The following is a 57,671-nucleotide window of genomic DNA, read 5'->3' on the forward strand; positions in this document are numbered from 1 at the left end:
TAAGTGTTCATAAATTTTCGATAAAGATCGTCTTTAACTTTTGCAGATCTATGTGCGACGGAGATTTCATTCTCCATCTCAAGAATTTTATTTCTGATTTCTTGTTTGCGGACGAGGATTGCTTTTTGAGAAGCCTCGATATTTCCTTGGTTCCTGTTGAAGATAGGAACTTCTAAGTTTGCTGTAATAGACCATTCCGATTTGAATCCCGTTCCGTTCCTATCGTATTTCGGACCAAGTGATAAGTTGGGAATTGCATTTGCATATTGGAGTTCTAAATTTGCTTCTTCGTATTTTAAGTTTTGAATGGCAATTTTTAAATCTGGTCTATTTTCTCTAGCTTTATCTAACAGGTCGTTCAACTGCAGTTTGCTTGGATTCAGCCTTTCTAGGGTTGTTTCCTGTAAGTCTGGTAAAATAGAGATGTTTGCATCTCGCATACTATCATCATTCAGTAATACACGTAGATCCGCTTCTTTTTCGAAAATTTTGATTCGAAGGTCTTCTCTTTCTTTTTTTAAGAAGAAGAGTAGCGCTTTGAGTCGTAAAAGTTCAGCAAGTAGGATGGCTCTTCTTTCGTAAGCCTTCTCTCCAGAAACAACGGTTCTCTCTAATGTGGAGATACTTTTATCATAAAACGACATAGCTTGGTGGAGATAAAAAGTTGAGTAGAGTGTTCTACGTAATTTAGTGTGAAGACCTCGAGCAATATCATAAAACTCTTGTTCCGTGATCTTTGCGTCAAGTTCCGCAACTTTTACTCTTTTGCCGATTTTATCACCGAGTAAAAACAATTGTTGGACTTGGTAGACTGTTTGACCTGCTCTAGTCGCATCAAACCAACTTCGTTGGGATTCCGCATACGCCACTTGGTCAATCCCTATCGTAGGGTTTGCGTAGAGTCCTGCTTGTAAAACCCCAGCCTTTTTCACATCCACCTGAAACTTAGCTGCGAGTAAGAGTAAATTATTTTTCCAAAACAATTCCTCTGCTTTGCCTAAGTCCAAATGAACTTCGTTTTTATCTTTTTTTGAAACGGGTTCTGCAACCGCAGGTTCGGGTGAATTAGGATTCCAGTCCGTTTCGGAAAAGAGAAGTTGAAATGGCACAATCCATAGAAGGAGGACTAAATATTTTTTTCTCATGAACATACCGACCGATGTATTTTTATATATTTGCGTTTACACATAGGGTTTCCTTCTTGAAGCAACTCGAGAATACAGGTTTTTTCTCGTAGCGATCATCGGAATCAGGACCAATCGATAGTTCATAGGTCGTCCTTACGTATAGTATTAGCTTGAAAGTATATGTGCATAAACGAAATCCTCCAGTTTTCTCGGCGCTAAATCAATATATGGGCATAACTCGAACGGTGATTGATCCGTTTGTATGTCAGTTATGCTCTGACTAAGATTTAAACTATAGGGGGAGGGAGATTGAGAAGGAGTTCGGAAAGTAAAAAACGATTAGCATCATCATCTTTGAAATGATAGAAAAGCCCAATGAAAGAATTTTCAATGGCGGTTCCTAAGTTTACCTCAACGATTAGGTCAAGGTAATCGCATCGACTACGAAGCAAAGTCGCAGAATCATCAATAGAATGAATTTCTGGTTCACTTATATCTGAGCGAGTGTTTGTTGAAAGTGTAGAATAATCGTTATTTGCGAATAGTTCGAACGTAACAGAGTCTAGAGACCCGTCCTCCTGTGTAGGGAGAAGGATCATACTTGCCAATAGGAAAGCGAGTAGCCTTTTACCGTTCAACCAATTCATTAATTTACCAGCAAATTGTAATTCGCTCTCCTATCAATTCTAAAAATCAAGTACTGTCAACACTACTAGGATTTAGAATGAAAATATTGGACGGATTTTCTAAAAAAAAGACTGCCCAGAGTCAGGAATTCCCTGGAACAGTCGTGAATTAGTCTTTGGCAAATGAGAAACAAATCATAGGAAATGTTAAGAATATAAAAACATCCTGTGTCCCTCACGGGACACAGGTTTAAGCGGTAGAGAGGAGTTAAACGGGTGGAGGTAGGCTCAGGTATCGAGTGGCAAGAAGCCCTGAAATGAAAGATGGACGGAGGTTTTTGTTGTGTGTTAAGAGAAATATTGTCAGTGAAGACTGACCTTTCCCACCCCATGTGAGTACATCTTCTAAGTCTTTTGTACCTGAACTTTCTTCAGAAGTAGATTTGTTGATCGAAACGGAGAGAGCACCTGACAGTTGGCTCTTTCCTGTGACTCGACTAGATTTGGCTCCGCGAGTCCGAACCAGTACATTTTCTTCTGAAAGAAAAGCGCTGCCCAAGGAGATTGTGAGTAGGGAAATCCCAAATATTTTGATCACGTTCCTGAGCATAATTACAGTATAGACGGCATCTGATTAAAATCTAGCATTTTTTTGGGGAGTGCCTATAAATTAGGCAGATCGACCCGAATGGTCGGAAAGATCTGCCTGTGCCTGGAATTAGAGCACTTTGCCGGGGTTGAGAATCCCTTTCGGGTCAAAAGCCAGTTTGATGGCTCGCATCGTATCAATTTCCGATTGGGAGCGGGAAAAGTTCAAATAGTCCTTCTTCAAAAGCCCAATTCCATGCTCTGCAGAAATCGAACCTTTGAATTTTTGGATGAGAGTAAACATTTCTGGATCCACTTGTTTGCACTGAGTGAAGAATTCCGCGTCCGTTAGATCCTTTGGTTTCACAATGTTTAGATGGAGGTTTCCGTCACCAATATGTCCAAAAAGGGCAATATGAAATCCTTGGTATTTCTTTGTGAGTAGAGTTGTCATCTCATCTAGGAATGCTTCCATGTTACGAAGTGGTAGTGAGATATCATTTTTGTGAACCGTATAAGCAAGAGACAGTGATTCAGAAATCCCTTCTCTATACTTCCAGAAAGTTTCGTTTTGACGAGAGTTCTGGGCAATGGAACCGTCCGTGATGAGTTCTTTCTCTGTGATAGATTCTATGATGGTGTAAAGTTTTTCTTCATCCGTTTCACTGTTCACTTCGAATTCCATTAGCACATAGTATTTGCTAGGCGCTGGAAATGGATCAGGTACTCCTAGATGTTCTTTGACTTTGTCTAAACAGTAGTCTGTCAAAAACTCGAATGCAAGGAGAGGTAAGTCGAAGTTATGTGTTTCTCTGAAAATTTCTAAAATGTTTTTGTATTCGGATACGGCTAGGAATATAACGCGAATGTCTTTCGGAGGTTTTGTGAGTTTGACAACTGCTTCTGTGATGATTCCCAGTGTTCCTTCTGAACCAATAAACAAGTGTTTGAGATCATAACCCGTATTATTCTTTAAAATTTCTCCATTGAATCGGTAAGTTTCTCCTTTGCCGTTCACAACAGTGAGGCCAAGAACCCAATCCCGAATGAGTCCATAATGAACTACGCGTACACCTCCAGCATTGGTCGCAATGTTCCCTCCAATATGGCTGGATCCAGTTGCGGCAAAATCTACTGGAAAATAAAACCCACGTTCTTCGGCTTCTTTGTGTAAGTTTTTGGTAATCATTCCAGCTTGTACGTGTAAGGTGCCAAGGAAAGGATCAAAATCAACAACTTGGTTCATTTTGGAAAGTGAAATGACAATCTCGCCATTTTTGGCAACTGCTCCACCTGCATAACCGGTTCGTCCCCCAGAAGGAACGATAGCAATTTCATTTTTGTAAGCATAGGAAACTACTGCGGCCACATCTTCTGTGTTTTCCGGAAAAACTAAAACTTGATAATTAGGTGGATAAACTTTGGTTCTATCAGTTCCATAAGAATTGAATAGGGCTTCGTCCATAGTTCCGTCATTTTTTTGAATGACTTTTTTTTCACCAATGAGTTGGCTTAAGTCAGCTTTTGTTTTTGTAAAATCCATTGTGTCCTTTAAATATCCACCATATCAATTTGAGAGTTAACAGCTGGGTCATCGTCCCCAGGTGTCAAACGAGTATAAGATCCATCTGATTCTAAAACTCTGGCTTGAGTGTTATCGCGAAGCAAAAGTTCTAAAATTTTACCGATTCTTTTTTTATGTTTATCCTGTAGAATAGGGAACATAACTTCGATTCGGCGAAGGAAGTTCCTTGGCATACAGTCTGCAGAAGCCAGATACACTTCAGGTTTTCCGCCATTTTCAAAGCTATAAATTCTCGAGTGTTCTAGGTATCTTCCTACGATGGAACGAACATTGATACGGTCAGAAACCCCTGGAATTCCGGGCCTTAAACAACAAATTCCTCGAATGATTAGATCAACTTTTACACCTGCTTGTGATGCTTCATAGAGTTTTAAAATGATATCCGGGTCAACGAGTGAATTCATTTTAAATATGACACGTGCTTGTTTTCCATTCTTAGCATTGTCTGTTTCTCTTTGGATGAGATGGAGAAACTCTTCTTTTAGGAAGGTGGGAGCCGCATAGATTTTGGAAAGTCTTGGCATCTTTCCTGAGCTTGTGATTGTATTAAAAAGAATCGCCACATCTTCCGTAATCTCTGGATTAGCCGTGAATAAACTTAGGTCTGTATAAAATCTGGCAGTGGTCGAATTATAGTTTCCTGTTCCTAAATGGACATAACGATTGAGTTTGTCATCTTCTCTGCGTACAATCAGTAACATCTTACAGTGAATTTTCAGTCCTACCACACCGTAAACAACATGAACTCCACTATCTTCTAACTTTTTTGCCCAACGGATATTCCTTTCTTCATCAAACCTTGCTTTGAGTTCTACAAGAACGGTTACCTGTTTCCCGTTTTCTGCCGCTTCTCCTAAGTATTGGATGATGGGTGAGTCTCCCGAAGTTCTGTACAAAGTCATTTTGATGGCGAGAACCTTTGGGTCTTGACTTGCAATTTTTAACATGTCTTCGATGGACTTAAAACTTTCGTACGGATGATGGAGGAGGTGATCGTTTTTTCGAATTTCAGAAAAGATGGATTCACTTTTTTTAGCAGCAAATCCAGATTTGGGAACAGGATAAGAATATTTTAAGTGGCTAGTTTTTTCCAATCCTTGGAAAAACATCATGTCATTTAAACTAAGTAAGGTAGGAATTTCCATTACCTGGTATTCTTCTAGTTCTAATAGCCCTTGTAATAGTTCTTTGATATGTCCCGCACCGGAATGAACATCCAAACGAACAGCATCTCCCCACATTCTATTTTTTAGTTCGTTTTTCATTGTGGCGAGAAGATCACCAATGTTTTGTTCTTCGTTGATGGAAATGTCGGCATCACGAACAATTTTAAATGTGTGGATTTGTTTCACATTCATTCCAAAGAAAAGGTCACCTAAATGGAGTTTAATGATTTCTTCTAATGGAAAATACCTTCTGACATCTGTTTCTTTATTTGGAGGTAATTGCAAAAAACGAGGGAGTACACTTGGTACTTGAACGATGGCAAAAAGTTCTTTTGCTTTGTTTTTATCATCATCGGAATACAATGTGATGCCCAAATTCAAAGTTCTGTTGAGAATGTGAGGGAATGGATGTGATGGATCGATGGCAAGTGGGGTGAGAATGGAAGATACTTCTCTTTTATAATAATTTTTTACAAACTGGATGTCATCACCGGCAAGTTCACTTGGGTCTTGGACCACAACAATTTTGTTTGTTTTGAGTTCAATGAGGATCTCGTCTAAGGATTCATATTGTCTTTTAACAAATTGACCTACTTTGGAATAAAGTTCCGCGACAGTTTCGGAAGTGCGTTTGCCGTTGAGGCTTCGTTCTTCGATTCCTGCATTTTTTAAATTGAGTAGGCCCGCGACACGAACCATAAAAAACTCATCCAAATTGGATTCAGTGATACAAAGAAATTTTAGACGTTCGAGAAGGGGGTTCTCCTTATCAAAGGATTCTTCCAAAACGCGGTGGTTGAAGTCGACCCAGGAAAGTTCACGGTCGAAGAAGATATTTTGGTTCCCCAGTTCAATTTTTTCTGTAGGACTAGCAGTCATAATTCTAGGATTTGGGAAGGAAAAAATTCTGTAAATTCCTAATCCTTTTGTAGAAATCGACGACATTAGATTCAGAGGGATTTAGGACGATATGCCAGCATACACCATGCCAGGTCTGATGACTGGGCAAAATACAAACGATATCGTTAAAAAATTGGTCGAACTCGAACGCAGACCCATCAAAAGATGGGAAACCGAAAACGAGTATTCCAAGGCACAGGTACAAATCTGGGGTGAGGTCAAAAACCTAACGACCAACCTCCAAACTAAAAGTCGCGCTCTCGTTTCCTTTACCGCTCCTTTTGCGACCAAGTCAGTTTCTTCTTCGGTAGAAGGAGTGATTACTGGTGAGGCTTCCCGAGCTGCAAAATCTGGAAATCGTGCTTTAGAAATCACAGAAATGGCAAGCAAACACCAGTTATCTGGTGTGGCAGTGGACACAGACATTCGCATTCCCGAAGGCAGTTTTACCATTTATTCGGGAAAATCAAAAGAAGTGGTTACTTTCCCTGGTGGGGGACTGAGTGAACTCACAAGTGCCATCAAAAATATGGCCGGGGGTCTTGCGGACACTTCCATCATTAAAATTGATAAAGACTCATCCATTCTCACTGTCACTTCCGTAAAGACAGGTAAAAAGAATGAACTTCAGTTTTCTGATCCAAATGGAATTTTGAAATTGGCAGGCCTTGTTGGTGAAAACAAAGCCAGTGCAGAAGACACAAAACAATTATTATCTTTAGATATACTCAAATCAAAAGTTTGGGACCAAACCAAGTTTAAAAAATCAGAAACAGAAACTGAGAAACTTGTCCAATCAGAAGAAGGAATCAGCATCAAACCTGACACTGCCTTTTCGATTCCTGTGGCTGTGACAGAGATCAAAGAAAGAGCCTTCATAGAAGTGGAAATCATTGGGGAAGCGCCTGCCGTGATGGAAATGGGAATTGGTTTTGAAAAAGAAGGAAGTGTTCGAAACAAATTTCTTCCTATTTCTAAAACAGAATCTAAATACATTTTTTTAGCTGGTGATTATGCTAGTGATAAAAATCTAACTGCCATTATCCTTTCGAATGCAGGAACCACACCAGTTCTAATCAAATCAGTCACTCTTGTCACACCACCTGCTCCCGGAACGGCAGAACCTTTAAAAGTTTTACAAGAAGGGAAAGATCTCAAAATCAAAATTGATGGTGTAGAAATCACTCGTGAATCTAACGATGCCGTGGCCGATGTATTGGAAGGGATTTCTTTTAATGTTCATAAAGTCACAGAAGAACCTGTTACTTTAAAAATTCATGTGGATCATGCCAAAGGTTCTGCCCTCATCAAAGAATGGGTGGATGCTTATAACGAACTCATGAAGTTTTCCAAAGAAGTGACTTCTGTTGAAAAGAATGGGAAAATTTCTGATAAAAAAGAAAGTGATGATTCCAAATCAGCAGACATCTCTCGTGATTTTTGGGATAACAAATCTAAATCAGGAATCCTTGCTGGTGAAAACGCAATCCTAAGACTCATTGCTTCTTTAAAAACAACAGCAAACTCGTATTATCCGGCAACGAAAGAAAATGGATTTCGAGTTTTGACAGACATTGGGATTTCCACTGGGGCAGTTGGTTCTAATTGGGAAAAAATCCAAGATGGTCTTTTGCAAATTGATCAGGAACGTTTGATTTCTGTCCTTTCCGAAAATCCAGATGGGGTTCGTGACTTATTTGCATCCGATCCGAATAACGATGCAAAGATGGAAGAAGGGGTTGGGATTCGACTACTCGAAATTCTAAAACCTTATAACCAATATGCTTCTGGAATTGTCACAAGCAAAGTGAAACTTCTGGAAGAAAGTGTATCAGGTAATAATAAAAAAATCAAAGAACATGAGTCTCATCTCATTAGTTTTGAAGCCAAACTGAAACAACGATTTCTCTACATGGAACAAGGTGTGGGGAAAAATAAATCGGTTGGGAACTATTTACAGAATAATATGTTTAGAGGGAACGGTGGGGAATGATGAATATTTATATCAACGAACAACAATTAGATACTAAACTTGATGGTGAAACAAATCTTGGCCAAGTGTTGGATGAAATTCAAAAGTGGATTGAATCCAATGGAAAGTATCTACGTCATTTCACTGTAAATGGTAAAGAATTAAATCGTTCCGATCTGAATGCAGTGGGTGTGGATGAGACCGAACGCCTGGATTTATTCGTTGGTGAAGAACTGGATGTGATTGAAGATAGCCTTTGGGAAGTAGACAACTACGTAGACAAAGTAGGAAGTACACTTGTTGGTCGTGATTCTCTGACGGAAAAAGAAACAGAGGATTTAAAGGAAGGAATTCCTTGGATCATTTCGATGATTCGTAGTACGACAAAAATTTTGAATTTAAACTTAAACCTCATCCAACCGATGGGGAAAGGCAAAAACGTAGAAGAAATTTTAGAGTCCTTACAAAATGGATCGGAGATTTTAGATTCTACAAAAGCCATTGAAACCTTTTTGGAAGACCTTCGAGATGTAAAACTTTTCCTTATGGATCTAAGCACTCGACTTGCCGTGATGAGAATGGATGAGAGTGAACTCATCGAAATCATCACTCGTTTTGTGGATGATAAAGGAAAAATCATCAAAGACTTTATGTTAGTGAATGAAAATTTCCAGTCTGGAAAAGACCATTTGGCTTCTGAAATTTTAAATGATGCTGTTGGCCGTTTAACGGGTCTTATGTCGGCACTTGTTTCGGTTCAAACTCGTCATTCGGAACTGGATTGGCAATCTCTTGCCATTGAAGATAAAAAACTATCGGATGTGATTGCCAGTTTGAACGAAACACTATCGAACATTGCTTCGGCAATGGAAAAAAATGATATTGTTTATGCAGGTGATATTTTAGAATACGAACTTCCTGAGTTACTGGATGCGTTCATTCCTTTTCTCTCACTTGTTTTAGAAAGAGTTACAGTTTAGAGATTTGGTTCTTTGGGGAATCGGACAGAAATCCGGTTCCCAAGTCCAAACAAAATTCCCACAAAAAACACCACCCCTCCCCAAATCAAATTTAGATTCCAACTTAGGGATTTTTCATACATAGGATCAGACCAAGTCCAAACTCCGTAAAGAGATAAGATGAGTCCAAGGATCATAAACAGAATCGCTAGAATGGATGATAGAGAAATCATGGCGAAACTTTAGCGGAAGTTTGTAAGAGATACAAGTAAATATTTATCAACCAAACCGTTGACAGAATGTTTGTCCCAAGTTTTCTTTTCGGATATGGCTTTGTTTTTGGATTTGGACAATACCCTTTTGCCTTCGAAACCGGCATATGATTTTGCCATTGGCGAATGTGGGAAAGATTGGAAGGCGCGAAAGTTAGGTGGTGACTTTTTTTCTTTGTATGAATTGACCAGGAAAAAAGTAAAAAACCAACTAATTTCTCATAGTTCCAATCGGCTGAGACTATTGTGTTTTAAATTGATGTTGGATGAATTGAAAAAACATTCCATGGAAAATCATAAGACAAATGAATTAGAATCAAAGTCGGTAAACGATTTCCAAACGAAAGACATTGCCGATGTTTTGTGGATGGAGGAAAGATACCACTTCCATTTTTTATCTTATTTGAAAGCGGAGGCAAAAAAAGAAATCTACCAAACCAAACTTTTTCCGAAACTTGTGGCCTTATCCAATAAAGTTCCCGTGTTTTTGACTACGAATGAAACTTTAAGAACCCAGCTCTTAAAAGTTTCTTCTTTTTTGCCAGATCATTTCCGTTTTACACTCATCACTTCAGAAGAAGTGGGTTTTGAAAAACCAACAACTGAATTTTTTTCTTATGTATTGGAAGCTTCTGAGGAGAATCCAGAGGATTCTATTCTACTCGGTGATAACTGGGAGGATGATGTGCTCGGTGCGAACCGTCACGGAATTGCTAGCATCCATATTCCGAATATGTGGGGAGAGGGAGAAGTGAAGGAATATCCTTCCGATACTCCGGCTCCGATTTGGACGGCGCCGAGTACAGTCACTGCTCTTGAATTTGCCGAGTTATGGTTTCTTAAGCGTAAGAAATAAAGTGTTATTCCAGTTGATCGTTCCAAAACTTACAGTAAAGATTAGTTTTGTGAAATAATAATAAGCTAACTTTAAATAAACGGCAAGTTTACTTTTACTTCCTGATACAGAAAGGATGGGCATAAGTACTTTGTATTTGGGATCCGTGAATCCACATTGTTTTCCGAGTTCTGCCAAAGTGTGCATCTTGTAATTGTTTACATGGTCTTTGGCTTCTAAGTAGTGAACCCCTTCTTGCATCCCTTTTAATTTTACCTTTAGATTTGCTTTGGTTAGTTGGATGGGAAAATTCGGAGTTTGTAAAAAAAGAATCCCACCGGGTTTTAGTAGTCCGTGTAAGTAAGTGAGTAGGGAATGAGGTTTCGGAATGTGTTCGATCACATCCCATAAAGTGATGATATCAAAACTTTCTTTTGGTAGTTTGGAATCTTGGACAAGACCTGCATAAACTGTTTTCATTCCATTTTGTTCGTTGGCAAATTTGACAGCCTGTTTGGAAATTTCATACCCCACAGCCGACCAACCTGTTTTTTTCGTAAGCACAGCTTTCACAAAAAATCCAAGCCCACAACCGACATCCAGAAGGTTTCCTTTTTCCTGTTTTAAGTATGTAGAAATAAAATCAGAATATACCGCTCGGTGAGCATCGTCCCACCATTTTAAATCATAAGTTTGTTCTGCCCCGTCCCAATAACCTTCGTAATGTTCTTCTTGTTCATAAGAGGAATATACATGTCCACAGCTTTTACATTCTAAAATTGGGGTTCCATTTTCATTGAATACGGTTTTGGACTCGGAAGATTGGCAAAGGATACAAGATTTCATGGTCTATGAGTCAGTCTAATCCATGAGAACAAGGGTCAAACCAAAAACCTTGATCCGACTTGCCAACATCCATGGCAAAAAAAACATGGGGTGAGATAAGAGAGGAACTGATGAAAATTAACTTCACCAAAATGGAAGGAATTGGAAATGACTACGTGTATATCGATGCTACTAAAAACGATATTCGCCTGAGTCCTGAACAAATCCAAAAATTATCCGACCGCAATTTTGGAATTGGTGGAGATGGGGTGATTTTTATCCGTAATTCGAATACCGGTGAATTCCAAATGGACATGTACAACTCTGATGGAAGTTCTTCAGAGATGTGCGGGAATGGAGTCCGTTGTGTGGGAAAATTTGTTTTTGACCACGGCCTTACTAAAAACCAAAAACCAACCATTGAAACTGGAAAGGGAGTCCTCACCCTCGACTTAAAAACTGGAAACAATGGCAAAGTAGAAATGGTGACTGTGGATATGGGAGACCCCATCCTCAAACCATCCCTTGTTCCTATCGTATGGAAAGGGGACGAACCAGTCATCAACCAAGTGATTGAAGTCCAAGGTAAACAATATCATTTTACGGCTGTTAGTATGGGAAATCCACATTGTGTAATTTATGTGGATGATGCCGATGCCTTCCCGGTTCGGGAAATTGGGCCACTCATTGAAAACCATCCATTATTTCCAAGAAGGGTAAATGTGGAATTTGTATCCGTTCGTGGAAAAGACCATCTTTACCAAAGGACTTGGGAACGAGGAACAGGAGAAACTTTAGCTTGTGGAACTGGTGCTTGTGCCGTGACTGTCGCCTCAATATTAAATGGAAAAACGGGACGGTCTGTGCAGATTGATCTACGCGGCGGAACTCTCCATGTCGAATGGAAAGAAAATGGATCTGTGATGATGACAGGACCTGCGAAGGAAGTGTTTTCTGGAGAGGTAGAAGTTTAGATAGAAAGAGAGACTTTGCTGTAATCCATCGGACCAAAAGTCTGTGGATCCTTTTTTGACCAAACAAAGACTGTCCGATTTAAGTTTTAATTTCGGGCAGTCGAACCGACAGTAGATTACTTTTTTAAATAATCTACTTTTTGTAATTCACCCATTCTGCGTTTGGTTTCGTTGGAAACCTCCACCATACCCTTGTCAAGCGGTAGGTGGGCGTAGTTCTCGTATTTGATCACTTCTCCGAAAACTACATTGATTTTTTTGTAAACCACTCTGCGTTTGATATCACAAACTTCTTTGGGCATTCCCATAAAGGCACGTACCAATGGTGGGATAGGATAATCCGTAACCGTTTCTTCGTCTGGAATGATGACAGTGGGTAAGATATCCACTTTGTTTCGAAGGCTAAAGGCAGCAAATCCAGAATGAAAGTTGGCAAGTGGGGCAGAAAAATCGTTTTGCACCATGTAGTCATGGCCTTCTGGAAAGATTCCAAGCACGTCTCCGTTTTTGAAGACTTGTTGTACCTTTTTGATACTGGCCATGGAGATATTGCCATCGATGGCCATAGGAATGGTTCCCGTTTTTTCTACTAAGTCTTTGAAAAGGGGAATGCGAGTGGTATACTCCGCAGCGATCCAGGAAATAAACCGGGGAAACACGGAACCAATCACAAACGGATCCATATCACTTCTATGATTACAAGTGAGGATGAGTTTGCCATTGGGTACAATGTTGTGGTAACCGTAGACAGTTGTGTTTACCGCCAAATTAAAGAACGGAGTGACAAACTTTTTGATGTTCTCAACATTCTTTTTGATTTGGTCTACGGTGTTTTCCATTTCATTCTCCTAAGATCTTTTGCCACCAAGATTTGGCGGATGGGTCTGAAGTCTGAATGCGTGGTTCGTTTTCCATCCCATTGCCTCCATTGGACTCTCTGGGATCATTTACCATCGAGTTTTCTCTACGCTTTTTTCCTAAATGCGGGCTTGGTACGGTTCTTTTTATCTCTTCCAGCTCTTTTTGGGCAGATACATTCGTTTTTAAAAATGCACGGATCTCATCCCATTGGGGATCAAAATCATTTCCGTACATGGCATAATTCATAAGATCAATACGATCAAAATCGGGCATGATCAAGATTGAAAGTGATGCCCCAACAAATTCAATCCAATTTTTATTTGGGCACTCCAGAATGGGGGAGGGCAGTTCCGAAAATAATAAAGTGAGAGATAGAATCGAGTCCAAGAGACATAAGATCAAAAAAACAAACCAGAACACATCCTTATTGCCCCCGAATGTTGTACGTTTTCCCATACTCCCGAATAAGGAGAAAATTTTCCATCTTTGCGAAGATTTGTTTTGCGAACCGAGTGACGAGAGAGAAGCATAGAAATGATGGCAAAACGAATCATCCTTTTATCTGCATTTTTCCTTTTCTTTCAAAACTCTATGTGTTTGAAACTTTGGACTGTTTCTTCGAAATACCGAACGACAGAAGACTCTAGAGACCATAAAACCTATCAAAAAACTCGAAGCTTTCTAAAAGCAAAACAATGGTTGGAATATAAATTAGATCCAGAGTTGTCCAAAGTTGAATTTGAAAACCAAGAAACGGGTGACCTTCGAGGGATTGGGCTGATTAAATGTTACGTTCCCTATGGAATTGGGGAAGTGGATGCCAATGAACATGAATTCGAATACGTGATCAAAATTCGAGATGGTCATGCTGACTTCCAAGTGAATAAAATCTTTTCCTTTATTCGAGATCCTAACGATATCATTTTGAATTATGGGCCGAAAAACGAAAAGGTTGCAAAAATTACAATCAGGTCTTGTTTCAGACCTCTGATGGATGATTTTTTTGAATTTATCAAATAAGAAAAATTAATCGAAAAAGATTAATAACCGAGCGGGTTTCCTACAGTGGAACCCGTGGAACCGTAAGTATTTGTTCCTGTAGCTCTGTCTGTGAGTCCGTAGTGGTTTAAATTGTTCGAACCATTGTTAGTGGATGAGTTGGATGAAGAACCGGAAGAATCAGAAGAAGAATACCCACCTTGAGTCCCATCACCTTCTAAAAGATCCAAAATGTCTTGGGGACTGACCAACTTGACCTCGTTACACGAAACAAAGAAGGAACTGAAAACTAAGATACCAAGGATAAATTTCATTCCGTTTCCATTTTGGAGTATTTTTGGATCTGGTTCAACCATTTTATTCCCCTAAAGAATAGGAATAAATGACTTCTTTGGTTTCTCTTCCTTTCAATTCATATTCTCCTTCGGATTGGAGTTTGGATCTGATTGTTTCTGGTAAAAGAACCGATGTGTTTTCAGTGAGAAGTAGGTTTTTCTTTAGCCCTTTACAGAGTCCTTCCACACGTGAAGCTGTGTTGACTGTATCGCCAATGACTGTAAATTCCATCCGGTTTGCAGAACCAATATTTCCGACAAGTAAACTACCTGTATGAATTCCAATTCCCATCTTTAGCTCGGTAAGTCCTTCTGATAAAAACTGAGCATTGAGGGAATCTAGGTTTTTTTGCATTTGGAGAGCCGTTGCAAACGCACGTTCGGCGTGGTCTGTCATAGGCATAGGAGTACCAAATACAGCAAGGATGGCATCACCAATGAATTTGTTGATAAACCCACCATGCATTTCAATTGCATTACTCATTTCTTGGAAATAACGGTTCAAGATGTATAATACTTCTTCTGGTTTTCTTTTTTCTGAAAGTTTTGTGAAATCTCTTAGGTCAGAAAATAAAATTGAAGCATCAACAACCTTTCCACCTAGACTATGTTCATTGGATAGTAAATAATCCCTGACTCTTGGATCCACAATTCGTCCAAAGGTATCTTTGATTCTTTCTCTTTCGGCAAGACCTTCTGCCATTTCATTTACAGCATCACCAAGTAAACCTAATTCATCTGAACTAAATATTTTTACACGAGTATCAAACTTTTGTTCTTTGATGAGTTGAGTTGCTTTTTCAATTTGGTTGAGTGGATGTTGTAAACTAGATGCAAAGGACATCGCAAAAGCAAATGAGAAAAATAACATGATGGCAATGACTTCAAATAGAACATCATTGTGAACCAGTTCATGAAGATTAAAAATGTTTTGGCCAGTTCGAAGTAAAATCCCAAAGATGAGGAGGACAATTGGAAAAAGTGTAGATGCAGCCCAAAAGATAAATTGTTTTGTGACGATGGAAAATTGTTTTCCATGAGCATACTTCCCTAGACCCCCTTCAGGGAATACACAAGGAATGATCAGAAGTTTGTTTAAATAAGTAGTTGTGGCATAAGAAAAAGCAAAAGCAAATAAACCCCAGAATCCAAATAGGATAGAAACAGTAACAATGCTTTGGTGAGGAGCCTCTGGGAAAAGTGCATCGATACGACAAACACTTAAAAAATTAGAAATTTCCCAACCAATAAATCCTAACAAACTAATCGTAAGTGGGGAGTGAACAATTCGGTGACGAGCTCTTTCCTCAGATATAAAGTTACAATCGTTAGTGGAAAAAAGAAACTTAGCAATCGGGAGACTGTAAACAAACAAAATAAGGGTGATAATGGGAAAGGGAGCCCAAGTGAAAATAGATAAGGTTAAGTCTTTTGTGACTTGTGTGGCTTCGAATAAAGCGAGGAACTTACTTGGTAAAAATGCCGAAGCAGTATAGTTCGCAAAAATCAATGTGAACAAACAAGCACAGAATGGAACAATGAAGTAAATTAATAAAAAAGCAATGAATTGAACTCTGCGGCCTGGTTTCATATAAATAATTCTTCCTTAGAGATTGGATCTCTTTGTGTTTCGTTTCAATAAGATTCTTTGGATTTTGATATGTTTTTGATCGGTTAAGGGAAAAAATAGAAAGAGGAAAGATCCTAAGATAAAAAAGAATCCAACACCTGGACCAAAAATCATGGCAAGACGAAATCCCACCTCAGGAGATTGTGTTGGTGCACCATTCTGAAATCCAATACTATCCAATAAAAAACCAGTGATGGCAATCCCAAAGGCTTGGGAAAATTTAACACCCATCTTCCAAATTCCAAAATACAAACCTTCTCGTTTTTCACCAGTTTTGAATTCATCGTAGTCCACAACATCTGTCAGGATAGAATCCATAATGAGAATGGAACCGGCACAGATCCCACCTACAAAAGCAGCGATGAGAGGAGGTCGAAGTTCCCCATAAGGGAAAAGCGGATAGACAATCACAGTCAGAACACCAAGCCCAAAAACGCCGAGAAAGGCTGGAATTTTTTTGCCAATTTTTTTAGCGATCCAAACCCAAAATCCAATCGAAAGGAGAAGGACTAAAAAAAACGGTAAGAGGATGTTGATGACAACAAGTGATTCTTTAAGACCTAACCTGTATTCGTAGTAGTAAAGTGCAATGCTCGAATTGAATGTCCTTCCTATCGTTGCAATGATAAAAGCGAAAAGTAGAATAAGGAACATTTTGTTTTTTAATACGGATGTAAATGAAGTTACAAAAGAGATTTTATGTTCTGATTTAGGACTAGATATATCTTTTCCTTTGGTTACCAAAAAGGTGATGATGGATGATCCTAAAATGACTAAGGAAACAATTTCACCTGCCACAGTGCGAGAAGTGATGATATTGTTTTTTGCGGATTCATCACCTAAGGATTGCAATATGGCTGCGGGAACTATCATTCCAACGAGCATTCCTATATTACTAAAAAATAACCTCCATCCAAAAATGGACGTCCTTTCGTTACGTTCAAAACTAAGTTCTCCTCCGAGTGCAATGTGAGGAACAGAGATGATGGTCATGGCTGTGTTTACAAAAAGATAAACAGACAAGAGATAAGAAAATTTGCCCAGTTGGGTAGTTAGGTGTGGAGGTGAGAACAGGAGTAAAACAGCTAAAGAAAGTAAAACCCCACCAAGGAGAATGTATGGCCTTCTTCGTCCCCATTTTGTATGGGTGTGGTCGGAGATTCTTCCCATAAGAGGATCGCTCACCGCATCCCAAATCACGGAGATGGAAAGGGCAATCCCTGCTAAACTTGAGTTCAATCCAACGATTTCGGTATAGTATTTGAGTAAGTAAATTTGATTGAATAGTTGAACGGCTGTTATGCCGGTTTCTGCGAATCCATATCCCATTTTTATGGGCAGTTTTAATTTTGTTTGGTTCATTCGCTGACTCATGTATTGGACGGTGGGAAGTATGAATCTGGAATCAGAAATTTACGTTCTAAATAAAATCAAATTAAGTCAGGAAGGTAATTTGGGCGCGTAGTGGATTCTGATCAAAGAAATATCATCGATGACTTGCCCTAAGGATTCAATTTGTTTGGTAATGGCGAGTAAATTGCCTTTTGTGGATTCAACAAGATTCAGAAACATTTGTTCATCCGAGTTGATTTCCCATTTGCCAGTGTCATCTAAATGGAGTAAGTCGTCTTTTCCATCGGAGCCAACGATGAGCACATCTTCCGATTCCAATTGGAATTTCATTATGTTTTGGATGGGTGTCGCGCCTAAGGTACCTAGTTTTCTGTAAGAAACCTCTGCTTGGAGGTATTCAGCTTTTTCCTTTCTATACAAAACAATGGGTGGGTGTTCTGCATTCAAAAAGTATAATTTTCCTGTATCTTCTTCGATTAGGCCCATCGTTAGTGAAACAAGCATCGTTCCATCAAAGGCTTCGAAGATCTGATGCATTTCTTGTAGGCTGGATTTTAACCAGTCTTCTGGTCCAGTTTGTTCATACCCTGGATTTGTTTTTGTTCTTTGGACAATCGATTGGAATACGGCCCCAAATACTAGGGCACCACCAGCCCCTTGCATTGACTTTCCCATGGCGTCTGCATTGGCAAAAAGTAAAAACTTTCGTTTTTGTAAAACAATGGAATGAGAGATATTGATATCTCCCCCTATATCATATCTTACGTCTTTATATTCAAAAACTTTTTTTTGTCGAACAAGATGATCCACTTCTAATTGGTTTGAAACCACATCGTTGATTGCCAGAGGGCTTAATAACTGATAGGTGAGAAAGTAATCTCCATCTTGTTGAATTTTAAGTTTGCTAATGTCTTGTAAGGATTGGTTGAGTTCGTTGGTTCTTAGAGTAACTTTTTCCTCTAATCCTTCGTTGAGATTTGTGATTTCTTCATACATCTCTTTTAGTTTCGTAATCACAGAATTAAGATAAAATGCTTGTTTGGCGAAATCATCACTGGATTTGGGAGTGACCACTACATCAAAATTTCCTTTGGATAATTCTCCTAAAGATCTACTTGTTTCGTTTAGACCCTCATTTACTGATCTGGCAACCACATAAGAACATACGATGAGAGGAACGATAAAAATAAAGGAAACAGTGACAATGGGGATCATTGGATCTGTAACAGCAATTTCACCCATTGCTAATGAATATAAAATATAAGAAAAAATAACAAATGGAAGAGCCGCCAGACTAAAAAAGGCGACGAGAATCCTTGAGAAATAATTGAACTTGGGAATGTCCCTTTCTTGGAGTTCTATATTTTTGATTTGTGGAAGATCAAACAAACGACGAATACAACTTTCGGAAATAAAATAATAAGTTACAAAGGAAATGGGTGCAATCATGACAAAGGTAAAAATGGCAGAGCGAGCAACTGAAGGCATATAAGCCACTAAATGGAAAAACAAAAGACTAATCGGAATTACACCAGATAACCAACGTATTACAATGATGATGGCTTCTAATAATGGGTATCGAAAAAGAAGGATTTTAACCGATTTAGCATATTCGAATTCTTCTTTTGACAAAGGCACTCCAGGTTTTGGAATGGAAATCCTTTCAATTTTAGCATATACGTATTTGAGTAAAAGTTGGCGGACAAAAGTTCCTAGGAGACCGATTCCTGTGGCGAACACTACACAAAGGGCAATGAAGATTCGCCAATGTGCCGGTTCCATTTTTTGTGTGATGATGGCATAATAGACTGCGAAGGGCACAGGAACCGTATGAGTGAACGCTTCGAGTTTTAGGGTTAGATCCCAGAATAGAGTTTCTCGTTTCACGTATTCACCTGATCTAACCAATATCGGAATTTCCGTAGTTTAGCTCTTAGTCCCGAGAGAACTTATGACAAAAAAATTAGAATGTCAAGCCAAGTCCCACTCCCAACTTGAGAAATCATAATTCCTTACTTAAAGTTAGTTTTGGAAATATTCTAATTTGTTCTTGGATGATTCTAGACCTTTGTTATAACGAATCTATGCGCAAGAATCTGCCCGTAACTGACCAAGAAATCGAGTTCTCTGAAGGAACAAAGATCACTTCCAAAACAGATTTAAAAGGAATCATCACTTATGTGAATGCAGATTTTTTACGTGTCAGTGGATATTCGGAAGAGGAACTCCTCGGTGAACCACACAATCTCATCCGTCATCCCGATATGCCTAAGTTAGCTTTCCAAGATTTGTGGGACACCATCAAGGCCGAAAACTCTTGGGTGGGTGTCGTCAAAAATCGAGCAAAGTCTGGTGATTTTTATTGGGTCGATGCCAATGTTTCTCCCATTTACGAAGACGGAAAACATGTGGGTTATATGTCAGTACGAACCAAGGCCACTAGAGAACAAATTCGCGCGGCTGAAAGTCTTTATAACAAAATCAATTCTGGAAAATGGAAACCAGAGAAGATAGGAATTTTGGCGGGAATGTCTACCCGGACAACATTTTTGATACAAACTATTGTTAGTGGATTTTTGCTCGTTTTGTTTTCTCAAAAATCAAATTTAAATTTTCCATATTTGAGTGATCCTTTGTATCTCGGAATTGGTTTTGCCATCTTTTTCCTTGTAGCGGGATTCGGTTATCGGAAGGTCGCAAGAAATTCTCAGTCGTATTTAAGGGCAAAAGAATATTTAGAGAATTTGAATCGGGGAAAACTCAAATTTGATGTGGATATGGAAAATGTTGGAGAATATTCGGATTTACTTAATTTGATTCGAAAAACGCAGGTAGAATTTCGGGGGATGATTTCTCAACTCATTGGGAATGCCGAAATTGTAAAATCGCAAATCTCTGGACTGACCCATGCTGTAGAACATATCCACGTTGCTTTTCAAGAACTTTCGAATGCTATGTTTACTCTTGCCGATTCTAGTAATATCACTCGGGAGAGTTCCGAAAGTATCTTTCATCAAATGGATTCTTTAAACCACCTAATTGGTAGTATACGATCGGAGTCCAATACAGTTCAGGTGGAATCAACAGAAGCCTATGAGTTTTCCATTTTGGGTAAGGAACGTTCTGACAAAGCCATAACTCAGTTCAATAAAGCCAAAAAACAAATTATCAAAACTTCGGAAACCATCAAAGATTTGGGTGAAAAAACAAAGGTCATTCGAAAAATTACAGAAACTATTGCCGCCATTTCTGAAAAAACCAACTTACTATCCTTAAACGCATCCATCGAATCAGCAAGGGCAGGTGAAGCAGGAAAAGGTTTTGCCGTGGTTGCTGGTGAAGTGGGGAAACTCGCAGAACAGTCGAACAAATCTGTAAAAGAAATTTCTGCTTTTATCGCCGAGTTGACATCCAAAATTTTACAAACAGTGACTGATATCCAAGACGGACTGAACGAAGTAGAAGTCGGATCCTTAGAGTTTGAAACCGTTCAAATAGAAATGGATAAAATTTTAAAGAACGCAGAAGAAACCAAAGTCAGTGCAGAAAAAATTCATGGTTCCACAGAAGGGACAGAGTCAATGTCGGGTAGTGTTTTAGGAAATATTGAAAAAATCCAAACCCAACTGGTTCATACTTCTTCTATCGTTGAAGAGTTGTCAGCTGCCGCCAATGAACAAAAACAAACCATTGCTGCTATTGAAGGATCCATTTCCAATTTGGTACAAGTAGCAGATCGATTGGACTCTGTGGCATTTCGATTTCAGTTTTAAAGAATATAGAAGATTGAACTAGAAGTTAAATGTTGTTAAGATATTTTTGGTTCGCGTAAGGAACCAAATGAAGGATTTGAAAAAGAGGAATCGGGATCAAACCGACTCCTCTTTGAATTTGTTTTACTTTCCTAAGATGAACACGAAGTTCGTAGTCGCAGATCCACCGATGTTGAGCATAAGGCCATTTTTAGCACCTTTTACTTGGTAATCACCAGCTGTGTTTGTGACTTGTTTGTAGAGGTCGAGCATCATACGAACCCCAGAAGCACCAACCGGGTGACCCACACCAATGAGTCCACCAGATGGATTGATTGGTTTTTTACCACCAAAGTCAATCGTTCCTTCTTCGATTGCGATGTGTTCTTTTCCTGGTTCTGAGATTCCAAATGCAGAAATCGCAGCGTATTCAGAAGAAGTAAAACAGTCATGTGTTTCAAACACATCAATGTTTTTTACATCTAAGTCAGCACGTTTGTAAGCATCTTTTACTGTTTGGCGAGTCCATGGAAGGATGTATTTGTCCCCAACGGATTCTTGTTTTTTTGCTTCAAAAGTAATTGGTGCTACGCGGTGACCCCATCCTTTCACTCGAGGGATGTCATCTACTTTGCGGCCAGTTTTTTTAGCGTATTCTTTCGTATAATCTTTGGATGCAAGGATTGTGACAGCAGCACCATCTGTTACTTGGGAACAGTCAGTGATACAAAGTCTTCCACCCACAGCCATATTGTTATCTCCACCGCGAGCCATTGCATGTTCTTTGTTCATGAACCATGTACGAGTTTGTGCTTTCGGGTTACGTTTTGCGTTTGCGTAGTTGATACGAGAAATTTCAGCAAGAGCATCCATAAAACGTTCTTCTTTTAGTTCGTAACGTTCTAGGATTACGTCTGCTAGTTTTCCGAAAAGTTTAGGGAAAGGAAATTGAACTCCCTTCGCTTCTTTATCGTAGTATGCAGCTGTTCCAAGAAAGTCACCACCCACAGAAGAAGAAACTGTTTTCATTACTTCCACACCAAGAACAATCGCTAGATCGTAATCTTCAGCACGGATATGTGTGATGGCAGCATCAAGGGCAACAGAACCAGAAGCACAAGCGGCTTCGTAACGAGCACCAGGAACTCCAAAAAGAGCTGGGTTTACTTCTGTAAGAAAAGCACCCAAGTGACCTTGGTTGGCATACTGTTCTGCATCGAAGTTACCAACAAACACAGCCACACGGTTTTCTTTGTTCAATCGTTTGATTTCATCATAACTGATGCCGACTTTTTCAAGAGCATCATCTAATACTTCACGCATCATGGACATAAAGGTTTTTCCTTCTTTTGTCCAGTTTCTTTGGAAGTCGGTTTGTTCTCCGCCTAATACGAATACTTTTTCACTCATATGATACTCCTAATTAACCTTTGAATAGGGATCTTGCATCCAGTTTGTCGCCAAGTTCGTAGAACTTTTTGCCTTCTTTTGCATCTTTTAAAAGTTTTGGAACTGGTATTTTAGACTCTTCCATCATCTTAATTGTTTCTTTTGGTCCACCAAGGAAATCAACGAAAGCAGAAGCAGGAACCCAGTTAAAACCGAAACCCATAGCGCCGTCTGTGTTTTCTTTTGTATCAACCACTTCTCCTACGAGAGAGAGTGAGTAACTGATGTAACGTGAAATGAAGTAACGAGCGATTTCTGCTTCGAAGCCACTAGCTTTTTTTACTACTTCCATTGCACCTTTGTAATCAGAGTCTTTGATTTTTTGGCGAGCTTCTTTGATAAAAGGAATATCAAATTTTGGGTACGGATCGTATTCACCAGTTTTGATATTGTAAACAAACTTCTCACGTTTTCCGTCAGCGTGTTTCACAACTTTAGTGAGACCACCACCAGACTTCATACCGAGTTTACCAGCATCGATTAACTTTTGGAAGTAACCTGGAAGTTTGAATGTTTCGTGTGCTTCGTCTTTTGTGTTGTCGTAGATATTGTCTACGATGGCTTTGTGAACATCAAGTCCGACGAAGTCAGCTGTGGCGAGTGGGCCCATGGCACGACCTGTGTAACCAGACATGATTTCGTCCATAAGTGCAATTCCACCTTTGTCAGCATACTTCTCTGCAAAGTGAGCCACTTCGTTCATCAACTGAAATCCGATGCGGTTTCCAGCAAATGCAGGAGTGTCATTTGTATAAACAACGGCACGACCTAGAACTTTGTCTAGATATTCACCTAACGCTTGTGTGACTTTTTTATCATTTCCTGAGTGAGTTACGAGTTCACAAAGGATCATTTTATAAGGAGGGTTAAAAAAATGCGTTCCGTAATAGTGTTTTTGACCATCTTCATCGTAAGCTTTTGCCAAACGACCGATGGAAAGTCCAGAAGACACAGTGGAAACGATGGTTCCGGGACGACGAGCCTTTGCAATACGAGTGTTGATCGGTTCTTTAACTTCGTAACTTTCCGCCACGAGTTCAAAAACCCAATCTGACTCTGCGACAGCTTTTTCCAGATCCGCATCGTAGGAACCAGGGATCATTCTTGCGCGGATTGTATCCGTTTTTACGGATGCGACAGCGGCTTCGATACCCTGTTTTGCTTTTTCAACATCTCTAGCGAGCATATGGACTTTAGCACCACCGAAGGCAGCAATGACGCCCGCACTTCCAGAACCCATGGCTCCGTTGGCACCTAAAATCGTGACAGTTTTGATTTCTCTCATGAAGGAATTTCCGAATCTAATTTTTACTTACCGTTCTAGAAAGCCAAGGTGACAGGAAAATCGTTTTTTTTTGTCAGATTTGTTACAAAATGGGGGCGTTGGGGGGTGGTGGAGTGGGTACAATTTCCCCGCCCGATTTGAGGGTGGGGAACTAGACCCGCCACCCAATGGTTCTCCTCTATCACGCCCCGCCGTTTTCCGCATTCCCTTTCCTAAAATCCCCGTTTTTCTTTTTGAAAAGTTCATAGTTGGCGCTTTAGGGCACCCGGGCGGGCTCTCTCCGGGGTCCGCGCGTTCGCTCCCGTCCTCGTAAGGCTTACAGCCTACTCGGACCAAGCCCTCCGGATCCCTGGTGCAGAACCGGGAGTTCAGAAAAAATTAGAAACGAGCTTTGTTTGTGATCATTTGTAGAAGGTTCAAAATCAAATCCTAGCGCCAGCGGTAGTAGCGGAAATCCTTTCGCCATGCGAAAGATTGGAGCGGATAACGCGGTCGGTTTTAGATTTAGTGTTTATCAACGGATGGATTCGAGGCGCCCAAAAGGAAAATCAAAAATTCCGTTTGGGCTTTGTTTCGGGTAATGATTTTCTGACTTTTATTTCTCTTGCACTTCTCTTTCTAAAAATTCCGTAAATTCAATCTGTCGATTAATAAATGTTAGATTGTATCTACTTTCATAAAAAAGAAGAGCACTGGCCAAAAATAGACAAATCCCACCGGTGATTGCTGCAACAGTAGGGATATAGGCATAGTCTTTGGCAAAAGCAAGAGTGATGGCAAGTGTCAGACTTGAAATCACAAAGAGGGAAGTTGCCAAATACAAAAAAGCCATGGAACGTTGGATGAGGACTGCACGTTTTTTTTGGACAGAAAGTTGTTGGCGGAGGTAGACCATTCGCTCTTTTTGAAATCCTCTTTTGCCTTCGAGTAGTAATTCCACTTCTGATTTTAAAAGATTCACGCGATCAAAAATACGTCCAAGCCTGTTGGCTGTGGAAAATATCAAACTAGCGCAGGCGGAAACAAGGACTGCTGGGGTGATCATACCGGAAAGGATTTCAGAGTTGGAAAATGATTCGAACATAAGGAATAGCATAGTGGGGATCGTTCGTTTTGAAAGGAAAAAATGGAATGGCTTATTCGCGAAGAGCCGGCTTTGAAGTCAAAATTTGGTAACGGTGGGGAGGTTATGGAAGTAATTTTTTCATAGCCCCTTTTTTAAGGGCTAGACAAATAATAAACAAACTCGATGATTTATGAAAATAGACCATTTGGTTCACTTTTGGTGGTAGGAGTTTCTACATGGATCATTCTCAATTGGTAACAACCGAAAAAAGAGAAAACTTATTTCTCATTTGTTTCAATCGCCCGGAAGAACGAAATGCAGTAAATATGGAAATGATTCAGCAACTGAGTCATGCATTCACAGAATATGAAAATGATCCAACTTCCAGGTGCGCTGTTTTGTATGCGAATGGTAAACATTTTACCTTTGGTCTCCAGCTCGAAGAAGTGAGTAAGGCTTTATTGGAACAGGGTAGGTTACAATTTCCAAAAGGATCCGTTGATCCTTTCGGTGTTGGTTTTTCCGATAGAAAACGAACCAAACCTTTGGTAACGGCAGTGCATGGATTTTGTCTCACCTTAGGCATTGAACTTATGTTAGCATCCGATATTGTGATTGCTGCCGAGAAAACTAGATTTGCACAAATGGAAGTGCAAAGAGGAATCCTCCCTTTTGGAGGAGCAACCATTCGATTTATTAAGACTGCAGGTTGGGGTAATTCTATGCGTTATCTCCTGACAGGAGATGACTTTGGAACGGAAGAAGCTTTTCGGATGGGTCTTGTCCAAGAGGTAGTTCCTAAAAAAGAACTATTAGATCGTGCATTGTTGTTGGCCTCAAAAATATCCAAACAAGCTCCTTTAGCAGTAAGAGCGGTGATTGCGAATGCAAAAAAATCTTTGGAAGAAGGCGAAAACCAGGCAATCGAAGAACTCAGTCCTCTCGCAATTGCACTATTACAAACCGAAGATGGGAAAGAAGGCGTGAAGTCCTTTTTAGAGAGACGTGAGCCAATTTATTTAGGTAGATAGGATCGAACAACTGTTAGTTGGGTTTCTTTATGCATGAGTTCTATCCCGCAGTCACGGGAGAGTGCAGATACTTTGTAAAAGCATCCAGGTTTGTGAATCGTTTAACGGTTTCAAAATCCTTTTCGGCTTCTGGATATTGACGAGATAAATAGTGTAACCACTGTTTGATTCTTCCGGCTCGACTTTTTGCTTCCATATCGGCTTCTAAACTTTGCCAATACTGAAATAAAATTTCTTTCATTTCTTCCCAAGTAAGGCTTTGGTTTCTCTCTCCTTGAATCATCAAGGCAAGTGCGGGGTTGGCAACAACTCCTCTTCCAATCATAATGTCTGTGCAACCAGAAACTTCAAGACACCTTTTGGCATCTTCCACATTCCAGATTTCTCCGTTAGCAACTACGGGAACTTTGACTGTAGAACGAATTTTTGTAATCCAATCCCAATAGGCAGGAGGTTTGTATCCGTCTGTTTTGGTTCTTGCATGGACTACAATTTCTTCGGCTCCTCCGTCTTCTAAAGCCTTTGCACAAACAAGCGCTGGTTCGGCGGAATCATATCCCAGTCGCATCTTAGCAGTCACGGGAATTTCTTTAGGCACTGCCCTACGAATCGCATTTACAATCGCAAACATTAGATCGGGTTCTTTGAGGAGAGCGGCACCTCCTCGGTTTCTGTTCACAGTAGGGGCAGGACATCCAAAATTAATATCGATTCCATAGGCACCAAGAGACGCCACCTTACTTGCGTTTTCTGCCATACAAATGGGATCCGAACCCAAAAGTTGTACTTTCACAGGAACCCCTGCTTTAGTTTTGCAATCTTCATACAACTCGGGAACATAACGGTAAAACCGGTGAGAGGGGAGAAGGGTATCGTTTACTCGAATGAATTCGCTGACACATTCATCAAACCCACCTACGCGTGTTAGTGTATCGCGTAAGCGGTAATCGAGAAGTCCTTCCATAGGTGCAAGTAAGATACGCAAAAGAAAAATGACCCTATCCGGTCACTTTTCTCACCAGTGCACGGCTGATCATTCGTATTTTTGCAGCAAATGGCAATCGTTTGAGATTTGTCCCGACAATCCCTTGAGTGAACCGCGTTTTTTTACTATAATCAATATGAACATCCAAAATCACTGGATGTCCTAGTTTCGTCAGATTCCAGGCAGTTTCTAACTTTTCTTGGATCTCCTCATTGGTTTCAATCTTTAGGTATTCGGCACCCGTTGCCAGAGCTATGCCTTCAAAACGTGTGGTTCCAAGAACCGTACAAGTTTTACGATTGTAAGGAACTTGTTGGGCCTGTGCAATTTGTGATAACTCTCCATCATTGAAGACAGTAAAAATGGCTCCAATCTGGTTTCTACTGGCAGTGATGATTTCCATACAAGTCATAAGAAATGCCCCGTCACCAATGATACCCACAACAGCTTTATCAGGATTTGCCAGTTTGGTTGCGATCGTTGCCGGCACCGCATAACCCATACAATTAAAATCAGTTGGTGAAATCATATGCCTTGGTTTATGAATCGGCATAAGTTCTGCTGTCAGAAATGTATGGTTTCCATCATCAACAACAACAAACCCATCATCGGGTAAGGTTGTTCGTAAAATACTGAAAAACCTCGCAGGATTGACTCTGTCCTGACTATCATGTTGGAACCACTCTTCTGTATAAGCTTGTTTATTTTTTAGAATATTCGCTTTGAGTTTTTCAGTTCGTTCTTCTCTATTTTGTTTATTTTCTTCTAATTTAAGTTTGAGTCTTTTTAGCAATTCTGGTAGTATCAATTTGGCATCACCAGTAATGCCTACTTTGGCTGGATAATTGGCGTTTAACACATTTGGATTGATATCAATATGAATTAGATTTTTTGGGACAGTCACTCCAAAACTGGCAGTTGCAATTTCTGCAAAACGAGTACCCACTGCGAGCAAACAATCACAATCAGAAAAAGCTTTTGTTGCGGCAGGAACTGCTGCGGCACCAAAACTCATTCCACAATGCAATGGATGGTTCCCGGGAAATGCACTTAAACCCTGTAAGGTGGTTGCTACGGGTGCACCTAACAATTCAGCAATTTCCAGAGTGGAGGTGGTCGCGTCAACGGCCCCCCATCCCAAAAACAAACCAGGGGCCTTAGCCTGAATTAATAGTTCCACAGCCTCGTCTAGACTTGCAAAAGGAAAAGGTGGAGGTGTTACTATCTGTGCCTTACAATACTCTTTGTAAGTGGGAAGGTTTTCTACAGAACCTGTGTAAAGTTGAATATTGACTGGAATTTCTACAAATACCGGACCTGGTTCTCCACTAACAGCAATTTGATATGCTTCATAGAGAGTCTCCACTACATCTTCTTGCGACTCAACTTTGAATGTTTTTTTAGTAATGGGTTTGAGTAAGGTATGTTGGTCCATATCATGCAATTGGTATTGGAACTGGGAATCACTTCGGACTCCACCAGCGATGACTAACATAGGAACTCCATCTAAAAAAGCCTCTCCGATTCCACTTGCCGCATGAGTCACACCAGCTGCGGGCACGATGAGTATCGTTCCGATCGAATTGCTTGTGCGACTGATGGCATCGGCCATAAAGGCACCACAACCTTCATGAGTAACTAACATTGGTGTAATCGAATCAGAACTATTCAATTCATCATAAATTTCTGTATTATGAACTCCAGGGATTCCAAAAGTATAACGAACCCCAATTTGTTCTAACGCATATCTAACTAACCATGCACCTGTTTTATTCATCTAACTAGACTCCCTTGTTTTTTCTGTTCACTATAGGAAACACCATTGTTCGCCGATTTTGCCGCTGCTCTTGCTGTTAAGATACAACCGGATAAAAATGTCCCTTCCAAAGATTTAAATCCGCTAGCACCACCGCCACCAAATCCTGCGGCTTCACCAATGGCATAAAGTCCAGGGATAGGGGAACCTAACGGATCTAATACGCGACTTTCTAAATCGGTTTGAATTCCTCCCAGACTTTTACGAGTAATGAGTCTTAGTTTGATAGCAATGAGTGGGCCTGCACTGGGATCCAAAATGGGTTTTGGGGCACAGGTTCTCACGCGATCCGATCTCCATGACCTAGCATGTTGAATTCTTCTCAACTGGTCGTCGTTCCAAAGCCCTTTGCCACGCCGAATCACATCATCAAACTGAGTGACTTCGTGTTTTAATACTTCGTAATCAATCGAATGATCACCATTTAAGTGATTCATTTTCTCAGCTAATTCGCGTAAGTTGTTTGCTACGAGAAAATGATCACTTTCTTTTTGTAACTGTCGGACTAGGCGATGGTTACCGAGTAAAACCTCTCTTAGAAAAGAAACGAGTTTTCGGTCTCGGATCATGGGATTGTGTTCGGAACCGGAAACAGCAAGTTCTTTTGCTGCAATTCTCCAATTCAAAAGTTGCCAAGTATAAGGTTTTTCTAAACTAGAGATCCTACGGCAAAGTTCATTGGTATCAAAACCGGTCATCATTGGCTCGGGCCCAATCCGTCTCCCCGAATGGTCAAGCCACAAGGCGGACTTACAAGGGATTAGGCTGAGTCCATGTCCGTCAAATTCTGGTTTAGGATTGGGAATTCCTGCAGCATAGTTCCACATTTTGTCCAAATGGGTGAGGTTTCCGCCATGTCTCTCCACAGCATCATGCACTAAACCGTCTGCAAAAGGATGGGAACCATTCAGCATTTCCTTTGGTGCCTCTCCCCAAGGTTTGTGCCAATGTTCCCGCACCTTATTTAAACAACCAGTGATACCTCCTGTTGCTACCATAACATGATCAGCATAAAAAGTCAGATCTTGATTCCCCGTTTTTTCTTGTTCGGCGACGCAACCAACGATCTTTCCATTTTCTTTGATTAAATCGGTGACTTTATGTTCGAATCGATAATTTAGTTTTGCACTATGTTTGTGTTTTTTTAATAATTCAACGAAACGTTCTACCAAACGGTATCCTGTACCCCAAAGAACATGGTAACGAGGAACGGAATTTCCTCTTTTGTATTGTCCTCTTTCTACCCAATTGACCACTGGGAAAAAATGTAAACCCAAACTCCCAAGCCAATGATAGACTTGCCCAAGACTTTCGTGAACATATTGTTCGGCCCATTTCTTTGGAAAAACATCCTGTGCCCCAAAGTCAGCAAAGGAATGCCAATCATCCAAAGCAATCTCGGGAGTATCTTTGATACCTAAACGTTTTTGTAACGGGGTACCAATGAGGGCCATTCCACCAAATGATAATTTGGCGAGACCACCCAAATGTTCCTCGGTATTTCTTTCTAAAATTAAAACAGATTTTCCTTGGTTTAGACATTCGTATGCCGCCACCAAACCTGCGATACCTGCTCCGATTATAATGACATCATTTCTTTTTGTGGTCACTACAAATCCTCCTTCTCTTTTTTTGAATCATTTTAAAAATGATGGTTCATGTTTATCGAATGAATCTAAAATTATAAGAACTCAGTGACACATTGATAACACAATGTACATGGTATTATTTTAAAATAAACAAATGCGACTCAAATTTTTTAAAATTGAGAGAATTCAAATATTGGAATTAATACAACAACTAACATTGTTTATATAATTTTATAATTATTATAAGAATAGTTCCAGATTGTTGTTGTATTGGTTTATAATTTAACATTAATTATGTTGTTTTTGTATTGTGGCATACCCTCTTTCTGGGAGTTCTTTGAAAAATAAGAAAATTGTGCTAATCATTGTTAGCTGAATTTATGATACATCTACGGAATCATTTCTTGGGGAATTGATTTACCTAGCGAAAGTTTGCCGATCAAATTCAGAAGAAATAAATTTCTGGTAGTTGGTGAGGAAGTTAAATCTGTCAGGTTTGGATTATTGCATTTTTTGGATAAAAATTCAGGGAAAAGTGAATCAATAGAAGAAAAAATTTCTTGTTAGTCGAGGGGAGGTTGTAAGGAAATTTCTCTTTTTTTTCTCGTTCATCAAAAAAAGAATTTCCAACTTCCCTGAGATAAGAGTAACTATTCGATTGTTTTAACACATTTTCATATTCGTAAGTTCTCTTTTTATTTCTTTTTAGATTTAATATTTGGTTTGGAGCATCGGTATGAGTTCTCAGGTTAGAATCCCACAAAACACCACTTTATCCATTAAAACAGACCTAATCGGTAATATTGTCTCCGTTAACGATGATTTGGTTCAATTGAGCGAGTTTGAAAGGAGTGAATTGTTAGGTCATTCTATTAAAAAAATACAACATTCAGAAACTCCTGAATCAATCCATCGAAATATTCATAAAACCCTTGGTGCCAATGAACCTTGGAATGGTTTTTTAAAGAACCAAACAAAATCTGGAAATTATTTTTGGGCCAATACAACCATCACTCCTTATTACGACACCGAAGGAAATACTTTGGGTTATATGTATGTAATGAGAGCAACTTCGGAAAATCAAACTAAAGAAGCCGAAGAATTTTATTTAAATCCAAAGAGGTTACAGTCTGGTTTTAGTTTGAATCCCAAAAAAATTATTTATAAATTTAAAATAAAAACAAAGCTTCTGTTCGTGTTTGGACTGATGGCCATTCTTATGTTGGTTTTAGGAGGTAATTTAATTTTAATCAAAAAAAAGGAATATGAAGGGGCATTGAATCGGCTGAAAGGATCAGAATATAATTTAAGCCTTGCCAAGTTAATGCGTCTCACCGCAAAACATCGAGGATTTATGGCTCGTTTTTTGAATGGAGATTCATCAGCTAAAGAAGAAGCCGTAAAAATTGAAAACGAACTAGATATTGTTTTTTTAGCTTTTGTAAACTTAAATGAAACAGAAGGAAATCATTTCCAAGTTTATAAAGAATCAAATGAAATTCATAAAAACTGGAATCATCTAAAAGAAATCAACATGAGTTTAACAGCAAAGGAAAGTTATCTAAAGCATGTTCGTTTGATTAAGTCGATGTTAAATGTAAATAATACGGTGGGCGAATCATCAGGATTATTTTTAGATCCAGACAAAGATACTTACTTTATGATTGATGTGTCTCTGACAAAACTACCTTATTTAGCAGAAAAACTTGGTCAACTTCGTGGGACAGGCCTGGCACATATCGTAAAAGGAGCAAAAGCAGATCTATCAGAGAAAAAAGTAATTCAAGAAATCATCGGTGCAGTTTCGAATCATTTTGAATCTATTTCTGTAAGTATGAGTTCTGTCAGTAAATTTAATCCAGATAGTAAAACTATAGTTAAAACTTACGAAAAAGCAGAAGCTGAATTTCCTTCCTTACGTGAATTAATTCAAAATAGAGTGATCAATGAAAAAATACCAACATTAAAGCCAATAGAGTATTATGATGCTACAACCAATTTGATTGATCAAATTTTTAACGTAAATGAACTCATCTCAAAGCAACTATCCGAGAAATTTACGGAAAGAGCAAATTTTGCAAAAAAATATGCAGTTGCGATCCTAATTATTACTTCGATAGTTCTTGTTTTTTTTATTGTCCTGCAATATCTAATTATCCAAAGCATAATGTCTGTCATACGAAATAGTACTAATATAATTAGTCAAATTGTAAGAGGTTCAGGGGAACTAAAAGAAAACTTAGATTATGGAATTCATGACGAAATAGGTGGGTTACTAAAGTGGATGGGTGTTTTTATTTTAAATATTACTGAAATCGTTTTTATCCTTAGGCAAGTTTCTGGTGAATTGTCAAATAAATCAAAAGATGCGGCAAGTTTAGTTAGAAATTATTCTGCAACCACCCAGGATCAAGCAGCATCCACAGAACAAACCTCTGCCGCTACAGAAGAGTTAGCAGCGTCAGTAGAAAATGTTTTTTTAAATATCTCTACACAAGCTGAGCACTTAAAGGAAATTGAAAAAGTTACTTCTGATTTTAAAACTGCAATGGCAGATGTTGCAAATGCAATGTTTGGAATGACAAATCTTACAGAAGAATTTTACAAACAGGCCAATGATGGAATGTTAACCACAAAAAACACAGCTGATTCCATTCATATAGTCAACCAAAAGGCGGAACTCATTGATGAAGTTGTCAATATCATTAATGAAATATCGGAACGAACCAACTTACTGGCGCTCAATGCAGCGATTGAAGCGGCAAGGGCAGGGGATCTTGGTAGAGGATTTGCTGTTGTTGCCCAAGAGATAGGAAAACTTGCAGAACAAACTGCTCATAACACAAGGAACATTCAATCCTTAACCACTGATACCAAAAATGCAATCAAAACTAGTGTTGGACTTATGATGAATACGGAAGATAGTTTCAGAGAGTTGCTGGACAATATCTCAAAAATTCAAGAAACCGCAAAACTCGTTAGTTCTGCTCAAGACAAACAAACTGCCGATACCAATCGTATTGTAGAATCAGTTCATAAAATTAATGAAAATTCCCTTCATATTCTAAATGCAGCTTCGCAGGAAAAAATAGCGGTTGAGGAAATTTCTAAATCGATAGAAACCATCGCTACCGGAACACAGGTGATTGCTGATAATTCTTTGGTTCTTTTGGAGACAGCCAAAGACATTGAAGTTACGGGAGAACATTTACAAACAGTTGTGGAAACTTATAAATATTAGAATCGGGAAATCTAAAAACAAGGGATCCATTTTTTTTCTGATCTATTTACTTTCTTTTTGAATGGTGAAACAAAAAGTTGATTGTTTCTTCTCGTAACATTCCTTTTTGTATTCAATAAATCACTAAATGAAATTTATATTATCAAATCACCTTACCTTTGTTTTGCTTCTTTCTTTTTTTTCCTGTTCGACGCAGAAAGTCTATATCCCAAAAGAAAACCTAAACGACTCTTTGTTACCTGCTGAGTTTGTCAAAAAACTAGAATTTTCTGAATCCCTTTTGCCAATTCTCTCTGAGCCAATAAAAAGGCCTAGTTCGCAAGGTGAAATTTATTACGGAATTCTTCGTGATAAAGAAAATAACCGAATTGTCAGAAGTATTGCTATACTTGTGGATTCCAAAGATCTGAACTTACGTCCGACAGAGTATTTGTATTATCCAGTGTATTACGCTATCAATGTTACCAACTATCTTTCAATTAGACAAACTCTTAGAACAGAATATGATATTCGGAGGGCAAACTATAATTCGCCAGTTTATATGCCCGTTTATGCAACTTCAGCTGTGGTAAGTTTTGCAGCTTTGGGAATTGTATACATTGCTTCTACGGGGACAGCGATTATCTTGGGCATGGGAAAAGGAACTTACGAATTTACGGAAGATGTATTGGAAGGAATCATAGTTTCCAAGGAAGAAATTGTATTAGGTTTTAATGATTATCAATATGATAAAGAAGGTCGGTTAATCAAGGTATCTACCTACCTTCCTTATCGCTCAATTTCCAAATCAGTCATTCCTTTTTATGATAGGGATGGAAAAAAACAAATTGGTCAAATGTATCCTTCGAGTAAGCCGATTCTCTTGTCTGAAATAAATTATAAATATGTTAACAGTAAATCTAATTCAAAAATTCTTAAATCAGCAGAGATCATTGAACATATCCCCAAAAAAACAAAAAAGTTAATCAATTTACCAATGAAGGAAGAATCTAAAACCACCAAGTAATTTCTTGCATAAAAACAAGAGTCCGTAGGACACTTCAAAGCTATGGACATTTTTAGACGAACTCTGATCGCTCTCTATCAATCCATTTTTGTTTTTATTTTTTTTGCACTTCCCTGTGGATTGAATGCTAAAGCTTGGTATGATTTAGAATCGGAAAAGGAAACAAAAGTTTATGGGAGTGAAAGGAGTGCTAAGTTTACTGCCAGTAATATTTTTTACGACGTAGAAAATTGGACAAATCATCATTCGATTCGTGCATTAGGATTCTATCGATATTACGATTATCCAAAAGCAAAAACAAAATCTATATTTCCCTTTTATTACCATATTCAAAGTAAATCCGACAATCGTGAATACAAGCGAATACTCAATCTCAATACAACGATAGAAAGGGAAGGAGTGGATCAATCTTTTTATCCATTTATTTTTTGGGGAAAAGACACAAATAGTTCTTACTTAACCACAGTTCCTTTTTTCTTTTCTAATAAAAACGATGTACGAAGTCGTTTTGGTTTTCCCATTTTACCATTGTTATACTATCATAACCGAGAAACCGCTGGAGAAAATAAAAACCATTATACTAGACTTCTTACTTTATTACATCTTGAAGTAAATGATAAAAAAGGGCTTCATGAATTTTCAATATTCCCTTTAGTTTATTATTCCAAAGAGAACTATTTATTCCTTCCTTTGTTACTGTTTTATCAAAACAATCGATCTAACTTTAATGAATATTGGTTTGGGCCAATTTATTATTCTGATGATAAGGTAAAGGATGAACGGTTGATCGTTGGGTTTCCATTTCTCGGGCACTATCGAGCTCCAGGAAAGGAATTTGATTTAATTTTTCCTTTATATATCAATTATTCTGATTCAGAAGAAGACTATCATATTAATTTGTTATGGTATACAAAGACAAATTCGGCAAACGTAAATTTGGCGTCTAGCGATGGAAATGTTTATGTAGATTTTGATTTCGGAGTTTTATATAATTTGGTTGGTTACTCACAAAGAACTAAAGTTTTGGACTCAAAGTTAGTCACGGAAAAAATAAAACCTTCAGAAATAAAAGACCCTCAAGTAATTAAAAAAAGAGAATTCAAACGAGAGAGTAGCGATAGTTTTATTGGTTATAATTTGTTATTTGGAGTTTTTTCTTATGAAAGAGCCGACTCCAAAAGACATATTCGGTTGTTACCACTTGCTTGGTTTACATGGGATGAGAGTTCGGACGATAATGTTGTTCTTTTGCCGCCATTTTTCCCTATTTGGTTTAGTTACCAATCGGATGATTTAGAATATAAAGTCTTATTTCCTTTGTATGGAAAACAAAAAGATAAAGATTCCGAATTTCGTGTTTATTTACTCAATTTATACTTAACTGAAGATGTAAAAGAAAACAATCGGAAAGAGAGATCTTATTTTTGGCCTCTTGTAAATGTTTACCGTTCTGATATAAATTCCGGGCATAGAGTTCTTCCTTTTTATATCCATCAGAAGTATGAGACTAATGAGATGAGTTCGACTCGTACATTTACATTATTCTCTTATCACAATACTACGAAACAACCCAAAATAGAACGTTCTGAGTTTTTGTTTTGGCCTCTATGGATTTCCTATGACAATTGGGAAAACATAGACAAACGAAGTGGGACTACTTTATGGATTACACCTTTCTTTTATCGTAGAAATAATCATCATGAAACAAGAACAAATGTTTTGTGGTTTATGGATTGGGAATGGTCTAAGGCTAACGACCTATCTATAAACAATAAATCAAAATCCGTGGAGAAAATAGAAACAAATGAAAAACTTTCCCATCTTCTGATTTTTCCTTTTTATAAAACAAACACTAGTTTTTCATTAATCCCTCTGTCTTTTAATTCCTGGAGTTCTGATAGTTTTACAACCTTTAGTTTTTTGAATTATTTAGAATGGAATCGAACCGGACATTATTATAATTTTTTATATTTAATTGAATCCGAAAATACAGAATCAAATTATCAGTTTAGAAGTATGCGCGATTTGGTATGGAGTTTTAAAAAAGAGCCAACCAAACTCAATAGGTTAACCTTCTTGTGGTTGGGATATGATGACAGTTCTTATAAAACCATATATAATTTTTTCCCGATCATAAGAACTGCAGATGCTGAAAAAGAAAAATCGAGGTTGTATGGTCCTTTTCTTTATTATCTTTTCGATTCAGAAGAGGAGAAAACGGAGTTATTAATTGCTGGTCTTGGTTATTATCATAATAGAACCAAATCTGATAACCAATATTCGACGTATGTATTGTTAGGTGCTTTGTACCAAGAGAAAACAGAAAATGAAAGAGGATACATAAAAAGAGGAAGTCTTTGGGGTTGGCTTTGGGAATACCAAACAGAAGAGAATGGATATGAAAAATTTTCGATCTTAAAGCTTTTTTCTTATACAAAAGAGACAGATGGAACAAAGAAAATTTTAGGAATTAAAATTTAAACAATGGAAATACGCAAACCTTCAATTCTTGCCATATCAGGCGGGATCAGTTCTACTTCTTATAACAGAAAAATTTTACAAACCATAAAAGATAATTTTTCAAATGAATGTGAAATCAATATTTATGATGGAATTGTTAATTTCCCTTTTTTTCTTTCTGGAATTTCAGAGGAAGAAACTCCATTGATTATAAAAGATTTTTTGAAAGAAATTCAAAGTGCAGACGGAATCCTTATCTGTTCACCAGAATATGTATTTAGCATTCCTGGTGTATTGAAAAATGCTTTGGAATGGGCAGTCTATTCTGTTGTGTTTACTGATAAACCGGTAGCGTTAATCACTGCAGCATCTGTTGGAGAAAAAGCACACGAATCTTTACTTTTGATTTTGAAAACAATTGGTGCAAAATTATCGGAAGAGACTAATCTTTTAATTTCCGGGGTTAAGGGGAAAGTGTCTGTAGATGGAAAAATTACAGACGAAACAACAAAACAATCCGTTGGAAATCTAATGGCCCAATTCATAAATTCATTATAAGTGCATTAATCACTTTCAATAAAATGGATACAAATCAGAAATCAAGATTTTATATTTGGAATGAAGCAGCTGCTTATACAGGTGTATCCTTTGCAACCAAACGACATAGTCACTTTTATCATCAGTTTTGTTTTTCTTTGGACAAATCATTTCTGCTTCGAGGGAAGAATGGAAAAGATTTTTATTCACAGGCAGCTTTGATTCCTTCGGGTGTAAGTCATGAGACCACATTCGGGAATGAACGTTTTATTATTTTATTAATTGATCCGTTGTTATTTAATTTATCTGATCCAATTGTTTTGGATCAAAAAGAAGGAGACCCTGCTTATGACTTACAGGGCATTGTTTCCGATTCCGATATTTTATACATCGAAACACAATTGAAGTCAAATCAGAGTGATGCCATAAACAAAATAATTCAATTACTTAAAGATAAATTTATTTTAGACAATCAAAGAAATATTGATGATCGAATTAAGGATAGTTTGTCTTTCATACACCAGGACGAACTGGAACAATTATCTTTAGCTGAAATATCTAAAATAACAAAATTATCACCCAGCAGATTTCGCCATTTATTTCGAGATGAAACTGGAATTACATTTTCAAGTTATAAATTATGGAAAAAAACACAAAAAGCTGTGCTGACATTAATTGAACATAAGGAATTAATTCATGCAGCTCATGAAAGTGGGTTCTTTGATCAGCCACATTTTAATCGAGTGTTACGTAGATCTTTTGGGTTGAGTCCTTCTGAACTTAAAAAAAATCCTCATTTTGAACTAAAAATATTTTCTCAATAGCCCTTTTATACAAGTATATCCCTCTTATTTCGGGTAATATAAATTTATCTTAGGACTTCATGAATTATTGATTTCCGAGATAAAATAAAAAGGAATCGGTTGAACAACGTGAATTTTAAAATGCCTAAGAACTTCAAGCTGGCCTACCTAAAAGAATTAGAGGGTTATCATCTCTCATTGAAGGAAAAAAATTTCGTTAAGGCTTGGCTTTTTTTAGAAAGAGCTCATATCATTGGGCAATACCATCCCATTCCTCATACAGGAATTCATTTCCGAATGTTATTACATGGAATTAGGACCTTAAATGGAAAAGAAATCTTGGGACAAATGATTCGAATGTCAGTAGGTTGGGTCGGAAGTTTACTCAATCGAATTCCTGTCGGAAATACTGGTGCAGCTTCTGTTCCTATATTTGCTTCTATGTCCATTCCGGATGATTTAAAGAGTTTATTAAAGGATGCAGATACCGATAGTACCGGTCTTGCGGGTTTAAAGAAATAAATTTCGCTAAACAAATAAAAATGAAGGATAGAAAGTTTAGGGGATAAACTCAACTTTTTTCATCAATGATGATAGCTGGTTGCATTTATCATCTAAATTTTCTTGCCAAGTTCGATTGCGGATTAATTTTGAGATAAGGATTTCTGGAAACATTAAAAAATTATGATTCGTAAGTTGTTTACATACATTTCATTGTTTGGAATTTTAAGTTCCGTTTCATGTAATGTACTAGAGGCTTATGAAATTAATTGTTTAAACGACGAGTTCATTTATCAGGCAATCGATGATGGACATCAAAAATCACAAGAACCTTGTGATGGTAAAGATCATAAAATTGAAGATTGTTTTTGCCAAAAAGACTATTCAATATTTGACTCTATCAAATATATAAAGCCTGTATTTACTGTATCTTTGATCGATTTCGTATCTGAAATTCCCAACTCACTAATTAAAAACTTAGAATACCAAAAACCTGAATTGGTATTTTCAGAACTTTATTACTCAAAACACCTCAACTCCATTTTGCTCCTAATTTAAAAGTCAGTTACCAGTTCCTCGGTTAACAAACTTTAAATTGGAGATTATGTATGTTTTTACCTAAAAATGCTATTGTGTTAGCATTCCTGTTTGCCTTGCCTATTCATTCGCAAGTAACTAAGTCTCTTTCTTTGAAAGAGGTTTTAGACCTTGCTGACTCTAAGGCTGATTTAATTTTAGCTGGTCAAGCAAAAGTAGAAGAAGCTGAAAAGTTAAAACAAAAGGCTGGAAAGTACAAGAACCCAAACGTCTCTCTCGATTACGGTCGAAGGAGAGCGAGCAATGAAGCTGGACCAGAGTATTCAGTCGGATTAAGTCAGGATTTTTATTATCCTGGAAAACGAGATTTACGAATCAAAATCGCAGAAGCGACGGAAAAAAATCTTTTAGCTGAATTGGAGCAAAGTAGATTAGAATATCGATTTAGTGTAATTAAATTAGTATATTCGTATTTAATTGCTTTGGAAAAAGCCTCACACATTCAAGACAGAATTAAAAGAGTTTCTCAAATTGAATCTTTCATTGAGAAGAAGGTTTTTGTATCTCCCGAGACTAAAGTTGAATTGTACCTAGTTCAAAATAGGATTTTAAGTCTTCAGAAACATCTAATCGTTTTGGAACAAAACAAACAGGTGAATTGGGAAAATTTAAATTTTTTCTTAGGTTTGGATAGTGAAGTAAGTGTTGTTAGTCCATGGCTACAAAGAGGAAAACCACTTCAAAAAAAAGAATTAATCGCTGAGATGATAGAGAAAAATCCAATATTAAAACAGTCTCACACTAAGATACAACAATCAAAAGAAGAAGTTGAACTAGCAAAACTAGATAAGTATTCTGATATCAAATTACAAGGTAGCATTGGTGAGGATAAGTCCGGAGTTGCTAACCGATTTTTCGATCTAGGTGTGTCTTTTGCCATTCCCTCATTGGATACAAATGAGGATGTCGTAAAGAGTATTCAGTCGAGAGTCGCTTCCGAGAATTATTTATTGAATCATCAAATTAGAATTTTAACAACAAGGCTAAACGCAAGTTTAATCGAATATGAATCCATTAATAGGTCTTTGGATAAATTTTCCATTTCCCTCGTTCCATCCATAGAACAAAAATTAAGTTATGCTGATATTGAATTTAGAAAAGGAAGAATTAGTTTAATAAATTATTTAGAGTTGGAAATGCAACTTCATGAAACACATGAAGCAATTTATGATTACCAAATGCAATTTGTCGAAAATATCACGGAAATTCTGTTTCTAACAAATAACCCAAATTTCCAAGAGGCCATCAATGTTAACTAAGATATTAGAGTATTCATTAAAGAATAGAAGTTTTGTTGTTATTTTTGCGGTTTTGTTAATTTCGGTAGGTATCTTTTCTCTATCAAGAGTGTCTCTCGATGCATTGCCAGATATATCGAATGTAATCGTAGAAGTGAATACAAAATCCGGATCATTGGATCCTGAACAAGTTGAGAAAACAATTACATTTTTTATAGAAACAGAACTGTCAGGGATTCCGGGTGTCGTAGACGTAAGGTCTCTATCTAAGTTCGGTTTGTCCAATGTCGTTTTAACTTTCGAAGATGGCACTGATGTCTATCGTGCAAGACAAATTGTATTGGAACGATTGCAAAATGTAAAAGATAAAATTCCACCATGGACAATACCTGAGTTAACTCCGATTACAACGGGTCTTGGCGAAATTTTAATGTATTCTGTTGAGGCCAAAGAAGGCTCTAAGCTTGCAAGTTTAACTGAGGCTGAAAAATTAACCTATCTAAGAACAATCCAAGATTTGAGTATACGAAATCAAATTCGCTCTAATGTAAAAAATATTGCTGAGGTAGATACTATTGGCGGGTATGCACAAGAGATTCATATTGATCTAATCCCAGAAAAATTGAGATCAAATAGCGTTAGTATCAATGAAGTGGTTAATGCTCTCGAAACTGTTGGTGATAACTTTGGTGGTGGTTACATTGAAAAAAATGACGAGATGATTATCGCCAGATCCTTCGGGAGCGGAATTAGAGAAGAAGATATTAGGAAAATTCCGGTTAGGCAAAATGGTTTCGGTAATTTAATTCGTGTAAGCGACTTAGCAATTGTGCGAGTGCATGGAATGCAGAGACTTGGATCTGCGAGCCATAACGGAAAGGAGATAGTGCTCGGCACAGTGATGATGTATGTGGGAGCCAATAGTAGAGAAACAGTTAGCAATTTAAAAGAATTTTTGCCTCAGATTCAGCTCCCAGAAGATGTTGAGATTAAAATTCTAAGTGAAAGAAGTTTTTTGGTTAATGCAACGATAACCACAATATTAAAAAATTTAACAGAAGGAGCTTTGCTTGTTGTACTCATTTTGTTTCTAGCATTAGGAAATTTTAGAGCTTCGATATTCGTAGCAATCATTATACCGCTTTCGATGTTGTTTACTGCAATCGGTATGTATTACTTTAATATTTCTGCGAATTTGATGAGTCTTGGCGCCATTGATTTCGGCCTCTTAGTTGATGCTGCTATTGTTATGGTTGAAAATGTCCTAGCAAAAAAAGAAGCACTTGGTGAAGAAACGATCGTTGACCCCATAACCTTTGTATTGGAAGCTTCGAAAGAAATTTTGGTTCCGGTAACTTCTGGGATCATTATTGTGATGACGGTCTATATTCCCATTTTGACTTTAGATGGTGTAGAGGGAAAGATGTTTCGTCCAATGGCGCAAGCGGTACTTCTTGCATTAGGAGGAAGTTACTTAATCACTTTAATACTGATTCCCTTTTTATGTTTAATCATTGTTAAAAGTAAACATAAGAAAAAAAAGAAAGTCGAAAGATTTGATCGAATCAAAAATATTTATGTTCCCGTCTTGTTATTCGGTTTTAAGCAGCGAAAGTTTGCCCTTCTCTCTGCTATTCTACTTTTTTTTGTTTCGGTTCTCTTGTTTTTTCAACTGGGTGGAGACTTCATTCCACAACTAAAGGAAGGGGATATCATGGTGACAGTCGTTCGAGAAAGTAACATCAGTCTTTCTAAATCGACTGAATCCCAGAAACAAGTTGAAAAACTTTTGCAGACCTTTGAGGAGGTAGAATATGTTTTTTCAAGAACAGGAACAACGGAAGTTGCAAATGATCCAATGGGAATCTATATGTCGGATACATTTGTAATTTTAAAAAAGGACATTGTCGCTGATTTAATCAAAGAAAAAAACTGGCTTCCTTTTTTAGAAAGATTACGTTCCAAACTAAATGAAGAATTTCCCGATGGTGAGATTTCTATTGGGCAACCAGTGGAAGCAAGATTCAATGAATTGTTAGAAGGGAGTCGAGCTGATATTACTTTTAGAGTTTTAGGAAATGATCTAGAAACTCTAATCTCACTTCAAAATTCTGCTGAAGAAAACTTAAAAACAATTAATGGTGCAGGCGATGTAGAACTTGATCCTATTTTAGCCTTAAGATATGGGAAGGTATTGGACTTTAAACCTAATTATGATCGTATACTTCGTTACGGAATTTCAATTCAAGATTTCAACACAACTTATAACTCCTATCTCGGTGGGAGAAACATTGGAAATTATTATGACAATGATAGAAAGTTTCCCATTGTTGTTAAGTTAGCTGAAGAATACCGCGATTCTATTGAAGATTTGAATCAACTACCTATTGGTACTCTCGATCTTGGACTAGTTCCAATGAAAGAAGTCTCTGATTATAAATTGGAAAAAAAGGTAATGACGATCTCTCGGAGTAATGGAAGGCGATATGCGGCAATTTCTATTAATTTAGAAGATCGAGATGTTGAAAGCTTTGTCAGCGAAGCGAAAGCAAAAATTGAGAAAAATTTAAGTATTCCCAAAGGGTATCAAGTTTTTTGGGGAGGCCAATTTAAAAATTTAGAAAAAGCAAAATCGAAACTTGTAGTTGTTGTTCCTGTAACTTTAATTGCCATTTTCTTTTTGCTTTTAAAAAGTTTGAATAGTTATAAACAAACAATCCTTGTTTATCTAAGTATTCCTTTTGCAACTACAGGAGGAATTTTTGCTCTCTATTTAAGGGATATGAGTTTTAGTATTTCTGCTGCCATAGGTTTTATCGCCTTATCAGGGATTGCCATTCTCAATGGTGTTGTTAAAATTCACAATATCAATCTACTTCGTTCCAACGGATTCTCTTTAGAGAATGCGGTTAAGGAAGCTGCTGTTTCAAGGTTACGGCCTGTGTTAATGACAGCTCTTGTTGCTTCACTTGGATTCATTCCTATGGCAATTGGTGAAGGGCTTGGAGCTGAAGTGCAAAAACCTTTGGCCACTGTTGTTATTGGTGGTTTGGTTTCTTCCACTCTTCTGACCTTATTTCTATTGCCTGTATTTTACGAATGGCTGGAAGAGTAATTGAAAATTATGAATAAAAATTTTAAATCAGAGGTTGTAAAAATGAATCGGAACCAGGAACAGAAACATTCTTGTTGTGCGCATGATGACATACCAATTAAAAACAAAAACATGATGAATCAAAAGACTCATGATCATGGATCTGGTGAAGAAAATCATCATGATCATGAAAATCCTTCTGAGGGTAAAAATAATTCAATGTTTCTATTATTTCTTCCCCCAATCATTTCTTCTGTATTGTTAGGTGTTGCCTTAGCGATTGAGAATTTATTGATATTACCAGAGAAATTCCAGATCCTCAATGTTTTATTCTATATTTTGGCTTATCTTCCTGTTGGATTTCCTGTTCTTAAAGAAGCCGTAAAAGAAATATTCGCTGGAGATCCTTTCTCTGAATTTTTTCTGATGAGCATTGCAACCATAGGAGCCTTTTCTATTGGCGAATACCCCGAAGGTGTTGCCGTTATGTTATTTTATTCCATTGGGGAAGTGTTTCAGAGTTTGGCAGTTCGAAAGGCAAAATTGAATATTAAGAATTTGATGGACCAAAGGCCTGAAATCGTTACTATCGTTGACGGTGAGTCAGTGAAGGAAATTGCCGCAGAGTTAGTTGCTGTCGGAGACGTAATCCAATTGAAACCAGGTGAAAAATTAGCATTAGATTCAATACTCATTTCTGATGTTGCCTCATTTGATACAGCAGCATTAACAGGTGAAAGTAAACCAGATACAAAAGTAAGTGGTGATGTTGTATTTGCTGGTATGATTAATTTGACAAAAGTATCAAGAGTTAAAGTTACAACTCCTTTTGTTGATAGTAAGTTAAGCAAAATTCTTGAATTAGTTCAGGACGCAGTGACACAAAAAGCGCCAACCGAATTGTTTATGAGAAAATTTGCAAAAATATACACTCCAATCGTAGTTCTTTTATCGATTGCGATCTGTTTGTTACCTTATTTTCTAGTAGAGAATTATTTCTTCAGAGATTGGTTGTACCGGGCACTGATTTTTTTGGTTATCTCTTGTCCTTGCGCTTTAGTCATTTCAATCCCTTTGGGATATTTTGGTGGTATTGGTGCAGCGAGTCGAAAAGGTATATTATTCAAAGGCAGTCATTTTTTAGATACTCTTGCTAAAATCAATATGGTTGTTATGGATAAAACGGGAACAATTACTAAGGGAGAGTTTAAGGTGAATGAAACTTATCTTAAACCAGAATATGAGAAAGAAGGTTTGTTTGATTTAGTAAATATCCTTGAGTCTCATAGTTCCCATCCGATTGCTGTGGCAGTAAATTCCTATTTTGGAAAACCGGAGTCAGGTTTGAATTCTTTTGAAAGTATAGAAGAGATTCCCGGTCATGGAATGCGAGGAATTGTTGCTGGAAAAGAGATTCTTGCAGGAAATCCAAAACTTTTAGAAAAATTCCAAATCCCGTTTAACTTAGAGAATGTGGAATCAATATCTAACTCTATCATTCTAATTTCGTTTAATGGAAATTATTCAGGATATATTTCTATAGCAGATACCATCAAACCAGATGCAAACGAAACAGTCAAAATTCTAAAGAAAATGGGTGTTGATTCCGCCATGTTAAGCGGAGACAAAGCAAGTATAGTTGCTAAAGTCGCAAAGAAAGTCGGTATTAAAAATTCGTGGGGAGATCTACTTCCTGAGGATAAAGTTCGAATCTTCAAAGAACTTAAAAATAAACATCGATTAATTGCTTTTGTTGGAGATGGAATTAACGATGCACCTGTGATCGCTTTGAGTGATGTAGGTTTAGCAATGGGTGGACTGGGAAGTGATGCCGCAATCGAAACAGCAGATGTTGTGATTCAGGATGATCAATTAATGAAAATCCCTATGGCAATATGGATTGGTAAAGAAACAAAGAAAATTGTTTTTCAAAATATAGCATTAGCATTTTCTGTTAAACTTATTGTTCTGTTACTAGGAGCAGGTGGAATTGCAACCATGTGGGAAGCTGTTTTTGCAGATGTTGGCGTATCTTTATTAGCAATTTTAAATGCTGTTAGAATTCAAAATAAACAATTTCCTATAATCGAGTAAGGTAAATTTTTGTATTTTTTTTGTTCTTTAAATTTCTTATCACTGCAATTTTAATTGTAGTGATAACGGAAATTGCTAAACGAAACGATAGAATATAGATTTTTTGTAGTAGGGTGATCGTTCTACTGGAGGTTCTTTAATTCTTAGGGAAATCAGTTTTTAAAGTTATTAAAAATCAAGTAGAGATTTTCTCTAGAAACAAAGCCGAATGTAATGAATTTGTCTATAACGAATAAACTTATTCCCGTTAGTTGTAAGGGAATACGATAACCACCTGCAATAAATTATAGATTTTCTATTATTGATTGCGGGTATTTTCGATGGGACCAACGTGACACAGGCAGTTAGATTCTTTCCTTTATGTTTCGTTATTTATTCATTCCATTTTTAGGTTTTGTTTTTTATTGCAGTGATCGATCTTTCAACAACGCCTGTGATATTAATTCCGAGTCTTATTTAGAATCAACAATCATTTTTAATCTGTTAAGTGAAGGAAAAAATAATTGTTCTACTGGTACGATTGCTTTTTTCCCAACAGTGATTGCTCTTAGTTCTAAAAGGGGAGTTGTTTCAGAGGGAGGTGGGAGTTTACAATTCGGAAGCCCAGTTCCATTTTCTGTAAGCCTTAAGGAGAAACCAGAGGCACAGGTAGATATTGAATTAATAGTTTCAAATCCTGATTATGGGCATGTGAATCCTACAACACTCAGTTTTAGTTCAAACAATTGGTCGACACCTCAGGAAATACAGATAACGGGCGTTAATGATTCTTTGATTAATGGTACTCGCGATTTTCGTGTGGTTTTGATTCCAAAATCGACTGATAGTAAGTTGGATTTAAATCCTGCGGAAATCCAAATGCAAGTTTTGGATAACGAAAAAAAAATATTTTTGTCTGCTAATCCTTACCGAGGCGGAGATTTCGGAGGAGTTTCAGGGGCCGATGCCATTTGTCAGTCCGAAAGCAAATGTCCATTAGGTTCTAGTTGTAAGGCGATGATTCTAAATGGAACCACCCGAATTGCATCTTTAACTGCGAATGTCGGAGATGGTCAAGTAGATTGGGTATTAAAACCAAACGCATATTATTACCTGGCTGATGGAACCACTCTGATTTCTAATACCGGTTCTACATCACTACTTCAGGTTCCATTAGTAAATGTGATTGGCGCAGTGACTTTTGGGGCTTGGTTTGGTAGTGCAACTGGTTGGGTTTACGGTCCCAATCACTGTAACGGTTGGACTGATAATACTGCTTTTTATACGGGTAATGCACTCCGAACTCAGAATTCAGATGCTACTTTTTTTGGAGGAAATTTTTCTTGCTCTAATCAATCAAATTTATTGTGTGTTGAACAATGAAATTTGATAAGACCTTTCACTATTTTGGAAGATCTATTCATTAAAAATAAATCTCTCTAAAATATTGTGTAGCAATTGTTATGTGGAAGTAACCATAAAAAGCAATTCTGGCCTCAATCTAAGTTGAACCTTCGGTCAAATTACCTGGGTTTTAAAGCCATTTGCCTCTTATGCACGAAATGACGACACTTCAACTATAATTGGCACAACGAACGCAAATTCACTTTTTACTTTTCCTATCGTGCCAATTCGCCCGACTTCAACAACGGCTTGGACTGGTTTAGCTGCTGATTGGCCTAGTGCCATAAATCTCCATTGTGGTGAATGGGCTTTAATTTCTGGTAATGGAAATGCTGGTGATACTTTTGCAACCTCATCCAATGCGATTGGAATGAATTCATTTACTTGTAGCAGTAATTTACCATTTTATTGTGTTGAACAATAAAAATTTATAGTTTTTCTATTGATTGGCTATATCTAATAGATATAGCTGGAAAATATATCTGGCAGATATGGTAAATTTATGAAAACAAACCAGAGGAATATCCTCGTTGTCCTTGGCCATCCTAACCCTAATTCACTTTGTGCACATTTAGCGGAAACTTATGTGAATGCGGCAAAGAATACAGGCCACACTGTAAGTTTTTTGAAATTGGCTGACTTAAAATTCGATTATAATTTATATATGGGCCATAAAAAAGATTCTATACCGACTCTCGAACCAGATTTGGTTCAAAGCCAAAGGTTAATTTCAGAAGCAGACCATTTAGTTTTTGTTTTTCCTAGTTGGTGGGCCAGTATGCCTGCAGTTTTAAAGGCGTGGATCGATCGTGTTTTTTTGCCTGGGTTTTCTTTTAAATATAGAAAAAACTCTCCTTTCCCCGAAAAACTTTTGTTAGGTAAATCAGCTCGTATCATTGTAACAATGGATGCGCCAAGTTGGTATTATAAATGGTTCAATAAATCTCCTGGTGTCCAATTATTAAAATTTGGAACATTAGAATTTTGTGGAGTGGCTCCGGTAAAAGTTACTATTTTGGGTGAAGTGAGAACCCGCAAACTCAAACATTTTCTTAAATGGACAAATCTTGTGGAATCACTAGCAATTCGCGGGGAATGATATTTTAGATGAAACGAGAAAGTAAAACACAATACGCACTATTAGGAATTCTTTCTCAGTGTGAAATGAATGGATACGAAATCAGAAAATACATTGAGTCCACGATCAGTTTTTTTTGGAGTGAAAGTTTTGGACAAATTTATCCAACGCTTGCGAAGTTAGAGGAAGAAGGACTCATTCGTGAAAGGGAGAAAATGGATGTTAGTGGAAAGAAGAAAAAAGTTTATAAAATTACTCGGCCCGGGTTAGAAACGTTACGCCGCTGGATGGATGAATCTCCAATCCAGTCCAACAAAAGAAATGAGTTGTTATTTAAGGTATTTTTTGGCAGGCACATGAATCCCAAATTATTAACCAAACAACTAGAGGAAGAAATTCGTAAACAAAAGGAAGACTTAAAATTGCTTAAAAGTTTTCAAAAAGAATTAGATGCAGATTGGAACCAACATCCTGATCAAGAATATTGGTATCTGACTCTCGAATATGCCGAAAAACAAACGAAACTGAATTTGGATTGGATTGACAAGGTTAAGAACAAAGTTAACGGATGAGTTTTCGTTTTTTTTGAATGAGAAGGCTTTTCATTCAGTTAGATTTTTATCAGGTTCTTATGCAATAAAATACTAAAACCTGATTTAATTCATTGATTTGGTAGAAATAATCTATATAAAAAACAGATTATGAATGGGAGTGTTATCAATCATAAACTTTATTATCTCCTTTTAGTTTTTTCCAACTTTTTACTCCATTCTCCCGTTTTCGGAAATGAAAAAGTTACCCTTCATCTCAAATGGTTCCATCAATTCCAATTTGCAGGATACTATGCAGCTTATGAAAAAGGTTATTATAAAGATGTTGGATTAGACGTTGAAATTTTTGAAAGCACAGTTGGAATCACTGGGATTCATGAAAAGGTTACTCGATCCGTTGGTCAATATGGGGTTGGCAGTAATGAATTAATCCAAGAGAGATACGCAGGAAAACCGGTAGTTGTCCTTGCTGTCATTTTTCAACACTCTCCTTCTGTTTTATTTTTTAAAAAAACTTCAAATATTCAGAGTATACATGACTTGGCGGGGAAACGTGTGATGATCACTCCGCGTATGAATGAAATTGTCGCTTATCTGAAAAAGGAAGGAATTGAGGTTGGTGACTTACAGTTATTAAACCATAGATTTACGCCAAGTGATCTAATGCAAGGTAAGGTAGATGCCTATTCAGGATATGCTACCACGCAGGCTTATGATTTTAAAAAAGCAGGTTTTCCTATTGTGGAATATTCACCGAGGGTTGCAGGTATCGATTTTTATGGTGATAATTTATTTACAAGTGAAGCGGAAGTTCGCGAACACCCAGAGAGAGTAAAGGTTTTTAGAGAAGCAAGTCTTCGTGGTTGGCAATACGCCATGAGTCATCAGGAAGAAATCGTCGATTTAATTTACGAAAAGTATTCAAAGAAAAATACAAAAGAACGATTGTTGTTTGAAGCAAAACAAATGACTCCTTTGATTCAGCCTGTCCTTGTTGAAATGGGATATATGAATCCTGGTCGTTGGAAACATATCAATGATGTATATTCTGATCTCGGAATGCTTCCAAAAAATATAAACCTAAAAGGATTTATCTACGACCCAAATCCACCAACGAACTACGATTGGATTTATTATTCGTTTGGGATTCTATTGTTTTCTTTTGTAGTGTTAGGGCTTATACAGTGGCGACGTTTGAATAAACAGTATTCTGAAAATTTAAAAAAACAGGTTGAGGTTAGAACAGAAGAATTAAAAAACTCTAATGAATATTTACAAGTTTTAAACCAAAGTTTATTAAATACATTAAAAGAACTTACGGAAGCACAGGATAGACTACTAGCCTCGGAAAAATTAGCCGTAATTGGACAATTGGCTGCTGGAATGGCTCATGAATTGAATACACCTCTCGGAGCCATCGTTTCATCAAATTCGTTTCTTTCTAACTTTTTAAATCATAAACTAAAAAGTGTAATTGATGTTATTGTTGGCTTTAGTGAGCAAGATTCAATTCGGTTTTATAAAGTATTAGAAGAAAGTTTAAAAAATCGAACTTTTATTGAAGGCAAAACTGAGCGAATGATTAAGAAAGATCTTGCTATTAAGTTTGCTGCGATTGATAAAATGGGTTTGTATGGAGAACATATGCAACTCGTTGTTGAAACTGGTGTTTATCGGTTGGGCGATGAACTTGTTAAAATATTGGAAAGTGCAAAGTCATTACAAATTTTAGAAGTAGTCGCAAGTATCAATACTGCTTATCGTTCTAATCAAATTATATCCGTTGCGTCGGAAAAAGCAACTTATGTGATAAAAGCTTTGAAAAGTTATCTTATATCTGATAAAGAAATTGTAAATGGAGATACTGTTGTTGACCTTGTGTTTGAAATTGAAACTATACTTTCACTTTATCATTATAATCTAACAAAGGTAAATATAGTTAAAACTTATATAACAGATAAAAAATGTATTGGGAACAGAGATAAACTAAATCAGGTTTGGATCAACTTGTTGAACAATGCACTACAAGCAATGTCTTACAATGGGACTCTGGAAATAAGAATTCAATCTGTTGAAAATTGGTTAAAAATATCGATTATTGATTCTGGGACCGGCATTGCGGATTCCATTAAAACTAAAATTTTCGATCCATTTTTTACCACAAAACCAGATGGAGAAGGTATGGGTTTAGGATTAGATATTTGTAGAAAAATCATTACCCAAATGGACGGAAAGATTGAATTAGAAGATGTTCCGGAAAAAACCTGTTTTTCTGTATGGTTGCCTGTGGCCGATTTTTAATTTTTAAAAAATACAGTTCAAGTCGCACGATAAACGATATACATATATCTGACTGAGATAGGCTCCCAAGAGTGACAATTATGCGAGTTTCGTATAGCCCGCATTCTTTGGTGAATTATCATGATTTCCCTCAGAAATTCGCCAAAATTTGGGAAATTTCTGTATTTCGTTAATTAGCCCAAGTTTACTTTTTCGGTTCCATTAAGAATAGCCAAATGTATTTTCGTTCTAGTTCATATGGAACCTTTGAAAGAAATGTATTCGCGAGAATGGGTTCTCAGATTGGGAAATCACTTAAACCAAGTCGATCCTAGTATCAAACCACTAGAATTTCAGAAACAAGTTTTTTCTTCTCCTTGGAAGGAAATGGAACTAAAACAAAGAATCGATCGGCTCTCTGATGTTTTGATTCAAAATTGGAAAGGCCCAATCGCTTCTATTTATCCAAACCTAATCAATTTAATTCATACACTTCGTGGACAAGGGATTTCGGATTTTAATTTTCCCTATATTTTTTTGAATGATATCGTCACCAAATCGGGATTAGATGATTTTGAATCATCGATGAAAGCTTTAGAGAAAATTACCGTCTTCTCTAGCGCAGAGTTTGCAATTCGTTTTTTCTATAAAGAACATTTTCATAAAACCGTGAAACAGATGCAAAAGTGGGCAAAACATAAAGATCCATTTGTGAGAAGGTTGGCAAGCGAAGGAAGTCGCCCAATGTTGCCTTGGGGGATTGGGATTCCAGAGATTAAACAAAATCCAGAAATTCATTTATCTATTTTAGAGATCCTTTGGAATGATGAAAATGAAATTGTTAGAAGAAGTGTTGCGAATCATTTGAATGATATATCTAAATTAAATCCTGATTTAGTATTAAAGTTTTGTGAAAATAGATTTGGGGAATCGCCTGAATTAGATAAAAATTTAAAACATGCATTAAGAACTCTACTTAAAAAAGGAAACAAAAAAGCTCTAAGTTTTTTCTCATATAACACGAAATGGAAACCTGCTAAAGTTTCCTTAACTTTGTTAAAAAAAGAAATTAAAGTAGGGAATTCACTGGAATTTGAACTCTCTTTAAGTCAAACTCCAAAGGATAAAACAAAGGTTCGGATAGAGTATAAAATTGGTTTTTTATTATCGAATGGTTCTTATGGTTACAAAGTGTTTCAGTTAGGTGAAAAAATGTTGTTACCTAAAGATAAAATTAAAATCATCAAACGACATTCTTTTGCTCCCATTACCACTAGAGTTTATTACCCAGGAACACAAACTATTTCTATTTTATTAAATGGTAATGAATATAAATTAGAAAAATTTGAATTAAAAAAAGGATAAAAGTGAAAATGTATAAAATTATTCTGAATCGAATCAGTATTTCTTTTTTTCCTCTGATTCTTTCCTCGTGTGCTGTTTTTTATTCATCAGAAAGGCATACGGTTGATTTTGCTAATTATACAAAAGATAAAACATTGAGTTATGAATTGATTGGTTGGGATGGTGAAGCCGATCGTCGCAGAGCTTCCTATATTTTAGAAGCTCTACAAAATTCGGGAAAATTCACAACGGTCAGATATCAAAACCAATCAAATACAGATCTTCACGTACAAATTATATTGGAATCAAGTCCTAGATTTGTGTTTTTTTTGGGTGAATCAATTGAGCCTGTTTCCTATTTACCAGAGCGAAACCCGGAAAGGTTCGGTCTTTATTTACTAAATCGGTTTCTTGCATTTAGTACTTTTTTTGTAATCCCTGATATTGATAAAGATGATGATTATTTGGTTTTTCGAGTGAGTAAAAAAGGAAAACTCGAAAAAGAATTTCGATATCCTATGGAGTCCTATCGTGTATTTGGCTGGGTTTCTTTGCTTTTGATGTGGGGTGACGATCGAAAAGAATGGAAGCCAATTCTCAGAGAAAAAGTTTCAAAATTTTTAGGAGACTCTAATAATGAATGATCGTTCTAAAGTTTTTTGTTTTTTATACCTAACAATAGTTATTTCTATCTTAAGTTGTGCTGCATTCCCTGATCCTATAACATCAAAAGAGCGTAAGTCGCAAACTATAGGAAAGGAAAAGGTAAAAGTTGTTTTTACCGGATTTTATCGTTATGATTTAGAAAAGAAAGAAATACTAGAAACTTTGTTAAAAAGGGGTTTAATGGTAGATCCAAATTCTAATTCAGAGTTGGAACTGATTCTTCAAAAAAGGGAGCCCGTATATAAATATATATGGATACACCGTCTCAATTTACTGGTTACCTTTTTGTCGGGAGGTCTGATCCCTTCTCATATTCGAACAGAACAAACAATTACATTCCGATATTCTAAACTAGGAACAATTGAAAGGGAATCTGTATATGAAATTGGAATGAATCAGTGGAGAGGAATTCCTGTTATCATCATAATGGTTTTACAGTGGCCTAATAGAATTTTTAAAGAACAACTGATCGAAGCAACGGAGTTAGAGGTTAAGGACATATGAAAAGTCTCTACTTATTTTTGTTCTCAATTTTTCTTTTATCATGTATGGGATTTAATAGAAATCTTACATCAAATGAAAAATCTGATTTTATTGAAATTCAAAACCTCAAGAGAACATATATCGTTCATTATCCTAAAAATTGGAATGGATCACAAATACCTTTGCTAGTTGCCTTGCATGGTCGGTTTGGATCTGGACCATCGATGGTATTGCAAACCAAATTAGATTTGTTATCTGATTCAAAAGGGTTTATTGTTGTATTTCCTGATGGTTACAAAAGAAGTTGGGCTGATGGAAGAGGGAATACACCTGCTGATGAAAAACAAATCAATGACGTAACTTTTATTGAACTTATGGTGAAACGATTGATTGCAGAAGGTTCAGTTAATCCTAAGGCAGTATTTTTGGTAGGCCATTCAAACGGTGGTTTTATGGCACAGAGACTGGCTGTGGAAAAACCAGAATTATGGAAAGGGGTTTTGAGTGTAGCGGCTCAACTTTCCGTATCCACTCTTAAAAGAAAACAAACCTTAAAAACAAACCCTGTTTCCATAGGGATTATGGCGGGGACAGATGATCCCTTGGTTCCATTTAGTGGTGGTTATGTGAGAGATGGTGGTGAAATTTTATCGGTTGAAGATTCTGTATTAAGATGGAAAGAGTGGAACTTTTGTGCAGATACTGTGATCAAAAAAACGCAGAGTTATACGGAAGACCTGGTAGAGTTAAAGGTAGATTTTTTAAGATATGAATCTTGTGCTGAAAATACCAAAGTTGGGTTGATTCAGTTGAATGGGTTAGGTCACAGTTGGCCTGGAGAGAAACCTATGATTCCTTTTATTGACCAAGGAAAAACTACCAAGGTGTTAGACGGGTCCAAACTAGTTTGGGATTTTATGGAGAGTCTGTGACGAAACCAAAAATTGCCTTAGTGACTGGAGCTTCTCGTGGGATAGGGCTTTCCATATCGAAAATGTTAGTTGGTATTGGTTACAAGGTTTACGGGATCTCTAAAAAACCTGAAAACTGTAAATTTACTCATGAGTTGTTCCATCCAATTTTTTGTGATCTTTCTAATTCTAAGGAAGTTGATCGTTTGGTTGCCGATTTCCCAGAAAAAAAGGATATTAGTTTACTCATTCATAATGCTGGAATTGCCTATTTTGCACCTGTAGAAGAATTATCTTCTGAAAAAATTAGAGAGATGGTCAATCTTCACATAACAGCTCCTATGCTGTTGACCAGCGGCTTAACTCGTTTTCTAAAACAGAACCAAGGGCGGATTATTTTTATTGGATCTGTGGCAGGTAAAGAAATTTCACCTTGGGGGAATGTCTATGCTTCTCTCAAAGCAGGCGTTCATCATTATGCGAGGGAATTATTTGCCGAATTACGTAAGTTCGGAGTAAAGGTTCATTTGATCATTCCTGACATTACAAAAACTGACTTTTATAATCATTTGAATTTTGAACCTGATGAAGATCCAAAGTCATATTTATTACCAGACCAAATCGCAGAGGTAATTAAAGAATTAGTCCTTGATGATAAAGGTTGGGTCATACCAGAAATTCAAATATCGCCAGAATTGTTTAAGTTAAAACGAAAAAAACAAAGTTAAACGAACTCATTCACCGACGGGTGTTTCGTTTTCTGTAAACGGATCAGGAGGGGTCTCGGATCCATCATCATCTGTACCAGCAGAACCACTTGATCCAGAGGTTACTTGTGCAACGATTGAATCTTCATCTTGTTTTCGTTTGATGGCTCTAATTTTTCCATCAGTTTCATAGAGACGTTCGATTACTTTTTTAAGAAGTAAAAATAAAAATTCAGGACTTTCTTGGCTCATCTGAACAAAAGTAGTTCGATTGATGATTCCTAATTTTGCCGTTTCTGATACTACTACAATAGATGCTGCCCTTGGGCTATTATTGATGATTGCCATCTCACCAAAAAATTCACCTGGCAATATGCTTCGTAATTTTATATGTTTTCCTTCGATTTGTTTATAAATATCTAACTGCCCTTCAAATAAAAAGAACATTGCACCGTTGGATGGAACTCCCTCTTTAAAGAGAACCTCTCCACGTTTGATATTGATCATACTAAGTTTTGCGAGAGATTCTTTAAGTCCCATCACTTGCCTCTGTTAGATCTTTTAGTTTTTGTTCCGCTTCTATCAAACGTTCCACGTATGTTTGTAATAGAGCATAAACAAACATAGGATTTGAATTTGCAATTCGTGTTAAATTTTGTTTGTCTAAAATTCCTAGTTGGGCTCTATCAGAATCGATAAATACAGTCATAGCTCTTGGATGACTTGATATGAGTGCAATCTCTCCAAAAAATTCCCCAGTCCCCAGTTTTCTTACTTCGTGGAAATTTCCTTGATCAGGTGCTCCCATTCCTACGGAGAGAGAACCACTTAAGATGAAATACATTTTCTCGTTAGACGGTTCACCTTCTCTAACGATGATTTCTCCTCGTTTGAATGTCTTTGTAGGGACAGTATTCACGAAGTCAAAGATGTTGATTCGATTGTCTTTTTTAGGAATGGACATTAAAGGCCGCGGTAAATCTCAATCAGTTCTGGTAATCTTTTTTCCTCTGCATATTCCAGAGGAGATTTTCCTGTTTTATCTTCTAATTTTGAATCTCCGCCATTTAAAACGAAGATTTTTGCCAATTCCAAAATGGAATCACTTTTACCAGGATCAAACTGGATTGTTAGTTCGGAAAGTATAGTTTTCCCTAGTTTGTCTTGTTGGTTTATGTTTGCCCGTCTTTCAACTAGGAATAGTACTAATTTCTTATATGATTCTGTTTGTGTTTTTTCTCTAGAAGATAAAAACTTCTGAACGGCTTTATGCAAAACGGTGAGGCCGTTATTGTCTGTTAGGTTGGGGTCCGCACCTAAGGTAATGAGTTGAGACATGGTTTCGATCCGATTTCGATTTAAGGCAATATGAAGTGCACTTAACCCTCGTTTGTTTTTGGTATTAGGGTTTACGGATTTTGTAACAAGTAGTTTGATTGTGTCGTCTGCAAACTTTTGTTCTTTTTTATCAATGTCCAATTTACAAACGGTTGTGATTAGGTTTTCTCCTTCTTCATTTAAGGATTGTAGGTCGGCGCCTGCACTAACTAAAAGTTTAAACCCTTCTGCATCCTTTCGTTCGATGGCCGCAAAAACCAAACTGGATCCATCTTTATGTTTGTGATTCGGATTTGCCTTTTTGGATAAAAGAAATTTTGTTATATTAAGGTTTTTGTTTTCTAATGCCAAACTGAGAGCTGTTTCACCAGTTTTTTCATTTAATACATCGACTGGGACATTTTTTTTCACTAACTCTTCTACGATCTTTTGTCCAGATTTTCTAGCCGCCAAATGGATAGGAAGATAGCCGGCAATGTTAGGTGTTAAAACATCTGCATTTTTTTGAATTAAAATTTCTGCAACTGACCATTTAGAGGTTTCAATGGATTCTTCTAAAGGATTTTTGTTTGTGGAAAGGATTTGGTTAGGATTGGCACCAGCATCCAAAACTAATTTTAGTAGATTGGTATCATTTTTTTGTAAGGCAAGTTCGAATAGAGTTTTTCCACTTAAACTTTTGGTATCAACACCCAGACCTTTTTTTAAAAGTAAATTTACCGCGATTAGATTCTTTTTCTCGGCTGCGTAAAAAAGTAAGGATTCTCCGTCTGGTGTTTTTGAATTCGCATCGGCTCCGCGGTTTAGAAGAACTTCGAGTCCTTGGGTGAATCCTTTTTCAATCGCGAATATAATGGGACGAATGGATTTTGTATCTTCTGTATTTGGATTTGCATTAGAGTCTAAACTCAAATTTAGAAGTTTTAAGTTTTTTTGTTCAATGGATACAAAAACGACAGTTCTTCCTGTTAAGTCAGGAAGATTGATATCTGCTCCATTTTGAAGAAGGTAAGAAATCGAATCAAATTTTGACTTTTCAAAGGCTAAATAAAGTGGAGATTTCCTTGGATTGTTTCTTAGATTTACATCGGCATTACTTTCCACGAGTAACTTTTGTACGGCGAGGTTGGCTTTTAAAACAGCCACATGGAGAGCTGTATTTCCATCTGCATCATAAGCGTTCAGATCGGCTCCTTTTTCCACAATGGTTTTGATTTGGTTTGTGAAACGAGAAGTGACTACATAGTGTAATAAAGTTTTGCCGGATAAATCTCTTTTGTTTAGATCTGCACCATGGTTTAACAAAATCTCAAATTGTTTGGGTTTGTTTTTTTCGACAGCAATGACGAGTAGCGTTTTTCCCGATTCATCGCTGGCAT

The 57,671-nt window shown here is 37.3% G+C and carries 49 protein-coding genes (2 of these 49 running past the window's edge); 27 read left to right on the forward strand and 22 right to left on the reverse strand.

Annotation, left to right across the window (positions count from 1 at the left end):
- The 5 genes from EHQ70_RS10950 to ppk1 form a co-directional block, all read right to left on the reverse strand.
- Positions 1-1,145: the 5' portion of a TolC family protein gene (locus EHQ70_RS10950; protein WP_135586332.1), read on the reverse strand. Its footprint begins 229 nt before the window's first position; 1,145 of the gene's 1,374 nt are visible here — the first part of the coding sequence; the start codon lies at positions 1,143-1,145; its stop codon lies beyond the left edge, outside the window.
- A 269-nt stretch (positions 1,146-1,414) separates the two neighbouring features.
- Positions 1,415-1,774, reverse strand: a complete 360-nt coding sequence (locus EHQ70_RS10955; protein ID WP_135586334.1) for a hypothetical protein — start codon at positions 1,772-1,774, stop codon at positions 1,415-1,417.
- A gap of 247 nt (positions 1,775-2,021) precedes the next feature.
- Positions 2,022-2,351 (reverse strand): hypothetical protein, encoded by a 330-nt coding sequence (locus tag EHQ70_RS10960; RefSeq protein ID WP_135586336.1) that lies wholly within the window; start codon positions 2,349-2,351, stop codon positions 2,022-2,024.
- Positions 2,352-2,471: 120 nt separating this feature from the next.
- Positions 2,472-3,884, reverse strand: a complete 1,413-nt coding sequence (locus EHQ70_RS10965) for an FAD-binding oxidoreductase (protein WP_135586338.1) — start codon at positions 3,882-3,884, stop codon at positions 2,472-2,474.
- Between the two features lie 8 nt (positions 3,885-3,892).
- Positions 3,893-6,037 (reverse strand): polyphosphate kinase 1, encoded by a 2,145-nt coding sequence (gene ppk1, locus EHQ70_RS10970; protein WP_135586340.1) that lies wholly within the window; start codon positions 6,035-6,037, stop codon positions 3,893-3,895.
- 25 nt (positions 6,038-6,062) lie between these two features.
- Here ppk1 and fliD point away from each other — a divergent pair, with 25 nt between their 5' ends.
- Together fliD and EHQ70_RS10980 are read left to right on the forward strand one after the other, a co-directional pair.
- On the forward strand, positions 6,063-7,985 hold the full coding sequence (gene fliD, locus EHQ70_RS10975; protein WP_135586342.1) for a flagellar filament capping protein FliD: 1,923 nt from the start codon (positions 6,063-6,065) through the stop codon (positions 7,983-7,985).
- Positions 7,982-8,944: a hypothetical protein gene (locus tag EHQ70_RS10980; protein ID WP_135586344.1), complete on the forward strand. Its 963-nt coding sequence runs from the start codon at positions 7,982-7,984 to the stop codon at positions 8,942-8,944. The genes fliD and EHQ70_RS10980 overlap by 4 nt, the downstream gene beginning before the upstream one ends.
- On the opposite strand, the gene EHQ70_RS10985 is transcribed toward EHQ70_RS10980, so the two are convergent.
- Positions 8,941-9,156, reverse strand: coding sequence for a hypothetical protein (locus EHQ70_RS10985; protein ID WP_135586346.1), 216 nt, complete (start codon positions 9,154-9,156; stop codon positions 8,941-8,943). The genes EHQ70_RS10980 and EHQ70_RS10985 overlap by 4 nt on opposite strands.
- 94 nt (positions 9,157-9,250) lie before the next feature.
- On the opposite strand from EHQ70_RS10985, the gene EHQ70_RS10990 reads away from it, so the two are divergent.
- Positions 9,251-10,051 carry an HAD family hydrolase gene (locus EHQ70_RS10990; RefSeq protein WP_135587185.1) on the forward strand — a complete coding sequence of 267 codons (801 nt, stop codon included), beginning with the start codon at positions 9,251-9,253 and terminating at the stop codon, positions 10,049-10,051.
- Here the strand turns inward: EHQ70_RS10990 and EHQ70_RS10995 are convergent.
- On the reverse strand, positions 10,025-10,876 hold the full coding sequence (locus EHQ70_RS10995; RefSeq protein ID WP_135586348.1) for a class I SAM-dependent methyltransferase: 852 nt from the start codon (positions 10,874-10,876) through the stop codon (positions 10,025-10,027). The genes EHQ70_RS10990 and EHQ70_RS10995 overlap by 27 nt on opposite strands.
- Positions 10,877-10,983: 107 nt before the next feature.
- Between EHQ70_RS10995 and dapF the strand changes: the two genes are divergently transcribed.
- Complete coding sequence (gene dapF, locus EHQ70_RS11000) at positions 10,984-11,829, forward strand: diaminopimelate epimerase (RefSeq protein ID WP_208729551.1); 846 nt, start codon at positions 10,984-10,986, stop codon at positions 11,827-11,829.
- Positions 11,830-11,945: 116 nt separating this feature from the next.
- Here dapF and EHQ70_RS11005 read toward each other — a convergent pair whose 3' ends face one another.
- Together EHQ70_RS11005 and EHQ70_RS18760 are read right to left on the reverse strand one after the other, a co-directional pair.
- Positions 11,946-12,647, reverse strand: a complete 702-nt coding sequence (locus EHQ70_RS11005) for a lysophospholipid acyltransferase family protein (protein ID WP_208729552.1) — start codon at positions 12,645-12,647, stop codon at positions 11,946-11,948.
- Positions 12,648-12,669: 22 nt separating this feature from the next.
- On the reverse strand, positions 12,670-13,146 hold the full coding sequence (locus EHQ70_RS18760; RefSeq protein ID WP_425270031.1) for a hypothetical protein: 477 nt from the start codon (positions 13,144-13,146) through the stop codon (positions 12,670-12,672).
- Positions 13,147-13,224: 78 nt separating this feature from the next.
- On the opposite strand from EHQ70_RS18760, the gene EHQ70_RS11015 reads away from it, so the two are divergent.
- A complete protein-coding gene (locus EHQ70_RS11015) occupies positions 13,225-13,710 on the forward strand; it encodes a DUF4468 domain-containing protein (protein WP_135586350.1) in 486 nt (161 codons plus the stop codon).
- A 20-nt stretch (positions 13,711-13,730) separates the two neighbouring features.
- Here the strand turns inward: EHQ70_RS11015 and EHQ70_RS11020 are convergent, their stop codons facing one another.
- The 4 genes from EHQ70_RS11020 to EHQ70_RS11035 form a co-directional block, all read right to left on the reverse strand.
- Positions 13,731-14,045, reverse strand: coding sequence for a hypothetical protein (locus tag EHQ70_RS11020; protein ID WP_135586352.1), 315 nt, complete (start codon positions 14,043-14,045; stop codon positions 13,731-13,733).
- A gap of 1 nt (position 14,046) precedes the next feature.
- Entirely contained in the window at positions 14,047-15,615 is a 1,569-nt protein-coding gene (locus EHQ70_RS11025) for an adenylate/guanylate cyclase domain-containing protein (RefSeq protein WP_135586354.1), read from the reverse strand.
- Between the two features lie 15 nt (positions 15,616-15,630).
- A complete protein-coding gene (locus EHQ70_RS11030; RefSeq protein WP_135586356.1) occupies positions 15,631-17,016 on the reverse strand; it encodes an MFS transporter in 1,386 nt (461 codons plus the stop codon).
- Positions 17,017-17,094: 78 nt separating this feature from the next.
- Complete coding sequence (locus EHQ70_RS11035; protein ID WP_135586357.1) at positions 17,095-18,894, reverse strand: SpoIIE family protein phosphatase; 1,800 nt, start codon at positions 18,892-18,894, stop codon at positions 17,095-17,097.
- Positions 18,895-19,091: 197 nt separating this feature from the next.
- Between EHQ70_RS11035 and EHQ70_RS11040 the strand changes: the two genes are divergently transcribed.
- Positions 19,092-20,780, forward strand: a complete 1,689-nt coding sequence (locus EHQ70_RS11040; protein WP_135586359.1) for a methyl-accepting chemotaxis protein — start codon at positions 19,092-19,094, stop codon at positions 20,778-20,780.
- 123 nt (positions 20,781-20,903) lie between these two features.
- On the opposite strand, the gene EHQ70_RS11045 is transcribed toward EHQ70_RS11040, so the two are convergent.
- From EHQ70_RS11045 to EHQ70_RS11055, 3 genes are all read right to left on the reverse strand, one after another.
- A complete protein-coding gene (locus EHQ70_RS11045; RefSeq protein WP_135586362.1) occupies positions 20,904-22,169 on the reverse strand; it encodes an acetyl-CoA acetyltransferase in 1,266 nt (421 codons plus the stop codon).
- Between the two features lie 13 nt (positions 22,170-22,182).
- On the reverse strand, positions 22,183-23,493 hold the full coding sequence (locus EHQ70_RS11050; RefSeq protein ID WP_135586364.1) for a 3-hydroxyacyl-CoA dehydrogenase NAD-binding domain-containing protein: 1,311 nt from the start codon (positions 23,491-23,493) through the stop codon (positions 22,183-22,185).
- A gap of 595 nt (positions 23,494-24,088) precedes the next feature.
- The gene (locus EHQ70_RS11055; protein WP_135586366.1) at positions 24,089-24,577 is read right to left on the reverse strand and encodes a DUF2721 domain-containing protein; all 489 of its coding nucleotides are present in this window, start codon (positions 24,575-24,577) and stop codon (positions 24,089-24,091) included.
- A 218-nt stretch (positions 24,578-24,795) separates the two neighbouring features.
- Between EHQ70_RS11055 and EHQ70_RS11060 the strand changes: the two genes are divergently transcribed.
- Positions 24,796-25,590, forward strand: coding sequence for a crotonase/enoyl-CoA hydratase family protein (locus EHQ70_RS11060; protein WP_135586368.1), 795 nt, complete (start codon positions 24,796-24,798; stop codon positions 25,588-25,590).
- 40 nt (positions 25,591-25,630) lie between these two features.
- On the opposite strand, the gene EHQ70_RS11065 is transcribed toward EHQ70_RS11060, so the two are convergent.
- Genes EHQ70_RS11065 through EHQ70_RS11075 form a run of 3 tightly spaced genes read right to left on the reverse strand, consistent with a single transcriptional unit; the run spans position 25,631 to position 30,001 of the window.
- Positions 25,631-26,575, reverse strand: coding sequence for a tRNA dihydrouridine synthase (locus EHQ70_RS11065; protein WP_135586370.1), 945 nt, complete (start codon positions 26,573-26,575; stop codon positions 25,631-25,633).
- Positions 26,576-26,588: 13 nt separating this feature from the next.
- Entirely contained in the window at positions 26,589-28,352 is a 1,764-nt protein-coding gene (locus EHQ70_RS11070) for a thiamine pyrophosphate-binding protein (RefSeq protein ID WP_135586373.1), read from the reverse strand.
- The gene (locus EHQ70_RS11075; RefSeq protein ID WP_135586375.1) at positions 28,349-30,001 is read right to left on the reverse strand and encodes an FAD-binding dehydrogenase; all 1,653 of its coding nucleotides are present in this window, start codon (positions 29,999-30,001) and stop codon (positions 28,349-28,351) included. The genes EHQ70_RS11070 and EHQ70_RS11075 overlap by 4 nt, the downstream gene beginning before the upstream one ends.
- A 715-nt stretch (positions 30,002-30,716) precedes the next feature.
- Here EHQ70_RS11075 and EHQ70_RS11080 point away from each other — a divergent pair.
- The 20 genes from EHQ70_RS11080 (at position 30,717) to EHQ70_RS11175 (ending at position 54,975) form a co-directional block, all read left to right on the forward strand.
- A complete protein-coding gene (locus EHQ70_RS11080; protein WP_135586377.1) occupies positions 30,717-33,221 on the forward strand; it encodes a methyl-accepting chemotaxis protein in 2,505 nt (834 codons plus the stop codon).
- Between the two features lie 127 nt (positions 33,222-33,348).
- Positions 33,349-34,227: a hypothetical protein gene (locus tag EHQ70_RS11085; protein ID WP_135586379.1), complete on the forward strand. Its 879-nt coding sequence runs from the start codon at positions 33,349-33,351 to the stop codon at positions 34,225-34,227.
- A gap of 42 nt (positions 34,228-34,269) precedes the next feature.
- Complete coding sequence (locus EHQ70_RS11090) at positions 34,270-36,708, forward strand: LA_1737 family protein (protein WP_167481706.1); 2,439 nt, start codon at positions 34,270-34,272, stop codon at positions 36,706-36,708.
- Between the two features lie 3 nt (positions 36,709-36,711).
- The gene (locus tag EHQ70_RS11095; RefSeq protein ID WP_135586381.1) at positions 36,712-37,245 is read left to right on the forward strand and encodes an NADPH-dependent FMN reductase; all 534 of its coding nucleotides are present in this window, start codon (positions 36,712-36,714) and stop codon (positions 37,243-37,245) included.
- A gap of 23 nt (positions 37,246-37,268) precedes the next feature.
- Entirely contained in the window at positions 37,269-38,048 is a 780-nt protein-coding gene (locus EHQ70_RS11100) for a helix-turn-helix domain-containing protein (protein ID WP_135586383.1), read from the forward strand.
- A 120-nt stretch (positions 38,049-38,168) separates the two neighbouring features.
- Positions 38,169-38,549, forward strand: coding sequence for a DUF3703 domain-containing protein (locus EHQ70_RS11105; RefSeq protein WP_135586385.1), 381 nt, complete (start codon positions 38,169-38,171; stop codon positions 38,547-38,549).
- A 162-nt stretch (positions 38,550-38,711) separates the two neighbouring features.
- Positions 38,712-39,086 carry a hypothetical protein gene (locus tag EHQ70_RS11110; RefSeq protein WP_135586387.1) on the forward strand — a complete coding sequence of 125 codons (375 nt, stop codon included), beginning with the start codon at positions 38,712-38,714 and terminating at the stop codon, positions 39,084-39,086.
- Positions 39,087-39,136: 50 nt separating this feature from the next.
- Positions 39,137-40,384, forward strand: coding sequence for a TolC family protein (locus tag EHQ70_RS11115; protein ID WP_135586389.1), 1,248 nt, complete (start codon positions 39,137-39,139; stop codon positions 40,382-40,384).
- Complete coding sequence (locus EHQ70_RS11120) at positions 40,374-43,478, forward strand: efflux RND transporter permease subunit (protein WP_135586391.1); 3,105 nt, start codon at positions 40,374-40,376, stop codon at positions 43,476-43,478. Before EHQ70_RS11115 ends, EHQ70_RS11120 begins: the two co-directional genes overlap by 11 nt.
- A 9-nt stretch (positions 43,479-43,487) precedes the next feature.
- Positions 43,488-45,551: a heavy metal translocating P-type ATPase gene (locus EHQ70_RS11125; RefSeq protein ID WP_135586393.1), complete on the forward strand. Its 2,064-nt coding sequence runs from the start codon at positions 43,488-43,490 to the stop codon at positions 45,549-45,551.
- A gap of 360 nt (positions 45,552-45,911) precedes the next feature.
- Entirely contained in the window at positions 45,912-46,913 is a 1,002-nt protein-coding gene (locus EHQ70_RS11130; RefSeq protein ID WP_135586395.1) for a DUF1554 domain-containing protein, read from the forward strand.
- Between the two features lie 139 nt (positions 46,914-47,052).
- Positions 47,053-47,358: a DUF1554 domain-containing protein gene (locus EHQ70_RS11135; RefSeq protein ID WP_135586397.1), complete on the forward strand. Its 306-nt coding sequence runs from the start codon at positions 47,053-47,055 to the stop codon at positions 47,356-47,358.
- 78 nt (positions 47,359-47,436) lie between these two features.
- A complete protein-coding gene (locus tag EHQ70_RS11140) occupies positions 47,437-48,033 on the forward strand; it encodes an NAD(P)H-dependent oxidoreductase (RefSeq protein WP_135586399.1) in 597 nt (198 codons plus the stop codon).
- 8 nt (positions 48,034-48,041) lie between these two features.
- A complete protein-coding gene (locus tag EHQ70_RS11145) occupies positions 48,042-48,584 on the forward strand; it encodes a PadR family transcriptional regulator (RefSeq protein WP_135586401.1) in 543 nt (180 codons plus the stop codon).
- Positions 48,585-48,713: 129 nt separating this feature from the next.
- A complete protein-coding gene (locus tag EHQ70_RS11150) occupies positions 48,714-50,864 on the forward strand; it encodes an ABC transporter substrate-binding protein (protein ID WP_135586403.1) in 2,151 nt (716 codons plus the stop codon).
- A gap of 237 nt (positions 50,865-51,101) precedes the next feature.
- A complete protein-coding gene (locus EHQ70_RS11155; protein ID WP_135586405.1) occupies positions 51,102-52,208 on the forward strand; it encodes a DNA alkylation repair protein in 1,107 nt (368 codons plus the stop codon).
- Between the two features lie 8 nt (positions 52,209-52,216).
- Positions 52,217-52,831 (forward strand): hypothetical protein, encoded by a 615-nt coding sequence (locus tag EHQ70_RS11160; RefSeq protein ID WP_208729539.1) that lies wholly within the window; start codon positions 52,217-52,219, stop codon positions 52,829-52,831.
- Entirely contained in the window at positions 52,824-53,357 is a 534-nt protein-coding gene (locus tag EHQ70_RS11165; RefSeq protein ID WP_135586408.1) for a hypothetical protein, read from the forward strand. The genes EHQ70_RS11160 and EHQ70_RS11165 overlap by 8 nt, the downstream gene beginning before the upstream one ends.
- Positions 53,354-54,268: a CE1 family esterase gene (locus EHQ70_RS11170; RefSeq protein ID WP_135586410.1), complete on the forward strand. Its 915-nt coding sequence runs from the start codon at positions 53,354-53,356 to the stop codon at positions 54,266-54,268. The genes EHQ70_RS11165 and EHQ70_RS11170 overlap by 4 nt, the downstream gene beginning before the upstream one ends.
- Positions 54,265-54,975 (forward strand): SDR family oxidoreductase, encoded by a 711-nt coding sequence (locus EHQ70_RS11175; protein WP_135586412.1) that lies wholly within the window; start codon positions 54,265-54,267, stop codon positions 54,973-54,975. Before EHQ70_RS11170 ends, EHQ70_RS11175 begins: the two co-directional genes overlap by 4 nt.
- A gap of 6 nt (positions 54,976-54,981) precedes the next feature.
- Here the strand turns inward: EHQ70_RS11175 and EHQ70_RS11180 are convergent, their stop codons facing one another.
- The 3 genes in view from EHQ70_RS11180 to EHQ70_RS11190 are tightly spaced (each overlapping or abutting the next) and all read right to left on the reverse strand, a layout consistent with a single transcriptional unit that may run on beyond the window.
- Positions 54,982-55,494, reverse strand: coding sequence for a Crp/Fnr family transcriptional regulator (locus tag EHQ70_RS11180; RefSeq protein WP_135586414.1), 513 nt, complete (start codon positions 55,492-55,494; stop codon positions 54,982-54,984).
- Positions 55,484-55,918: a Crp/Fnr family transcriptional regulator gene (locus EHQ70_RS11185; RefSeq protein WP_135586415.1), complete on the reverse strand. Its 435-nt coding sequence runs from the start codon at positions 55,916-55,918 to the stop codon at positions 55,484-55,486. The genes EHQ70_RS11180 and EHQ70_RS11185 overlap by 11 nt, the downstream gene beginning before the upstream one ends.
- Positions 55,918-57,671 carry the 3' portion of an ankyrin repeat domain-containing protein gene (locus EHQ70_RS11190; protein ID WP_135586417.1) on the reverse strand. 181 nt of this gene lie beyond the right edge of the window, so the window shows 1,754 of its 1,935 coding nt (coding positions 182-1,935); its start codon lies beyond the right edge, outside the window — the gene reads right to left on this strand; its stop codon occupies positions 55,918-55,920. The genes EHQ70_RS11185 and EHQ70_RS11190 overlap by 1 nt, the downstream gene beginning before the upstream one ends.

Origin of the sequence: Leptospira congkakensis (assembly GCF_004770265.1) — a bacterium.
Classification (GTDB): Bacteria; Spirochaetota; Leptospiria; order Leptospirales; family Leptospiraceae; genus Leptospira_A; species Leptospira_A congkakensis.

What these genes read in the sequence shown, in the direction of transcription:
- EHQ70_RS10955 (WP_135586334.1), bottom strand. Translation starts at nt 1,774, where the DNA reads ATGAATTGGTTGAACGGTAAAAGGCTACTCGCTTTCCTATTGGCAAGT.
- EHQ70_RS10965 (WP_135586338.1), bottom strand. Translation starts at nt 3,884, where the DNA reads ATGGATTTTACAAAAACAAAAGCTGACTTAAGCCAACTCATTGGTGAA.
- ppk1 (WP_135586340.1), bottom strand. Translation starts at nt 6,037, where the DNA reads ATGTCGTCGATTTCTACAAAAGGATTAGGAATTTACAGAATTTTTTCC.
- fliD (WP_135586342.1), top strand. Translation starts at nt 6,063, where the DNA reads ATGCCAGCATACACCATGCCAGGTCTGATGACTGGGCAAAATACAAAC.
- EHQ70_RS10980 (WP_135586344.1), top strand. Translation starts at nt 7,982, where the DNA reads ATGATGAATATTTATATCAACGAACAACAATTAGATACTAAACTTGAT.
- EHQ70_RS10985 (WP_135586346.1), bottom strand. Translation starts at nt 9,156, where the DNA reads ATGATTTCTCTATCATCCATTCTAGCGATTCTGTTTATGATCCTTGGA.
- EHQ70_RS10990 (WP_135587185.1), top strand. Translation starts at nt 9,251, where the DNA reads ATGGCTTTGTTTTTGGATTTGGACAATACCCTTTTGCCTTCGAAACCG.
- EHQ70_RS10995 (WP_135586348.1), bottom strand. Translation starts at nt 10,876, where the DNA reads ATGAAATCTTGTATCCTTTGCCAATCTTCCGAGTCCAAAACCGTATTC.
- EHQ70_RS18760 (WP_425270031.1), bottom strand. Translation starts at nt 13,146, where the DNA reads ATGGGAAAACGTACAACATTCGGGGGCAATAAGGATGTGTTCTGGTTT.
- EHQ70_RS11015 (WP_135586350.1), top strand. Translation starts at nt 13,225, where the DNA reads ATGATGGCAAAACGAATCATCCTTTTATCTGCATTTTTCCTTTTCTTT.
- EHQ70_RS11020 (WP_135586352.1), bottom strand. Translation starts at nt 14,045, where the DNA reads ATGGTTGAACCAGATCCAAAAATACTCCAAAATGGAAACGGAATGAAA.
- EHQ70_RS11025 (WP_135586354.1), bottom strand. Translation starts at nt 15,615, where the DNA reads ATGAAACCAGGCCGCAGAGTTCAATTCATTGCTTTTTTATTAATTTAC.
- EHQ70_RS11030 (WP_135586356.1), bottom strand. Translation starts at nt 17,016, where the DNA reads ATGAACCAAACAAAATTAAAACTGCCCATAAAAATGGGATATGGATTC.
- EHQ70_RS11040 (WP_135586359.1), top strand. Translation starts at nt 19,092, where the DNA reads ATGCGCAAGAATCTGCCCGTAACTGACCAAGAAATCGAGTTCTCTGAA.
- EHQ70_RS11045 (WP_135586362.1), bottom strand. Translation starts at nt 22,169, where the DNA reads ATGAGTGAAAAAGTATTCGTATTAGGCGGAGAACAAACCGACTTCCAA.
- EHQ70_RS11050 (WP_135586364.1), bottom strand. Translation starts at nt 23,493, where the DNA reads ATGAGAGAAATCAAAACTGTCACGATTTTAGGTGCCAACGGAGCCATG.
- EHQ70_RS11055 (WP_135586366.1), bottom strand. Translation starts at nt 24,577, where the DNA reads ATGTTCGAATCATTTTCCAACTCTGAAATCCTTTCCGGTATGATCACC.
- EHQ70_RS11060 (WP_135586368.1), top strand. Translation starts at nt 24,796, where the DNA reads ATGGATCATTCTCAATTGGTAACAACCGAAAAAAGAGAAAACTTATTT.
- EHQ70_RS11070 (WP_135586373.1), bottom strand. Translation starts at nt 28,352, where the DNA reads ATGAATAAAACAGGTGCATGGTTAGTTAGATATGCGTTAGAACAAATT.
- EHQ70_RS11080 (WP_135586377.1), top strand. Translation starts at nt 30,717, where the DNA reads ATGAGTTCTCAGGTTAGAATCCCACAAAACACCACTTTATCCATTAAA.
- EHQ70_RS11085 (WP_135586379.1), top strand. Translation starts at nt 33,349, where the DNA reads ATGAAATTTATATTATCAAATCACCTTACCTTTGTTTTGCTTCTTTCT.
- EHQ70_RS11090 (WP_167481706.1), top strand. Translation starts at nt 34,270, where the DNA reads ATGGACATTTTTAGACGAACTCTGATCGCTCTCTATCAATCCATTTTT.
- EHQ70_RS11095 (WP_135586381.1), top strand. Translation starts at nt 36,712, where the DNA reads ATGGAAATACGCAAACCTTCAATTCTTGCCATATCAGGCGGGATCAGT.
- EHQ70_RS11100 (WP_135586383.1), top strand. Translation starts at nt 37,269, where the DNA reads ATGGATACAAATCAGAAATCAAGATTTTATATTTGGAATGAAGCAGCT.
- EHQ70_RS11105 (WP_135586385.1), top strand. Translation starts at nt 38,169, where the DNA reads ATGCCTAAGAACTTCAAGCTGGCCTACCTAAAAGAATTAGAGGGTTAT.
- EHQ70_RS11110 (WP_135586387.1), top strand. Translation starts at nt 38,712, where the DNA reads ATGATTCGTAAGTTGTTTACATACATTTCATTGTTTGGAATTTTAAGT.
- EHQ70_RS11115 (WP_135586389.1), top strand. Translation starts at nt 39,137, where the DNA reads ATGTTTTTACCTAAAAATGCTATTGTGTTAGCATTCCTGTTTGCCTTG.
- EHQ70_RS11120 (WP_135586391.1), top strand. Translation starts at nt 40,374, where the DNA reads ATGTTAACTAAGATATTAGAGTATTCATTAAAGAATAGAAGTTTTGTT.
- EHQ70_RS11125 (WP_135586393.1), top strand. Translation starts at nt 43,488, where the DNA reads ATGAATAAAAATTTTAAATCAGAGGTTGTAAAAATGAATCGGAACCAG.
- EHQ70_RS11130 (WP_135586395.1), top strand. Translation starts at nt 45,912, where the DNA reads ATGTTTCGTTATTTATTCATTCCATTTTTAGGTTTTGTTTTTTATTGC.
- EHQ70_RS11140 (WP_135586399.1), top strand. Translation starts at nt 47,437, where the DNA reads ATGAAAACAAACCAGAGGAATATCCTCGTTGTCCTTGGCCATCCTAAC.
- EHQ70_RS11145 (WP_135586401.1), top strand. Translation starts at nt 48,042, where the DNA reads ATGAAACGAGAAAGTAAAACACAATACGCACTATTAGGAATTCTTTCT.
- EHQ70_RS11150 (WP_135586403.1), top strand. Translation starts at nt 48,714, where the DNA reads ATGAATGGGAGTGTTATCAATCATAAACTTTATTATCTCCTTTTAGTT.
- EHQ70_RS11155 (WP_135586405.1), top strand. Translation starts at nt 51,102, where the DNA reads ATGGAACCTTTGAAAGAAATGTATTCGCGAGAATGGGTTCTCAGATTG.
- EHQ70_RS11160 (WP_208729539.1), top strand. Translation starts at nt 52,217, where the DNA reads ATGTATAAAATTATTCTGAATCGAATCAGTATTTCTTTTTTTCCTCTG.
- EHQ70_RS11165 (WP_135586408.1), top strand. Translation starts at nt 52,824, where the DNA reads ATGAATGATCGTTCTAAAGTTTTTTGTTTTTTATACCTAACAATAGTT.
- EHQ70_RS11170 (WP_135586410.1), top strand. Translation starts at nt 53,354, where the DNA reads ATGAAAAGTCTCTACTTATTTTTGTTCTCAATTTTTCTTTTATCATGT.
- EHQ70_RS11180 (WP_135586414.1), bottom strand. Translation starts at nt 55,494, where the DNA reads ATGGGACTTAAAGAATCTCTCGCAAAACTTAGTATGATCAATATCAAA.
- EHQ70_RS11185 (WP_135586415.1), bottom strand. Translation starts at nt 55,918, where the DNA reads ATGTCCATTCCTAAAAAAGACAATCGAATCAACATCTTTGACTTCGTG.